The organism is Anoxybacillus flavithermus (assembly GCF_002742685.1).
In the GTDB taxonomy this organism is placed as follows: Bacteria; Bacillota; Bacilli; order Bacillales; family Anoxybacillaceae; genus Anoxybacillus; species Anoxybacillus flavithermus_E.
In genome coordinates this window covers 1-47,101 of sequence record NZ_PEDM01000021.1, presented here as the reverse complement: position 1 = coordinate 47,101, position 47,101 = coordinate 1, and the positions used below count along the sequence as shown (strand labels likewise).

Genomic DNA, 47,101 nt, shown 5'->3' with positions numbered 1-47,101 from the left:
CTACGACCGCTCGGTTAACAGCCGAGTGCTCTACCACTGAGCTACTGCGGAATAATTCAACCATTAGGACTGTTTATATTATATTTACTCTTTTTCAATCTGTCAACTGTCTTTTTTATTTTATTTCTTCGTCGAATAACGACGGCTTTTATAATTTAGCACAGAAAGATTTAGATTGTCAACACTCTCTTTTTATTTTTTTTAATTTTCCTCGGCAAAAGCCACATACGTATCGAGTTGTATCTACTACTTTTCTTCGCACATACATATAGCCGCATGATGTGCATTTGTAATAATGTTCATGTCTTGTCTTCGATAATAAAACAGGCTTGCAAAAACGTGGAGCTTGTACTTTTTGTAATAATTCACGAAAATCACGATCACGATGACGATAGCCTTTTCCTTCAAGGTGCAGATGATAATGGCATAATTCGTGTTTAATGATCTGAATGAGTTCTTCTTCTCCGTACTGCTCGTAATATTTTCTATTTAGTTCGATATGATGTGTAGAAAGCACATATCGCCCACCAGTCGTTCGTAACCGATCATTAAATACCGCTCGATGACGAAATGGCTTCTGAAATACACATAACGATACCCGCTCAACAAGCGCCTGTAATTCACGCTCATCCATTTTACTTCCGTCCTTTCACCATTGGGCTCTTTTACTCATAACATAATAAAAAACAATTTGAAGGTGATCATTATGCCGATGTGGTTAAAAAATCAAATGCGGCGTGCATATTATGAAAAAAATCGCGCACAAATTAAACTTCTCAATCAATGCTGGTTTTTTTATCGGAAAACACACTGCTCATGACAGTGTGTTTTCCGATGTTGGTGGAACCATTGTTAAAGCAATGCGCTCTTTTTGCAAATCGACCGAATCAACCCATACTTTCACAATATCTCCGACCGACACAACATCAAGTGGATGCTTCACATATCGATTGCTTAGCTTCGAAATATGAACAAGTCCATCTTGTTTCACACCGATATCTACGAATACACCGAAATCGACAACGTTTCGTACTGTCCCCTCTAATTCCATCCCTTTTTTCAAATCCTCCATCTTCAACACATGTTGCTTGAGGATTGGCTTCGGCAAATCATCGCGCGGATCGCGCTCTGGGCGCTTAAGTGCATCGATAATATCTTGGAGCGTCAATACCCCTATGTTCAGTTCTTGTGCTGCTTCTTCTATATTTATCCCTTCAAGTGCAACTCGCAATTGCTCACTTCCGATCGCTTCTGTCGAAAAACCGAGGCGTCGTAACAATTGATACACTTCTTCATATCGCTCAGGGTGGATTGGTGTGCGGTCTAACGGCTCATCTCCATCTATGATGCGCAAAAACCCGATGCATTGCTCGTACGTTTTCGCTCCAAGGCGCGGAATATGCTTTAATTGCATACGATTAGTAAACTTCCCATGCTCCTCCCGATATTTCACAATGTTTTCAGCTACCGTCTTTGTTAGACCAGATACATATTGCAATAACGTTGGAGAAGCGGTATTGACGTTTACACCAACTTGGTTGACGACTGTTTCAACAACAAACTGCAACGACTGTTCTAGCTTTTTTTGCGACACGTCATGTTGATATTGGCCGACCCCAACAGATTTTGGATCAATTTTTACTAATTCGGCAAGTGGATCTTGAACGCGTCGAGCAATCGATACAGCGCTTCGTTCCTCCACTTGCAGATGTGGAAACTCTTTACGAGCTAAATCTGATGCAGAATATACACTTGCCCCTGCTTCATTGACAATTAAATAAAACACGTTTCCTTCCCACTCAGAAATTGTATCAGCTACAAATTGCTCTGTCTCTCGCGATGCCGTTCCGTTTCCAATGGCAATTAACTCCACTTGATACGTATGAAGCAATTGCTTTAATTTTTCTTTCGCTTTCTCCACCTCATTTTTCGGTGGATGTGGATAAATGACATCGATATGAAGTACCTTTCCGGTTTCATCAACGACGGCTAACTTACATCCTGTACGATATGCTGGGTCGATCCCTAAAACGACTTTGCCTTTTAACGGTGGTTGCAACAGCAAGTTGCGTAAGTTTTCAGCGAAAATGTGGATCGCTCGTTCTTCCGCTTGTTCTGTCAACTCATTTCGTACATCTCGTTCAATCGACGGAGCAATCAAACGTTTATAGGCATCTCCAATCGCTTCAGCAACAATGTCAGCTGCCGATGAGCGCTCATTTTGTATAACTTGTTTACGAATGTATGTAATGATTCGTTCAGCATCTACATCAATTGCAATGCGTAAAATTCCTTCATTTTCGCCGCGGTTCATCGCTAAAACACGGTGGGCAGGCGCTTTAGCGATCGGTTCACGGTGATCGTAATACATTTCAAATACACGCTTTTCGTCTTTTTCTACTTCTTTTCCAACAGAAACGATCATTCCTGTTTGCCACGTTTGCTGACGAATCCATTGACGAAGCGTGGCGTCATCGGACACTTTTTCAGCGATAATATCTTTTGCACCTTGAATGACTTCGTCGATCGTATGTACTTCTTTTAGTTCATCAATAAACTGTTGCGCTCGTTCTGTAATCGACTCATTCGGAAACGTTAATAACCATTCTGCAAAAGGTTCCAACCCTTTTTCTTTTGCAATTGTCGCTTTTGTTCGTCGTTTTTGTTTATATGGGCGATATAAATCTTCCACTTCTTGCAGTTTCGTTGCTTTTGTAATCGCCTCTCTCAGTTCATCCGTTAACTTTCCTTGTTCATCGATTAAACGAATTACTTCTTCTTTTCGTTTTTCTAAGTTTTCTAAGTAATTCCATTCATCTAAAATGGTGCGAATTTGCACTTCATCGAGCGCACCAGTCATTTCTTTTCGATAACGAGCAATAAACGGAATCGTATTCCCTTCTTCATGAAGTTGAATAACTTGTTGTACATGCACAAGTGGAATATTTAATTTCGTAGCTAGTTGCTTTAGTAGTTCCAAAGAAAATGCCTCCCCTAAACAAAAATAGCTACGCAATGTAGCTATTTTTCCAGCATATTAAAAATCAATAAGACCAAGACTAATTTGCAGCGCTTCATCTACTTTATCCATCATCTCTTCATCTAGATGGGTAATCTTATCTGTCAGACGCTGTTTATCGATCGTCCGAATTTGTTCAAGCAAAATGACAGAGTCCCGTTCAAATCCGTAGCGCTTTGCGTCGATTTCAACATGTGTAGGCAACTTCGCTTTTTGGATTTGCGCAGTAATGGCAGCAACGATGACGGTTGGACTGAAACGGTTCCCGATGTCATTTTGAATAACAAGCACAGGGCGCACGCCCCCTTGCTCTGATCCAACTACTGGAGAAAGATCGGCAAAATACACGTCACCACGTTTGACAATCAAAAGATTACCCCCCGCTAACTAAACGTTCAACGGTGTGGTCAGCTTCATATTCCGCAAGAAAAGCCTCCGATGCAAGCGACAAATTAATTTTCGCCATCTCCATATACCCACGTCGCATCGCTTCTCGAATTTGACGTTTTTTCCGCTCGCGGATGTACAATTTCATCGCTTGATAAATAAGTTCGTTTCGGCTGCCGTTTTCTTGCTTCACAATTCCATCTAATTCGCTCACTAACGCCTGCGGTAACCGAATAACAATTTCTGTTGTTGCGCTGGATTCAGACACAAACACACACCTCCAACTAAACTACAACCACATAGTTGCTCCCAATTTACATCATACCATTTCATCATCGCGATGCAAAGTCATTTCCAGCAGCATTCGCCCAAATTTTGTAGAAATTTTTCGAAAATGATCGTTCTCACTGCACCCATCTACTATAATACCGCATTTCTCACTTCAATTATACTCTTGTTTTTTAAAAAAATACGGGGAACACGATAACTAATTGTACAAGGAATTTCATAATTAATCGTATTTACATGTGCAGCAACATCATCGATGGAAATACGTTCACCTTTTTGTTCACCAATGAGCGTTACTTTTGTACCGACAGGAAGCTCATACGGCAGACGAATCATTATTTGGTCCATACAAACACGTCCAACAATAGGAGCGCGCTTTCCATCAACAAGAACAGAAAAATGTTGCATACGGCGCAACCAACCGTCTGCATAGCCAATTGGAACCGTACCAATCCATTCATCTGCTTCCGCAGCATATGTCGCCCCATAACTGATTTTTTCCCCTGCCTTCACCTTTTTTACATGGGTTAAACGACTATGGAGCGAGAATGCTTCTTTTAATGGATACGGCAAAAACGGCTTCATTTCTTGTGACGGTGTCAATCCATACATAGAGATACCGAAACGAACTGCATTGAATACGCGATCAGGATAGCGTAGTGCCGCTGCGCTATTGGCGCAATGAATGAGTGGTGGCTTAATCGGTAACCATTCTAGCATGTGTAGAAACGTATCATATTGAAACGAAAAATAATCTATATTTTGCTCATCGGCTGTCGCAAAATGCGTATATACTCCTTCAAGTACAAAACATGTATGTTGTTCAATCATGTGTACAATGCGCTTCACTTCTTCTTCTGTTTTCGCTCCCAAACGTCCCATCCCTGTATCTAACTTCATATGAACGTTTAATGGTTGTTCATATGGGGCATACATCACCGCTTGCTCCAACCAATCCGCACGAAAAATGGTTAACGTAACATTTTGACTAGCAGCTAACGGCGCATGTAAAGGGTTTGTCGCCCCAAGTACGATAATCGGGACGTCTAAAGGGATCCCTTTTTTTCTTAGTGCGAGCGCTTCGTCCAAAAAGGCAACGGCTAAACGCGTGGCACCTGCTTCAAGCGCTGTTTTCGCTACTTGAATATCTCCATGTCCATAAGCATTCGCTTTCACGACGGCAATGACATCAACATGAGTGCCGACGTGTTGTTTCATTGATTGCACATTATAAAAAATTGCATCTAAATCAATTTCTGCCCATGTATCGCGATAAAATGCTCGATCCATCCTTCCAAACCCCTTCAAAAATATGTTCACGTTTGATTATTTCTTTTCTCCTTGCATCATGTCAACAAAAAAATAAAGACCCGCCACGCGAGTCTTACTTCATCACCTTACCTTGCACCGAACGGGCAATCGCAACCATCTCGTCTTTCGTTAAATCTTGTGAAGCAAGAATAAAATCGACACCTTTATACGTCCACGTCAATGTGCCGTTTGCCAGCGCTCCAACAGCAAATCCTAAATCAACAGGCTCACCCTTAACCGTTGTCGATACGTTTGCTGTCGGCACAGCATGAGCTTTTTCTTGTACAAGAGTAAACGATTTTTCCCCAGCAAATGTCATGACAATTCGTTTCCCGTTTGCCGTTGTAAATTCTTTTTCTTCCACAAGTTTCACACCATCGAGCTCATATGTCGGATACATAACTGGCGCTGCTTGCTGATTCGCTTCTTTTGTCACTTCTTGTTCATTTTCCAACTTCGCTCTCGTCATGTTTTTACTTACATCAAAAGCATTATCATCAAACGCAGCATTCCATTCTACTTTTGAAAATTCAACAGTCAACATCGGTTGCGAGTCAATGTCCATGACGGTCACTTTCACTGGCGTTAAATCTTTTTTATTTAATGTGATCTCTTGTTTTGGCAACATTTTTTTGTTTTCATAATTTGTTTTCGTTTGGAACACGTAATGATTTTTTGTTGCTTTAAAATCTGCTTTCGAGTCGGCTAAAATGTCTTTTACGAGCGATTCATACAAATACACTTGGCTTGCGTTTTGCGGCCAGTCGCTTTGAAAACGAAAACTTTTATTTAATGCAGGCGTTAATACAAATACTCCTTCATCGTTACGCAAAATCATTTGATGTTGATCACGCTGAGCATTTTTTAAGTTCACGCGGTAGTAATTTGGAGACTTATGCCAAATTTCAATTTCATACACTTGTGGCTCCGTCCCTGTCTGAAGCGTCATTTTTGCTTCGGCTTTGTACCCAGACATCGTTTGCACTTTCTCATCAAGCGCTTTTAATACATCTTGTTGCGACTTGTCTCCGCAAGCGGCCAAACTGCCTACAACAAAAAGAAGCAGGCACCAAAAAAGCCATGTTCGTCTCATTTTTCCAACCCCTTTACCTCATTTGGACTTCCTTCATAAGCCATCATATGAGGTCAAACGGGAGAATATGCAGACTAGCTTGACAAGCGTTCAATAATTACTTGGGCAACCGCATAATGTTCGCTATGTGAAATGGAAACGTGCACACGTTCATTTGGAGAAGAAGAAACAATATACGGTTTGCCATTTTCGTCATTTTTTATTTCAATATCACGAAAGGAAACATGGGCACCAATCCCCGTACCTAACGCTTTCGCATACGCTTCTTTTGCCGCAAATCGCCCTGCCACAAATTCAATTTTTCGTTTTGACGATAATTGTTGAAAACGAATGCGCTCATTATGTGTTAAAATGCGGTCAATAAATTTTGGTTGTTGTTCGATCAATTGAGCAATACGACTTAACTCCACAATGTCAATCCCAATCCCGACAATCATCCATATCCCTCCAATAAAGAAAAAGAAGCTATCTATGAAGACAGCTCCTATCGTTTCGCACGCGTTTTTGCTCCACGCCCACGCGTTTCATTGCGGCGTTGACGCGTTTGTACTTGCCGCTTTTTCTCTTTTTTCATAATCGGTGGTTCTTCTGTCAACTGCACAGGCGTCATATCCGGCTCTTTCGTTAACATTTTAATACACGCGGCAACAAGCGAAACGGAGTCATGTTCTTCTAACAATTCTTCTGCAGCACGTTTATAAAACGATAAATTGTTATGCTCAATCGTCTCAAGCAATTTTTCAATCGCTGCCCGTTGTTGACCTTCAAGCGCCTCATCTAACGTTGGCGGTTTCATCCGTTCCATTTTCCGCTTCGTCGTTTTTTCAATGTGGTGCAACTGTCCGATTTCACGTGGAGTCACAAATGTGATCGCCATGCCTGTTTTCCCCGCACGCCCTGTTCGACCGATGCGATGAACATAGCTTTCCGGGTCTTGTGGAATATCGAAATTGTACACATGTGTCACACCAGAAATATCTAAACCACGTGCAGCTACGTCTGTCGCCACTAAAATATCAATAGAACCTTCCTTAAACTTACGCAGCACAGATAAACGCTTTGCTTGGCTTAAATCACCATGAATCCCCTCTGCCGTATAGCCACGCAAATTGAGCGCTTCTGCTAGCTCATCGACACGGCGTTTCGTTCTTCCAAAAACAATCGCTAATTCAGGAGATTGAATATCTAATAAGCGCGTTAACGTATCAAACTTTTTCTTTTCTTGAATTTCAATGTAATATTGTTCAATGTTCGGAACAGTCATTTCTTTCGCTTTCACGCGAACGAGTTCTGGATTGTTCATAAATCGTTCAGCGATGCGGCGAATCGGTTCAGGCATCGTCGCTGAGAAAAGGAGTGTCTGACGCTCTGTTGGCACATGGCTTAAAATTGCCTCAATGTCTTCAACAAAGCCCATGTTCAACATTTCATCTGCCTCGTCTAACACGACCGTATGCACATTTTGTAGACGGAGTGTACGACGTTGAATGTGATCAAGCACCCGTCCCGGTGTACCGACAATAATGTGTGGATGTTTTTTTAATGCACGAATTTGACGTTCAATATCTTGCCCACCATAAATCGGCAAAACGCGCACACGCTTCGTTGAACCAATTTTATATAGTTCTTCGGATACTTGAATCGCTAATTCTCGCGTCGGCGCAACAACAATTGCTTGCACCGCATCGTTGTTCATATCAATTTTTTCAATAAGCGGGATCCCAAACGCTGCCGTTTTCCCTGTTCCTGTTTGCGCCTGACCAATGACATCACGATTTTGCAAACTAAGTGGGATCGTCGCCGCTTGAATTGGCGTTGCTTCTTCGAATCCCATTTTACTAACTGCTTTCATCAACTCTGGACTTAACCCAAATTCTTTAAATGTAACCAATTTTTTCATACTCCTTCTTCAAATAACTTACGAAAAAAGGCATTCCCGTATAGACGGAAGTGCCTTGTTGAAATTCATTCCGTAAACAGCTCTCGTTCATCATACCATTTTATGCATATGTTTTCAACAAATTGAACGCTTCTTTTTATTTATTTAACAAAGAAATGATTTCCTCTAACTTCATCCCTCGAGACGCCTTAAGTAAAATGACGTCCCCCGCCTCCATCATCGTTTGCACATCTGCCGCTAGCTTCGTCTTATCGTCATAAGAACGAACATGTCCTTTGCTAAATCGCTTGCTCGCTCGTTCAGCAATCGCCTTTGCACGCTCACCGTATGTCAACACATAATCTATTTTTTGCGGATCGATCATCGCGCCAATTTGTTCATGAAAAGCAATTTCTTGTTCACCTAATTCAAGCATATCGCCAACAATCGCTATTTTTTTACGATATCCTGTCAATTGTCCAAGCAACTCAAGCGCAGCACGCATCGATGTCGGGCTTGCATTATATGCATCGTTAATGATCGTCACTCCGTCGTGACGTTTGATGACTTCTGTACGCATTTTTGTTACAGATAAACGTAAAAAACCTTCTTTCATATGAGCCACATCAACAGAAGCGAAGCGTGCAACCGCAATCGCCGCTAGTGCGTTCATCACATGGTGGCGACCGAGAAGCGGCATATGAAACGTTTCGTCTGGCCAACGATTTACCTTAAACGTCGTTCCGTCCGCTTGAACACGAATGTCTAGCGGATAATGATCGTTTGTCAGTTCCATCCCAAACGTTTGAACATGCGGAAGATTAGCGTTTTCCACACGTGTTTGCAACAACGGCTCATCCCCGTGATAAATAAACAACCCTTCACGTTGTAGCCCTTTCACGATCTCAAACTTTGCTGTTGCAATGCCCTCGCGCGAACCGAGCTCCTGTAAATGCGATTCACCAATGTTTGTAATCACTGCAATGTCAGGCTCTGCGAGAGTAGAAAGCAACTCAATTTCACCAAACCCACTCATTCCCATTTCGACAACGGCATACTCTGTTTCTTCTTTTAAACGAAGCAGTGTGAGCGGCACACCGATATGATTGTTTAAATTACCTTCTGTCTTTTGCACACGATATACTGTCCCAAGCAGTGATGCAATCATATCTTTTGTTGTCGTTTTTCCGTTGCTTCCAGTCACCCCGATGACGCGCGCACGAAGTTGTTTTCGATACGCATGGGCTAGCTGTTGCAATGCAACGAGTGAATCTTCAACAAAAATGAGCGGCACATCTGTTGGGGGATTTGGCTCATGTTTGCTCCATAGTGTAGCGGCTGCTCCTTTTTCAAACGCCTCCTTAACAAACTGATGACCATTAAACGTGGCTCCTTTTAACGGAACATATAAACTTTCCCGCTCAATGGTGCGCGTATCTGTTGACACACCATGAATCATAACAGAAGCATATCGCTCATCAATCATACTTCCCGGAATCATCGTTTGAATGTCTGCTAATGAACGTATAATCATATGATCACCTTAAAATACATACGTAATATTTTGTTTTTCTTCATATCGCTCGATGGCAAGTTGAATGAGACGTTCAATTAACTCCTCATACGATACACCTGTATGCTTCCATAAGAGCGGAAACATACTAAACGGTGTAAAGCCCGGCATCGTATTGACTTCGTTAATATACGCCTCTCCATTTGCCGTCAAGAAAAAGTCAGCACGGACTAATCCAGCTAAATCGAGCACTTTAAAAGCTGTAAGTGCCATTTGTTTTATCGTTTCGTATTCTTTATCTGTAATGTTCGCTGGAATAACTAACTCTGTATTTCCATCAACATATTTTGCTTCGTAATCGTAAAATTCCTTTTTCGGCACAATTTCCCCCACAACCGAACAAATCGGCTCGTCGTTTCCGATCACGCCAATTTCCACTTCACGACCGATAATCGCTTCTTCGACGATGATTTTTCGATCGTAGCGAAACGCTTGTTGGAATGCCACTTGTAGCTGCTCACGGTTTTTACATTTGCTTATGCCCACGCTTGAACCGGCGTTGGCTGGTTTGACAAAACACGGATAGCCAAGCTCACGTTCTACCGTTTCATATACGGTTTCTTTATGTTTTTCCCATTCTTTTTTCAAGAAAAAGACGTAACGTGCTTGTTTTAATCCCGCTTGCGCAAACAATTGTTTCATAACAACTTTATCCATACCGACAGCTGATGCTAACACACCGTTCCCAACGTACGGTACGTTTAATAATTCTAACATCCCTTGCACCGTTCCATCTTCTCCGTTCGGCCCGTGTAAAAGAGGAAAAATAACATCAACGCGCTCTTCTTTTTTTTCCGAACCATTTGCAATAGACGTGAGCGCTGGTAAACCATGTTGAAATGCTAGTTGTTTCACATCTTGCACTTCTCCTTCAATCGCTTCCCCGCGCAACCATTCTCCCTCTGTCGTAATGTAAATCGGAACAACCGTAAATTTTTCTTTATTTACCGCATTAATGACAGAGCGTGCAGTTTGCAACGATACTTTATGCTCAGGCGATTTTCCGCCGTATAGTATACCTAACGTCATTTTCATGTTTTTTCCTCCTCGACTGTTCATTCACTTCATTTATTGTAGCATAACTACTTTTTTATTTATATGGCAAAGCGAGCCTAGATGGTGACGATGCATATGATTTCCGTGTTTGGAAACGATAAAAAATACAAAGGGATAAAAGGTGTGTGCTTATGAATACAGTACAAATGCTATTCGTGTTAATGTTATCGATTGGACTGATGAATCACGTCATCATTATTCCAGTGTTGCTTGAAATTGCTGGGCGAGATGCATGGATTTCGACTGTCATCGGACTTATATTGCTAGTCATATTTCTCCCTGTTATTTATTTTCCTATAAAACAATCGCAACAAACACATATCTTCCAGTGGCTAAAAGAAAATATAGGAGCGCCGATTGCCTATTTTATTGCTTCTGTCACATGTTTATATTTACTCATCATTAGCGTTGTCACATTAAAAGATACGACAACGTTTACAACGACATCGTATTTAACAGGAACACCGAACTGGGCGATTATCGTTACACTTTGTATCATTTGCTTTTATAACGCTTCAATTGGGTTGCCATCGATCGCTAAAACATCAGGCATTCTTTTACCTTTCGTCGTATTGTTCGGCATTTTTGTTGCTTTAGCGACGACCCCACACAAAAATTATGAGCTGTTAAAGCCAATGCTCGAAGACGGATGGATGCCCGTTTGGAAAGGAGTCATGTATGTCGCTGCTGGCTATGGAGAGATTGTTCTTTTACTATTTATGCAACAACAAATGAAGACGAACATTTCTTTTATAAAACTCGTTTTGTTTGGAGTTGTAGCTGCCAGTTTATCACTCGGACCGACAATCGGAGCTATCACAGAATTTGGACCGACAGAAGCGAGCCATTTACGTTATCCAGCCTTTGAACAATGGCGAATGGTGAACTTAGGAACATATTTAGAACATTTTGATTTTTTATCAGTTTATCAATGGCTAGCAGGGGCGTTTATTCGCATTTCACTTGCGACAGCGCTTATTCCGGATCTATTTGACATTACAAACAAGGCATCACGACGATGGATTTTGCTATTTGTATATACCGTTATTTTCTTTGCAGCGATGGCGCCGATGAGCGATTATACGTTTTTCCATATGTTAAAAAAATGGATGTTACCGATTTCGTTTTTCTTCATTTGCTTTCTTTCTACTTTATTGTTCGTCTTAGCGTTAGCCGTACGTATAAAAGAAAGGAGAGCGTCCGCATGACCGCTGAATTGATTGTCGATGAGCGAACGTTAAAAGAACATTTTGCCCAATGTAAAGATGTTGTACTAATGCCAGCTACCATTTATTCAGACGAACGAAAGCCACTCTCGCTTATTTTCATTTATTGTGAAGAATTGTGTGACACCATGCTGCTAAAACAATTTATTTTTCCGACGATTACACGCATGGGGCAACGTTATCCGCTGTATTCAGTGACAGATATTGAAAAATATAAGGAAATGCCACTTCATTTAATCGGAAAATCCGTCTCTGCCCAGCAGCTTGATTTTATCGTTTTTAACGGGGATTTAGTCATTTACTTTGTAGAAGCGGAAGCGATGTATTCCATTTCCCTTGCCAATCCACCGAACCGAAACCCAGAAGAACCGAACACAGAAGTGTCGATTCGCGGACCGAAAGACGGTTTTATTGAAGAAGTAGCAAAAAACGTAGCACTCATACGTAAACGGTTGAAAACGAGCAGTTTGCATGTCGAACAAGTATTAATCGGCAAACGAAGCCGAACGAAAGTCGATATTTTATATATTAAAGACATTATTAATCAAGAAACGATTGCTGAATTGAAGCGAAGATTAAGCACAATCAACATTGACGCCTTAACTGGAACAAACCAATTAGAAGAATTGTTAAGCGAAAAATATGTTTCGTTATTTCCTGTTTTCGCCTACTCCGGTCGTCCTGATTTTGTCGTCAACGCGCTATTGAGCGGACGATTCGCCGTCTTTATCGACGGCTCGCCAACCGCATTAATCGGACCGACAAATTTAACGTTTTTATTAAATACATCAGAAGATAACAGCACGTCGTTTGTGTTTGTGATATTTCAACGTCTTATTCGCCTAATCGGAGTGAGCGTCGCTGTCTTTTTACCGGGTCTTTGGGTAGCGATTACAACGTATCATCAAGATCAGTTGCCGTTTACATTATTGGCAACAATCGTTCTCGCAAGGCAAGGGGTCCCGCTCCCCGCGCCGCTTGAAGCGTTTATTATGGTTAGTTTATTTGAAATTTTTAAAGAAGCAGGGATGCGGCTTCCGATCGCCATTGGACAAACGTTATCGGTCGTTGGGGGGTTAATTATCGGGCAAGCAGCGATAAACGCAGGGCTTGCAGCGCCTGGTACACTCGTCGTTATCGCAACATCTGTTATCGCAACATTTACACTTGTGAATCAATCGCTTGCTGGAACAGTGTCCATTTTACGTTTTATCGTCCTTGCCGCTTCATCGATGCTCGGACTTTTCGGTTTTATTGCATCCATGTTTTTTCTTCTCGTTTATACAGCAAATTTAACATCGTTTGGCGTCCCGTATTTAGCACCGATTTCCCCGGCTACAGGAGATATATGGAAAGTCGTTATTACGAGCGGATGGAAAAAATTTAGACGCCGTCCAAAAGTGTTAAAAACGAACGATAATACACCAGGTGACGAAGCATGACAAGACTAATTATTTGTTTTTTTTGTTTATTTTTAACAGGATGTTGGGGGATGAAAGAAATTGATCATCTTGCTTATATTCATGCGATTGGGGTGGATTACGAAGACGGACAAGTGATTGCCTACGCTCAACTTATTAGTTTTACAGGGCTTGCAAAAGTGGAAGCGGGAGGTGGGAGACAAAAATCAACCGTTACGATTGGAAAAGCAAAAGGGGAGACGTTTAACGTGGCCACCGATCGGTTGTATCAAGCGATTCAACAAGGTGTATCATGGGGGCATGTGAAGGGGATCGTTTTTACAGAACGAGCGCTCAAAAAAGGGCTCGTTCGTGACGTCATCGATGTGCTCGACCGCTACAATGAGATTCGTCATACGATTTGGGTATTCGCTACAAAACAACCAATTGAACGTATTTTTGAAGCGACGCCGTTTTTAGACTATTCACCATATTTTTCGTTGCTTGCTAATCCGACCGATATTTATGAGCAAAGTTCTTTTATTCAACCGAAACGGCTCAATCAACTTGTTGCCGCTTCAAACGAGAAAGCGGTCATTTTCCCTCTTCCTTCTCTTACAGTAGAGGAGAAAAGTTGGACGGAAAATAAAAAAAAGAAGCCGATGTTAAAGGAAGATGGGGTTTGTTTTTTACATCGTTACAATAAGAAAGCATGCTTGCCGCGTCATAAACTTGACGGCTTACGCTGGATCACGAAAGGTACAGGAAGAACGCCGATTTACATTCAGCCAAATGGCAAAATGATTGGAACGCTCGTTGTACGCGGACCGAAATCAAGCATATCGTACAAAATAAAAGATGGTCGTCCTTTATTTACCGTTCATGTGCAAGCTACGGGAAGCATTATTGAACTGCGCGAGCACATGTCTGAAAAACAAATTATTGAATATGCGTCAAAAACGGTCGAAAAAGAGATAAAAAACTTATTCGAGCTCGGTGTAAAAAAACAGATTGATACTTTACAACTATCAGACAGCTTGTATCGTCAAAATGTGAAGGATTGGAAGAAATATACGACGAACGGATTAGTTCCGCTTACAAAGGATACACTAGAGAAAATCAACGTCAAATTAAGCATTGACACATACGGAAAGTCGAAAAAATAAAAGCGATGATCGGCTCATCGCTTTTTTATTGCATATACATTCGCTTCAACCCATTCGCTAAGCGCATCTTGTGCTGTTTTTTCATGCCCGAACCAATAGTGTTCGATTCGTTTTTCTAGCTCATTCATTTCCTTATCATTCATTAATACGTTCATCAATTGTCGGTCATACGGTTCATTGTCATGAAGAAGATAAATAAGTCCTTTTTTCTTTAAATAGTGCAAATTCATTTGTTCTTGCCCTGGCAAATACGAAAGTGTAAAAGCAGGTAACTTTTTCGCAAGCACTTCGCTCATCGTGACACCACCCGGTTTCGTAACAATCGCATCGACTTCATCGTACAATTCATTCATTTTTGCTCGATCGGAGATATATCGAAACGGACGAATACGCGGGTCGTTCCAACTTTTTAATTCTTCATATAAATGTTCATTTTTACCGCATAAAACAGAATACGTTAACTGTGAATGGTTAGCGTTTTTTAAAAATTGTTTCATCTTCCCTAATCCTTGATTGCCGCCAGCCACTAAAATATGTTTATTTATCCGTCGCTTTATTTTTTGCACAGGTACGATATGCTCATGAATCGGAATGCCTGTCACAATAACGCGATGACGCTCTATACGAAACCTCGCACATAGCGATCGCTTCGCTTCCTCATGCGGAACGAAGTGATAATCAATCGCTGTTTTTCCCCAAATGCCGTTTAAAAAAAAGTCAGTATATACGTTAACGACAGGAACGGTTACAGCACCTTTTTGTTTTAACCGCTGCAAGACGTGGGAAGGAAATGAGTGTGTACATATCACAAGATCTGGCTTTTTTTCTTGAAGGAGACGCTTCATCTTTTTTTCAAAATAAAGCAGCCACGGTTCCATCGCTGGTTGTTCAAATTTTTTCATCCACCGTTGGTACATCCATTCATATGAGTGCGGTGATAGCGAAATCCAGCGAAGATAAAAGTCCGCTACTCGCCTTTCCATTTGTTCGTTACAATAACTTAAGAAATCAAGTTTCTCGCAAGAAACGTTAGGAAACCGATGTTGCAATGAATATATGAGCGCATCTGCTACTTGGTGATGACCAGATGGCATTTGAAACAAAGGTAGTACGAGAATGTTCATCATTATGCGAACTCCCTTTTATTTTTGTTTTCTACTTTTTACGTACAAAGCAGCGAAAAATAAACTGAAAAATAACAACGTGAGCCATGGCAATACATGAAGCGGAATATGAATACGCTCCCCAAGAAACTTGCCTACAAATATAAATAAACAAATCCAAAACGACGCCCCAAGAAACGATAAAAAGAGAAACAGAAGAAACGGAAAGCGAACAACTCCAGCCATATATGGAGACAATTGACGAATACCGGGAACAAAATAGCCAAAAGGAATGACTAAAAAAGCACGTTTTCGGAAGTGACGATACACATAACGATAACGGCGACGGTGAAACCCAATATAATGTCCATATTTAAACAATAGTGGGGATCCAAATGTATAGCCGGCAATATAGGCGACAACCATGCCAACAGTTGCCCCCGAAATCGCGAAAAATAAACTTTTTAATAAATGTAATTGGTCGTGTGAAATGAAAATGCCAATGAAGAAAAGAAGCGACTCTTCCGGAGCCGGAATGCCAACAATGCCGAAAAATAAAGAGAGAAATAACACAATATAACCGTGAGATTGAATATATGTTAACACGCTGTTCGCTTCCATTTCTCCATTCCCCTTTACTCCTCACTCAACTTTACCCATTTAACATCCGTATATTGTAACAATCGATCCAACGCTTGTAGCATATTTGCGGGCGCATGTTCATCAGCCCCAAATGTTGAACCGCTATCATGCAACACGATGATCGCCCCATCTTCTATACTGCTCATTAATCGTTTATAAAGGCGATCTACACCTAATGTAGCTTTCCAATCACCAAGAATATATGTCCACATCACGATTTTATACTTTTTTTGCGTGAACAACGTCCATATGCTTATATGTCCCCATGGTGGACGATAGTATACAGGAGAGACACCTGTGATTTGCTCGATGATACGAGTAGATCGTTCAAGCTCCCATTGTGTAAAAAACGGAGGAAGAAACCAATTGCTCGTATGATAATAATGGTGTAAACCGATCGTATGCCCTTCCTCATACATTCTTTTAATAAGATGTGGGTATTTTTTTGCTTTCCAACCGACAACGAAAAACGTTGCTTTTACATTGTATTTTTTCAATAAATCAAGCAACTGGGGCGTGTACACCGGATCCGGACCATCATCAAACGTTAATGCTACACCGTTCTTTACTTTTTTTTGTACACGAAACGAAAAAATACGGATGAGCGATGTTGGCAATATACTATAAATGAAAAATGCTACAATCAACCATATGTACGCCAAATGTCAAACTCCTTTCTTGATTATACAAAAAGAAGCAACACGAGTTTTCTCGTTCCCACCGGCAAAATTCACCCTATTTTTCCATATTCGACACAAATGTTGTCGATTTCCGGGGAAATTCCTCGAAAAGAAGGCGATGTGAGAACACATCGCCTCCATTGTACCATATGTCTTGATAACTACACAGGGTAAACTCCATGTTTTCGTTCAGAAAATACCACATATTTCGACATATATGCATCTAACCGCCTAATGAGTTCAGAACGTAACTCATTTGGCACAATAATGCCATCGACAACCATTTCGGAAGCGAGTCGATAAATGTCAATGTCTTTTCGGTATTCTTCACGTTTTTGTTCAATAAAAGCGGCGCGCTCTTCTTCTGGTAATTCTGCAATTTTATTCGCATACACCGCGTTCACCGCTGCTTCCGGTCCCATAACGGCAATTTGCGCATGTGGGAAAGCGAGACAACAATCTGGTTCAAATGCTGGACCTGCCATCGCATACAATCCTGCCCCGTAGGCTTTCCTTACAATAATTGATATTTTCGGAACGGTTGCTTCTGACATCGCTGAAATCATTTTCGCACCGTGGCGAATAATGCCCGCACGCTCGACTTTCGTCCCGATCATAAAGCCGGGGATGTCCGCTAAAAAGATGAGCGGAATATGAAACGCATCGCAAAGTGTAATAAATTTCGCCGCTTTATCTGCGGAATCGTGGAATAACACGCCGCCTTTCATGCGCGGTTGATTGGCAATAATTCCAACTGGTTGTCCGTTAATGCGAGCAAGACCTGTAATTAACTCAGGCGCAAATAATTTTTTTATTTCACAAAATGACCCTTCATCAATAACACGATCGATTAAATCATACATATTAAACGGTGCATTTTGATTTTGAGGAACAATTTCTTCTATTGTCTTATTAAATGGTTTTGGCTCTTTCGGCTCTGCCACCGGGGGCTTTTCACTAAAATTCGGTGGAAAGTACGACAAATATTTACGCGCAAATGCGATCGCTTCTTCTTCCGTTTTCACAAGCACGTCCCCACAACCTGAAACAGAACAATGCATGCGCGCGCCACCCATTTCTTCTAGCGTCACTTTCTCACCGATAACCATTTCAGCCATGCGTGGAGAACCAAGATACATGGAAGCATTTCCTTCGACCATAATGACGATATCACAAAAAGCTGGGATATATGCCCCACCCGCTGCCGATGGTCCGAACAATAAACAAATTTGCGGCACTTTGCCAGACAGTTTCACTTGGTTATAAAAAATACGTCCCGCTCCACGGCGTCCCGGAAACATTTCAATTTGATCTGTAATGCGAGCACCTGCCGAGTCCACTAAGTATAAAATGGGGCAACGTAATTTATCTGCCATTTCTTGAATGCGAATAATTTTTTCTACCGTACGCGCCCCCCACGACCCTGCTTTCACCGTCGAGTCATTGGCCATAACGCATACCGTTTGTCCGTTAATTTTACCGACCCCTGTCACGACGCCATCTGCCGGCAATCCGTCCGCTAAACAGTTCGCGAAAAAGGCATCTTCAAACTGCAACCCATTATCAAATAAAAGTTTTAAACGATCGCGTACAAACAATTTCCCTTGCTCGGCGTTTTTTTCATGATATTTGCGCGCGCCTCCTTGTTCAATTTGTTTTCGTTTTTGTTGTAGTTGTTCAACGAGTGACAATTGTTCGTTTGAAATCATGTTCCTTACTCCCCTTTGTACACAGGTTTTCGTTTTTCTTTGAACGCTTGTAATCCTTCTCGTCGGTCGCTCGTATGGATCGTTCGCTCATATGCCATTTGTTCAATGACAAGCCCTGTTTGCATATCAACTTGCACACCGTAGTTTATCGCTGCTTTTGCTTGAGCAACAGCAATCGGGGCATTATTAGCGATCGTTGTCGCTATCGCAAACGCTTCATCTAACAATTGTTCAGCAGAAACGACGCGCTCAACTAAACCAATTCGCTCCGCTTCTTGAGCAGAAATACGTTTTGCGGTATAAATCATCTCCTTAGCCCGCCCTATGCCAATGAGACGTGGAAGACGTTGCGTTCCACCCGCACCAGGGATGATCCCAAGCGATGTTTCAGTCAACCCCATCATCGCGTGTTCAGCAGCAATACGAATGTCACATGCGAGCGCCAACTCGAGCCCACCACCAAACGCTCCTCCATTTAATGCACAAATGACAGGCTGAGGCAGTTGCTCAAACCCGTTAATCGTCTCCCGAATAAGCGCAACTGTCTGACGCACTTGAGTTTCGCTCATTTTTGCCCGCTCTTTTAAATCTGCTCCGGCGCAAAATGTTTTTTGTCCCGCACCTGTGACAATGACTGCCCGTACGTTCCGATTTAACTTCAGTTCCGTTTGAATGCGCTGCAGTTCGTTTAACATTTTTAATGACAGAGCGTTCGCAGCATCTGGCCGATTTAAGGTCACAACTGCCACTCCCGCATCAATTGTGGAATAAAGAACAGCCTCCATCATCGTGCATTCCCCCTTACAACGTGTAAATGGTGGCTCGTGAGCGGACGACCAATTTTTTCTTCAATCCATCGCGCTGCTTCCGTTAACTGCTCAAGTTGAACACCACAATCGATACCCATTTGAGTAAGCATATACACTAAGTCGTCTGTCGCTACATTCCCAGATGCACCAGGTGCATATGGGCAACCCCCTAGTCCGCCGAGCGAGCTATCAAAAGTAGTCACCCCCATTTGCAGCGATGCAAACACGTTTGCAAGCGCCATGCCGCGCGTATTATGAAAATGAAGCGCCATCTTTTCAGCTGAAAACCGCTTTAATAGTTGTTCTAACGTCCGTTGAACTTGCACAGGGTTTGCAACACCGATCGTATCGCCAAGCGATAGCTCATCAATGCCAAGCTCAAACAATCGCTCAGAAACAGAGATGACGCGTTCAATGCTGACTGTTCCTTCATATGGACAACCAAATACGGTCGATACGTAACCACGAACTGTTTTATTTGCTCGCTTCGCCTCGTCAATGACTTCTTTTAGCACCGGATATGTTTCTTCAATCGACTTATTAATATTTTTTCGATTGTGCGTTTCACTTGCCGACATAAATACAGCCACTTCATCCATATTGGCTGCTAAAGCACCTTCTAATCCTTTTTTGTTTGGGACAAGCGCAGCATATGTCACTCCTTCTACTCGCTCAATACGAGAAGCGACTTCGTACGCATCCGCAAGTTGAGGAATCCATTTTGGATGGACAAACGACGTCACTTCAATATATGACAATCCTGTTTTTGATAACCGATTAATCCATGCAATTTTATCCTCCGTTTGAATAAATACCGATTCGTTTTGCAATCCATCACGCGGGCCAACTTCTTTCACCGTTACGCGCATACGCGTCCCCCTATTCGATTTCAAGTAATACGTCCCCTTCATTCACAAAATCTCCTTCTTGCACGCGGATCGCTTTGACGACTCCTGCCACTTCGGCAGCAATCGGAATTTCCATTTTCATCGACTCTAAAATGACAACATCTTGTCCTTCTTCGACAACATCACCTACTTGAACAACGATTTTCCATACGTTTCCCGCCATCAATGCGACCACTTCATGCATGTGTTTTTCCCCCTTTTTTGTTCATATACATATTCACAAAGTTTGTTGTCGTATGCCCTTGTTGAAATGCTTCATGCGTTAATACAGCCGTTAGCATCGGAATGTTCGTTTTAATTCCTTCGATTTTATATTCATGTAATGCCGCAATCATAGTGGCGATGGCTGCTTGTCGATCGCTTCCTTTAGCAATACATTTGGCAATCATCGGATCGTAAAAAGGAGTAACGACCGAACCGCTTTGCACGGCAATTTCATGGCGTACATGTTCCCCGCTCGGCAGTTGTAAAGATGTAATCGTCCCGGGAGATGGGAAAAATGTGTTTGGATCTTCAGCGTAAATACGCACTTCAATCGCATGTCCTTCTCGTCTTACTTCATCTTGTGTAAAAGGCAACTGTTCTCCTGCTGCAATGCGCAGTTGTTGTTCGACAATGTCAATCCCTGTAATTTCTTCTGTGACAGGATGCTCTACTTGTAGACGTGTATTCATCTCAAGGAAATAAAAGTTTTTTTGCTCATCTACGAGAAATTCAATCGTTCCAGCATTTGTATATCCGATATGTTTTGCCGCTCGCACAGCCGCTTCGCCCATTTTTTTGCGCGTTTCTTCGTCTAAAAACGGAGAAGGCGCTTCTTCGACAACTTTTTGATGGCGACGTTGGATAGAACATTCTCTTTCCCATAAATACACGCAGTTTCCGTGTTTATCAGCTAACAGTTGAATTTCAATATGGCGCGGATTGTCGATATATTTTTCAACATACATCGCTCCATCTCCAAAAAAGGAAGTTGCTCGACTTTTATTTCCTTCAAATGCTTTTCGTAGCTGCTCTTCGTCATAAACAAGTTGCATGCCAATTCCTCCGCCTCCTGCCGATGCTTTCAACATGATCGGATAGCCGATGTTTTTTGCTACATGTGCTGCTTCCTCGGCATCAGCAAGTGGAAAGGAGATGCCGGGCACAATCGGCACCCCTGCTTCCGCCATCGTTTGTCGTGCTTCAATTTTGCTTCCCATTTTCGCAATAACGTCCGGGTTTGGACCGATAAACACGATCCCTTCCTCTTTGCATCGCTGAGCGAATGTTGCATTTTCTGAAAGCAAACCGTAACCTGGATGAATGGCTTCCGCTTTCGTTTCTTTTGCAATCGAAATAATTTTTTCGATATTTAAATAGCTCTCATTCACGCGTGCTTTTCCAACAACATACGCTTCATCCGCTTGCTTTACATGAAGCGAATCGGCATCCGCTTCCGAATAAATGGCAACTGTTTGAATGCCGAGTTTTTGGCACGTGCGAATGATGCGCAATGCAATTTCTCCTCGATTAGCGATAAGTACTTTTGAAAACATTTTCTTCCCCCTTACACGTTCTTTTTCTGCTTTACTCGTTCGCGCGCCCATTCGCGCAATTTAAATTTTTGAATTTTCCCTGATGCAGTCATCGGATACAATGTTGTAAATTCGATATATCGCGGAATTTTATGGCGCGATATGCGACCTTCACAAAACGAACGAATATCTTCAGCGGTCGCATGTTCCCCCTCTTTTAAAATGATCCACGCCATCACTTCTTCTCCGTACGTTTCGTCTGGAACACCGACAACTTGCACATCAAGCACTTTCGGATGTTTATATAAAAACTCTTCAATTTCGCGCGGATAAATATTTTCTCCTCCGCGAATGATCATATCTTTTAACCTTCCTGTAATACGGCAGTAACCGTTTTCATCCATTACCGCTAAGTCGCCTGTATGCAACCATCCCTCTTCGTCAATGGCCTCGCGTGTTGCTGAACGATTGTTGTAATATCCTTTCATGACATGATATCCGCGCGTGCATAACTCCCCTTGCACACCAGGTGGCACTTCTTGATTTGTAACGGGATCGACAATTTTCACTTCCACATGCGGAAGAGCGCGCCCGACTGTTTCCACCCGCAATTCAATTGGATCATCCGTACGTGTTTGTGTAATGACAGGGGAGGACTCTGTCTGTCCGTATGCAATAGTAATTTCTTTTGCCCCCATTTTTTCGATGACTGCTTTCATCACTTCAATTGGGCAATTCGATCCAGCCATAATGCCTGTACGCAAAGAAGATAAATGATATGATGCAAAATCCGGATCGTTTAATTCAGCAATAAACATCGTTGGTACCCCGTGAAGAGCTGTACATTTCTCATCTTGCACCGTTTGTAGCACTTGTTTCGGATGGAATTGCTCAAGCGGTACCATCGTTGCCCCAACTGTTACGCAAGCAAGCGTACCGAGAACGCAACCAAAGCAATGAAAAAAAGGTACGGGAATACATAAGCGATCTTCTTTTGTTAGCTTCATACATTCGGCAATGTAATACGCGTTATTGACAATGTTGTAATGTGTAAGCATGGCTCCTTTTGGGAATCCTGTCGTTCCTGAGGTATATTGCATGTTGATGATATCGTGTGGATCGAGGGAATTCATTCGTGCATCGAGTGCTGCGTCTTCGACATCTTCCGCCATGGCTAAGAGGTCATTCCATGAAAATGTTCCTGGGTAACGTTGTTCACTTAATACGATGACGTTTCGTAGTTGTGGAAGTCGTTTCGCTTGCAGCTTTCCAGGTTCACAATATGCAAGTTCAGGTGCAAGGTCGTACATCATATTAATGTAGGAAGCATCACGATACTTTTCCATTAAAACAATTGTTGTTGCATCAGATTGTTTTAACAAATATTCTAATTCGGCTGTACGATAATTTGTATTTACTGTAACAAGCACAGCTCCCATTTTTCCTGTTGCAAACTGGCATGCCAGCCACTCTGGTTTATTTGTTGCCCAAATAGCAATGTGTTCTCCCGCTTCAATGCCAAGTTTCATCAATCCTTTCGCAACGAGGCGACAATAATCGTTAAATTGTCGATATGACCAGCGCAACTGACGGTCTGCATACACAACTGCCTCATGATCGGGATGTGCCAAAGCCTTTTGCTCAAGCAATTGTCCAACTGTGATATGAAGCATACACTCACTCCTTTTTAGCATCCTAATTGACGGGCAATGACGAGCCGTTGAATTTCCGATGTCCCTTCGCCAATTTCCATCAACTTCATATCGCGAAGATGACGTTCAACGCCGTATTCTTTCATATATCCGTATCCACCGTGAATTTGAATCGCTTGATTACAAATGTGAAATCCTGTTTCGGAAGCAAATAATTTCGCATACGCCGCTTCTTTTGTAAACGGCTTGCCTTGATCTTTTAACCATGCCGCCTTGTACACCATATTGCGCGCAAGTTCCAATTGCATGGCCATGTCAGCAAGTTTAAACTGGATGGCTTGAAATTTCGCGATCGGTTGCCCGAACTGTTTTCGCTCCTTTGCATACTGAAGCGCTTTCTCGAATGCGGCTTGCGCGATACCGACAGCTAACGCTGCAATGGAAATACGTCCCCCATCTAGCGTATATAAAAACTGCTTAAATCCTTTTTTCGGATCGCCTAATATATTTTCTTTTGGCACGCGCACATCTTGCAAAACAAGTTCACACGTATTGGATGCCCGAACGCCCATCTTGTCATAATGACAATTAATCGAAAACCCTGGCGTATCCGTCGGAACGATGAGCGCAGAAATAATATTTTTTCCTCGTTCATCCTTTCCTGTGACAGCGGTTACAATCACTTGACGGGCATAACCTGCATTTGTAATCCAACATTTTTCTCCGTTAATGACGTATTCACCCCCATCTAAAACGGCGCGCGTTTGCGTTCCCCCTGCGTCAGATCCTGCATTCGGTTCTGTCAATCCGAACGAACCGAACGTTTCACCTTTTGCCATCGGTACGAGCCATTTCTCTTTTTGTTCTTCTGTCCCGAAATAATAAATTGGGCTAGCACCAAGCGATACAGCCGCCGCATAACTTAACCCTGTTCCGCCGCACGCTCGACCAATTTCTTCAACTGCAATCGCATACGAAATCGTATCTCCTCCCGAACCACCATATTGTTCAGGGAACGGAATACCGAACAGTCCAAGCTCGCCCATTTTTTTGAATGTGTCAATTGGAAAAATGGCTTCCTCATCCCATTTCGACGCATATGGGGCAATTTCCTTTTCCGCAAAATCGCGAACCATCTCTTTAATCATTTGTTGTTCTTTCGTTAACTCAAAATGCATCGCTTTTTCCCCCTTTGAAAAAATAAAATATGTGAAACCAACAAGCCTGTTTTGATAGCAAACCGACTAGTTGGTCTGTGCGCTATGCAACATTCTTCATTCGTCGCCCACATGCGACAAAAGAAATGACGAAATATCTTCATCTCGCTTCGCCTCTTCTGTCAAAAGCGAATGTAAAATTAAATCATTAAAGGCTGTGGCGATTTGTTCAATCGACATCGGTCCATCAGGCTTATACCATTTATACATCCAGTTCACCATGCCGATGATCGACAATCCCGCAATTTCAACAGGCACTTCTGCACGAAATTGTTTTGCTTCAATACCTTCACGAAGCACTTGAAAAATAATTTGCTTATACTGCTCACGTTTTGCGTTAATTTTTTCAGCGTATTCCGGCTTTAAATATGCTGCCTCTTGATTGAACACTGTAATGTGCGGTTTATATATATGGAAAACTCTTACAAACGACTGGATGATTGCACATAGCCGTTTAGTTGGTGTCTTATATTTTACATATGCTTCTTGCGCTTTATTTAGCACATACGTAATAAACACATCGTGAATGTGGTAAAGCAGTTCATCTTTCGACTTAAAATTATGATAGAATCCGCCTTTTGATGCTCCACATTCCGCAACAATTCGATCTACCGTCACCCCGTGATATCCGTACTTTTCAAATAGCGTAAGCGCCGTTTCAATAATGCGATCTTTTAATTGCTTTTCAACCATGCATACAAACTCCTTTTTGTTGTATTTTAACACAATTTTCAGAAAAGTTAAATGATTTTCGTATAGAAAAAACTAGCACGGTTTATCGCGCTAGCTTTATTTTCATATTCATATATGGTCGCAAAGTTGAAAATGGAATAAGAAACTCGCGAATGCCGGCAGCGTACGGGGCAATTTCGTATAAACCATAATAAACGACAATACCATCTTTCGTCATATAATAAGGTTGATCATTTGGCATCTTTTGCACGACGGCAACAGCGTTGTCAAAATACAAATCGTTTTCTTTCTTGATTTGAGCCATCACTTCGTCTATAATCACTTGTTTGTATTTCGTTCCTTTTTTAAATAAGTCGCTTAGTTGCAACGATTTCCCTGTATGGAAATCAAAATTGTTTGGCACTTTCACTGTCATTCCGTGTGCCCCACCTGTATAGCTATATAACGTAACAGGAATGCTTAAAATGCCATGTTGATTGTACGTCACCTCATAATTACTGACTGCCGCATGCAATCGATATGGAAATCCTTCCTTTTTGCTTATTGCCATATTTTCTCGCGCTTGCTTTTCTACTTCACGCTTTAAATCAAGCGACTCCTTTCGCAATAAACGATTGACTTGGCGCTGGAAAGATTGGTTGATCGAGCCGGATACAATCGGAATGTTTAAATCGACTTCCATCAGTTCATTTGTATATTTCATTTGCTTCGTTGTCACAGTAAGTGGCTGGCTGTACGCTGTTAACATAAATAGTGCCAACACGATGATCCATATGTTCCGTTGTCTGAACACGTTGTTCACCTCGTTTGTTTTACCAAAAGTTTGCGTTCAAACAAACGAATTTATGCATTACTATCATTTCAACATTTGTTTCACTAACTCTCGATTTCGCTCCTTAAACGCTTCGTGGTGAGATGAAACCATCGCATACGGATCGGCAGTGGGCTCAATGAAACGTTTCGCATTATTTACCGCATTCGCTGCGTCTTGGAAGGCACCTGTAAGTAAATATAACTTTCCATCATATTTTGAAATATCGCCAGCTGCATATAACCCCGGAACAGAACATTCTCCTTTTGCATTTGTCGCAATATAATATTCATCAACCATTTGAATGGGTAGTTCACTATTGGCAAGCAATGAGGCATCTCGTTCATATCCATGGCTAATAATGACATCATCTACATCGAGTTCAAACACATCGCCCGTTTCATGATTTGTCAATACCACTCGCTCAATCGTTTCATGATTGGAGCTGGCAACTAATTTTGTAATGGATGTATGGAAAAAGCAAGTGGCTGAACTATTTAATAATTGCGTCACTGGCGCCTCATGTCCTTTTAACGATTCATTGCGATAAGTCACATATACTTTTTTCGCAATTGATACGAGCTCATTTGCCCAATCAATCGCTGTATTTCCCCCGCCTGAAATGATCACCGTTTTCCCTTTAAACTGTTTTAACGATTTCACCGTATAATGTAAATTTGTAATCTCAAACTTTTCGGCTCCTTCAATTTGAAGCTTTTGCGGTTTTAATATACCGCTTCCTACTGCAATAATGACCGTTTTCGACACATGTTGTTGTCCGGATGATGTTTGTAAAACAAATATCCCGTCTTCTCTTCGCTGAATCGTTTCAACTTTTTCATTTAATACAACGGTTGGATGAAAGGTCATCGCTTGTTTAACAAGTTGCTCACGTAATTTCTCTCCCGTAATCGGAGCATGCCCCCCAACATCCCAAATCATTTTTTCTGGATACACATGCAATTTCCCACCTAATTGCGGCTGATATTCAATCAGTTTTGTTTTCATTTCTCGAAGTCCACTATAAAACGTCGCATACAGCCCCGCCGGACCGCCTCCAATAATCGTCACATCGTATAGTTGTTCCATCGGTATCACCTTTTAAATTTGATTATCATTCTCATTTAAATATACATCTTTTTTCAAACTTTTACAATGTAAAAAGACAGGCCAATGCCTGCCTACTTTTTGCCTGTATAAATGAAAATCGCATCACGAAGGAATTCCGCCATTCCTGATTGTTTTTGGTCGTAGTACGCTTTAAACCGCTCGTCATCGACATACATTTGCGCCAATCCCGCATGCGCTTCTCTTGAGTAATGATCCCAAAAATAGCCTAACCATTGACGATGCAAGTCCGCTGCTTTTTGCGCAAGCTCTCCTGCTGGATCGCCCGTCAAAAACGCTTCATGCAATACGCGCAACACTTCTTCGCCGAGCTTTGTCGCTTCTTCATATTGTGCTTGCGTCATATTTTTTACTTTTTCGTTTGATTTGTTCACTTGCTCATCGCCGTATTTTTCCCGAATTTCTTTGCCATATTTTCGTTCGTTCTCGTCAATGAGCTGCTGCTTAAACGCCTCAAATTTTTCTTTGTCGCTCATCATGATTCTCCCTTCTTTCGCTAATAGCGTTTTTTCGACATTGGCGATTAGCGCCTCTAACCGCCTCCGTTCTGCCAAGAGTTTTTCGCGATGCTGCTTCAACGCCTGTACGTCGTCAAATGACGGGGACGTGAGGATTTGCTTAATCGTTTCTAAATCAACCCCAAGTTCGCGATAAAACAAAATTTGCTGGAGTTGGTCTACCTCTTTCGGGCCGTATATGCGATAGCCTGAGGTGTTTACTCTCGCTGGCTTCAAAAGACCGATTTCATCATAATATCGTAGCGTTCGGCTCGTAACCCCCGCCAATTTCGCTAGTTGCTGCACCGTATATTCCATTCGCTCACCTCCTGACAATTTCATGATAAACGTTTACGTAACGTCAATGTAAAGAAAAAAAATAAAAAATCTCGCCATAAAAGCGAGCATTATTTAACCAACCCGTGTTTAAATGCATAAATGACCGCTTGCGTCCGGTCTTGCACGTCTAGTTTCGCTAAAATATTGCTGACGTGGACTTTGACCGTTTTTAATGAAATAAACAACTCCTCGGCAATTTCTTGGTTCGTTTTTCCTTGCGCAATTAATAACAACACTTCCATCTCGCGGCTCGTTAGTTGTTCGTGTGGAAGCGATTGTTTCCGCACGTTATTTATCATTTTTCCCGTTACTTCTGGTTCGAATACCGATTGTCCATGAAACGTGGCACGAATCGCATTTGCAATTTCGCTTGCTTTCGACGTTTTTAACATATAGCTGACTGCCCCTGCTTCAATCGCTGGATATACTTTATCATCGTCTAAAAAACTTGTGACAATCATAATTTTTGCGTCTGGCCAAGCGCTGATAATTTGTTTCGTTGCTTCGATGCCGTCCATCGTCTCCATCACTAAATCCATTAAAATAATATCCGGGCGAATCTGAAGAGCAAGTTCAACCCCTTTTTCTCCGCTTTCTGCTTCCCCGACAACTTCCATATCCGGCTGGGCAGATAAATACGCAGAAACACCAAGCCGCACCATTTCATGGTCATCGACAAGCAATACTTTAATCACCCTGCTCCCTCCCTTATAAGCGGTACTTTCACTTCTAACCGAGTGCCTTTATTTTTTACACTAACAATTTTCAACGTCCCACCAATTTCAGCCGCTCGTTCGTACATATGCTGTAAACCGTAAGAGCCGCTTTTTGTCCGTTCGACATCAAAGCCAACTCCATCATCCGACAGGCGCAAAAGGACAAACCCATCTCGCTCAAGCAACAACACTTCTAACATGTTCGCTTTCGCATGACGGAGCGTATTGGACACCGATTCTTGCAAAATGCGGAATAAATGATCTTCTACTCCACGATCGAGTGTCACCTCTTCTATTTTCCACTTGATCTCCATCGGTACTTTTTGGGCAAGTTCCATTAACAGCTCCTTCATCCCATCTTGAAGCGATTTTCCTTTCAGCTGTATAGGCCGTAAATGCAGCAACAATGCTCGCATTTCCAGTTGGGATTGGTGAATCATTTGTTCGACGAGCTTCAATTGCTTTTTCGCTTGTTCACTTCCTGTATACGTTTCCATCAGTGCAGACATCATCATCGATGCAGCAAATAGCTGTTGGCTTACCGAGTCATGTAGCTCGCGCGCTAGACGGTTTCGTTCTTCTGAAATAATTCGCTCGATGAGTTCTTCTTCGTTTTCTACCTTTTCTGTCGCTAGTTTTTGGGTACGCTTCGTTTGTTCGAGCCAATGCTTTTGCAGCTTTTCTATTCTCTCCCACACATCATTCAGTTCTTTTGCTGTTTGTTTGCGTGATAGCTCTATATTCCCTTGTTCCATTTGAAGCAACGCATGTTCAACCGCTCGCCATTGTTTTCGCCAAAACCAATCGAATGAAATGCCAAAAAGCACGCCAATACCGCCACTTGCCATAAACAAAAAGAGGACAAACGGCACTCCAAGCACTGTTTCGTTCCATAGTGCCGACCATTCCGTAGGCGGAAACGTGAGAACGTATGAAAGAAATGATACAACCGAAACGGTAAAAGCGAGTAGAAGGGCCCCAACAATATGCCGGTTCATATTCGTTTCACCTCAACGTTTCCGATCGCCATTGAGGTGATGATTTTTAGCCTCTGTTCGGCAGTTTCATACGCTGGCGTTTGATAAATAAACGTTTGGTTCCATAGCCGTTCCGTTTCTCTCGAAAAAATAGACGCTGCCCCAAATAACACCGAATGGACAACGCTCACTTCCATCTCGTACGGAACGAAAATGTGCACATTGCCAATCCATCCACGAACAACGATCACCGCTTCCCCTTTCGGAACAACCGCATAGCTTAAATCAATAACTGTATCGCCAATGCCTGTTTGAATATTCACGTCGCTCCATTCATAAGCATACTCCGGTGTTTTTTGCCGACCGAACAACATGTTTTGAAAAAGCGGCCGACGAAAAACGAGTTCTGTTTCTGCATGGCTTGTTTCCATCTCTGGACGAATAACGGCAGGGCGTCGCTTCGATTGAGCAAATTGGATAATCGCATACAACAATAGTGCGACAAGCAAAAACCTAACCGTGATCATCGTGAACACATGCACAACAAGACCGACGCACCCAAGCCAGAAGGCGATTTTGCCAAGTTTCCGATGCCATTTTTTCCTCCCTATATAAATCAATCCTGCCGAAAAAAGAACAGAAAAAACAATGCCTGGATGAAAAAACGAAATTTCCATCGCAAAAATAACGAGTGCAAGCAGTACCACCCAACTGACATAGTCGGTCGTTTTTTGTTGATCCATGGGGCTTCCCCCTTTCAGATGTAAGTTCCTCCATAAAACGAAAAAGGCGCAACAACGTACGCCTTTAGCATATATGTTTATTGCTCTTGCTGCAACCGCTTTTCTAATTCGGCAATGCGAGCATCAATCGTATGGCGATAATAGTCTGACTGTACTTGTTGCTCGAGGCGTTCTAAATATGACTCTGTATCCACAAACGCAGAAAGCGTCGGGCTTGTATATCCGTCTAGCACTCGATTCATGCGGTAATGCGCCCGTGCGATATTTTCTCGCCCCATCAGCTCCATGCGCCGCATCTGCATATCTTTTAGTTGATGTTTCATTTGTTCGTATTTCTTTTCTAGTTCCAATAGCTGTTCGTTTGTTTGCTCAAGCAATTGCTTTAATCTCGTCGCTCGCTCTTCGTACTGCATTTGCTCATGAGACGCAAACGTAAACAACTCTGACTCACCAGCTTTTGAGGCAATATCCGCCTGTTTCTTCCGCTTTTCCGCAAGCTGTATAGCTTCGCGATATTCGCGTGTAAACTGCTCTTTCAGCAAGTATTGCCGTTCCAGCAGCTTCCGTACTTTTTCTACTTCTTGTTCGCATTGGCGTAAGTATTCATTTAGCACCGCAATCGGATTTTTCTTTTCTTTTTCGTCCAGCCATTCATGAATATCTGCCGAAATCATCGTTTTCATGCGAGAAAGTAACCCCATTGTTCTTCGCTCCTTTAATAATGTTTTTGTAATTCTGCCCATTGCTTTTCAAAGTGAACAAACGGATCGTCAACGACTTGCATCACTTCTTTCGGTTCGTTCCATTTTTTATACACGACATAAAGCACATACCCTGCTACAATGGCAATAAGCGCTGGTACATTCGAGACGCTCACCATCAGCGCAGCCAAGCCAATCAGCGCCCAAACGATTTTGCCGAACGTCGAATCGGCTTTGAAAAACTTTTTGACCGCATAGTACAAAATCGCCAAGCTGATCGCTAATCCAACGAGCGGACCGAGGTGAAACATAAGCACGAGCACCGCAATTCCACCTGCAAGCAATAACCCGATTTTTTTTAACATCCCTTTCGCCCCCTTCCTTGCTTTCATCTTACCGATTCTCACCTTTGTTCATCATGTCCTATAGCTATATTTTCAACTACGACTCAAGGCGTATTTTTATAATGATGAAAGTCGTTTCAATTCTTATGCGGAGGGGGTATAATAGTAATAAAACAGGGGTGTGTATAAGCATGGCACGAGGCATATCGTATCAAGCGAAAGACATTTTGTTCAAATCATTAAGTGAGTTGTACAAAAATCAAGCACTCGATGTATACGGACTCCACGGACTCCCTAAAATTAAAGCATTGTTACCAAATGAGTTTCCAGCTGTCCAAGCGAGCACGAAGCGATCGGATACGCTATTTCTTCTTGAGGACGACTCCATTCTTCTACTCGAATATGAAAGCAACAATCGATTTATCGCTAACCATCTAAAGTACCTCGATTATGCTTACCGACTATTAGACACATATTATAAAACAGAGAAGCAAATTCGACCGATTCGTATTGTTGTTATTTACACGAGTGATGTCACACGTGTGGAGGAGCAACTACATGCAGGCGATGTATTCACTTCCTCAAAGGCAGTATTACTTTGTGAATTCAACGGCGATGCGATTTTTCATGCAATTGAAGAAAAAATTCACAACAATGAACCGTTAACTACCGAAGAAACGATGAAGCTCATTCTCGTCCCTCTCATGCATAGCCGCTACGATCGACAAACGATGATTGAAAAAACGATTGGACTCGCAAAAGAAGTCACAGATGAGCCGACACAACTGCACATCATCGCTGGCGTTTTAACAGCTACCGACAAATTTATTGACGAACACTATGCAAAAAAAGTAAAGGAGTGGATAAAAATGAACAAAGTCCTACGCTTGCTTGTCGAAGAATTAGAACAAGAAAAAGAATTAGCCGTGAAGGCTGCAATGGAAGAAACAGAAAAGAAAAAGGCCATCGACATCGCTAAAAATCTTTTAGATGTTTTACCTATTCACGAAATAGCCAAACGGACAGGTCTGTCGATTGCGGAAGTTGCTGACTTAGCAAAAGAAATGGAAGCATCCCTTCATAACAAAGAGCCGCAATAAAACAAAGCGGCTCTTGTTGTGGGTCATTTCAAACTCGAGATTTGTGCAATGGAACACCAATATTGTAGCTAAACACACTTGTTCTAAGTCAGATATGTTTCTATTTTCGCTAGACATTCATCAATAATTTTATCTATTTCTTCCATTTGTGCATCTTCCGAATTATACTTCTTTAAAATTTTTACATGTCGTGCTTTCCAATCCAATGATTTAATTTGGTCGGTTAAAATTGCCCCTGTTATTGGATAACCATCTCCATCAAGAAATATTCCTTCTTTTGGTAAATTCACTTCGAAAGGATAACCTTTCTTTTGATTGGTAATTGGGCAAACAGCTATAAATCCTGTTGCTTGATTGAATTCTTTAGGCGACAAAACAATAGCTTTCCTTCTCTCGGCCTGTTCATGCCCAGCTTGTGGATTGAAGTTTATGACGATAAAATCGCCTCTCTCTGGCACATCTACCGACATTACATTAATTCACGCCCTTCTATCCCAAAATCCATTTCCTCGTGTCGATTTTCAGGTGTAATCTGTGAGATGAGTTCTTCCAACGTGTATTTTTTCCGTGTTCTTTTTGGTTTTAATGTAATAATACCTTCATTTCCAATCACATTTAATTCCATTTCTGAACCTTGTTTGATCCCTATTTTATCAGCAACATCCTTTGGGATACGAATCCCTAAACTGTTTCCCCATTTTTGCGCAACAACTGTAGCCATATAATCTCCCCCTTTATTTCGGTTTATTTTGCTTTCTAAATGTTTTGAGTCCATTATATCACCCTTAACTTAAGATGTATATACATAGTATATACATCTTAAAAAAATGATACCTCTAATTTTTCGACAAACCCTGGTTCGTCACCAAACATGTACTTGCATCTTCCAAGTATAAAAAACGTCAAATAGCCCCCTCCTTTTTAACTAGGTGGGGGAATTTGACGCCTTACATTTGAACCGTATGTCTTGCAGCCTCCTTACACCACATCGGGTGTGCTGCGTAAACCAGAGGTTAAAATTTTAATTTGGATGTATATAGAACATTTAATGCTAGTATAAAAGAGTTCTAATGACTGTTGTAAATCACTTATCCTCCTTATCTTGCAGCTCCAGTGTCAGAAATAGACTTATTTTTGTCCAGCTGTAACTGACGAATACTCGGGATAATTAGTGGCCAAGTCACTGCAAGAAGTGTGACAATAGCAGCAATTACAAGAGTCATACTTACTCCAACGACCGATGAAACAGGACCAACAACAGCCATACCAAGTGGTCTCAATGCCATAGAACCGAATCGGTTAATTGAATCGACACGTGATAGTAGCTGATTAGGAACGAGTCGTGCAATTGTTGTATATTCAAGAGTACTAAAAAATGAAATGACCGTACCCGAGACAAATTCAGAGATGACGATAAATGGGGTGGGAGCAGGAATTGCTAAAAGAAACAAAGTGGGTCCTGCTCCTAGCAACAGTAATGCATAACCTACAAAAAGTGGACGCTTTGGTTTAAAGAACATAGCTAAAAGACTACCGACTATGCTTCCAGTTCCTAATGCAGTAACGATGAGCGCCCAATCTGGTGCACCACCAAGGTGCCTATCTGCTACTAGTGGCCCAAGCACGTTGAGGCTAGGTAACAAGAAGAACTGGAATATACTAGAACTTAATATAATTACTGTCAACCATTTTTGTCGTCGTACGTAATGCAACCCTTCTCGAATTTCAGTAGCTACTGGACGTTTCCCTACGTTTTTAGGATGTCCGAGGGGACCACTAGTTGCGATAATAACTGCACTTGCAAGGAAAGTAAATGCATCTATAATAAGTAGCCAACCTGGATTTATAAATATTAATAATATTCCTGCTAAAGCAGGTCCGGCAACTTCAGCCGCGTTACCCGCAATTGCGAATAAGGCAAATGCTTCTTGTTGCTTACCCTTCGGTGCTACCTGCGCAATCGCTCCCGTGGAAGCAGGATTAAAAAAGCTACTTGTTGCACCCCGTATAGCAGTTAAAAGTGCGACACTCCATAAACTGGCTTCACCGATAATTAGGAGTAGCCCAATAATCCCTTGGGAGCAGAATCCCACGATATTGGACAAGATCATGACTGTTCGACGTGGGTAGCGATCGCCGACCACTCCACCGATAAGCATTAGAACCAAACTCGGCAATGAACGTGCAGCAAGGACCACCCCAAGTGCCGATGCGGAACCGAACAAGCTCAGCACAGCAAAGGCAAGTGCTACTGGTGTAAGCATATCACCAAGGATTGAGATACTACGGGCAAAAAATAAGAAGCAAAGCTGACGCGAATGCAACAATGTTAATTTTGACTGGATACTCATAATGCTCACGATTTTACCTCAGCAAGATGGACATATGGCTTTAGATTTGTCACCGATAGTTTCGGTCGTGATATAAACTTCATTTTCGTTTCGCCCTTCAATTTCGCCTCGCGCCCTTTGAGAGATGAAATCGTTGGAGTACCATCTAATCCTAGCTGTGCCCATATTTGCTGCGCCAATTCTGGGAAAATAGGTGCACCCAGCAATGTAAGTCCAAGTAACCACTCGCCCTGCTCAATCGTGTTGTCATACATCCAATTTTTAAGAATGGTAACAGCTGATGGGAGATCTAGCTGTCTCGGGTTCAACGACTTTGCCTGTTCATCCAATACGCGTGCCATACGGTCATTATAATAAATAATCGAGTTAGATGCTTGCTCAATAGTCGGTATCAGTCTCTGCACATACCACTCTCGGAACGAAGTTATGGTATTGACAAGTGCCTCTAAAGTAATGTCAGCATGTCCTATATCAAGTTGAGCGTGTGCAAGGAAAAATCGAAGTTCATCTGAAGTAATCCCAGTGTTATCATCAAGTATCTCGACTAGCCAAATGCCATGGCGTTTACTAGTTGAGCACTTTTGACCCTCTAAAAAGAGCATACCGTTTACCACCGTTATATCGAACGGCTTGAGAAGTCCATCTGAACCGTGAGCAATGACATGTGGTGCAATAAGTCCTGGAGTGGAGTTGTCATTTCCAAAAACACCTATTGTTGTGACTTTACTATGTGGGTTAAAAGGATTCATCGTAGTATTCTTAAGTTTCTTGTATACCTCACCACAGTAGACACTGTAAAGATAATATGGGTTTGATAGAACAAAACCAGGTGGTACTAAATTACTTTCGATGCCCCAGTTACCTGGTCCAGTAAGACGAATACGCCCTCCACGATGTTCAATGTACTCTTTAACCGCCTTCATCCAAACCGGTCTAATACCAGAATCCTCGAGACATTCAAGTATCTTTGTTGATTCCTTAGGTCGGGCAAACCAACTTTGTATAGAACGCCATTCTAGGGTACTGTTGTCTAACCGTGACTTAGGTTCAATGAGTTCCTCAGGTTGAAAATGTGCTCCGCAATAAACACAAGAGCTTCCTTGACAAGACTGTCCACATTGGGGACATCGACCTGAAATCCAAGTTCCAATCATTGGCTCTCCCGATTTAGTTGAGTATGGAACGCGTTCATTCTCGAGTTTCGCACTTCCAGTTTCCTTCAAACGAAGAAGCGTTTTCTCATGTATCTCTAAGTAACCCGAATAGTGCTCTGAAGAACGCGGATCTATCCAAGCATCCAATTGGATATCTAGACTACTTAGGTCTCGAAAGATAGCACTATGATAGTGGTCACAGGTATCCTCAGGCGTCTTTCCGCTACGCATAGCCTCCGCAATAACCCAGTTTTCAAATGCATCACTACCGGTAATGATACTTACATCATATCCTCGAACACGCAATGCACGTCCCATTACATCGGAACGCAAATATGTTCCAGCTCCATGACCGATATGCATGCGTCCATTCGGGGTTGGCTGCATTGGGACAATTAAAACTTTTTCATTCATTTTTATCTCTCCTCGTATAGTATGTTTAGAAAGATTTTTAAATCGAATTTCCAATTGGATATGCTCCTTGACAATCGTATATGTTTGAGTGATTTGCTCACGTGGGGAGGGGCGCGCCCCCCACGTGGATCGTACCACATCGGGGTTGGACTTTTCGCGATGTTCTTGGATAATGATCTTGAGGATCATCGGGGCTTAAAAGTGACGGCTGTCATGCAGGAACAGTTTATCGCCCTTCAACGGCTCACGCGCATGCGCTATCATCTCGTCCATCAGCTCACTCGAAAAAAGCAGTACTTCCTCCAACACTTGTTTTACAAGTGCAGTTCCTTTACCCAAGAGGTGGACAGCTCCGTTTTCGGACATGCCATCTTAGAGCTTCTTCTCGAGTCGTTTAGCGTAGACGAAATCTCTCAGATGGATGTGCAACAGCTCGCTGACTTCTTGCACCAGAAAGGACGCAATCGCTTTGCCGATCCGGAATGCATCGCCAAGTCCATTCAAAAGGCGGCTCGTTCGTCCTATCGGCTTTCGAAGTGTGTCGAGGATTCCATCGACTTGCTCTTAGGCCTATCGATTCAATCCATTCGCAGCCTTCAAGCGCAAATCAAAGAGCTAGACAAAGCGATTACTCGCCATTTGGAAGGCATTCCAAATACGCTACAAACGATTCCTAGCATCGGACTTGTTTACGCTGCCGGTATCTTAGCCGAAATTGGACAAATCGATCGCTTTGACAACCAAGCCGCCTTAGCAAAGTATGCAGGTTTGACTTGATCCAAGCACCAGTCCGGTCGGTTCCAAGCCGAGGAGACGTCCCTCATTCGTTTCGGCAATCGCTATCTCCGTTACTACCTAGTGGAGGCTGCCAACTCGGTACAACGGCATGATGCGTCGTTTCGCACCTATTATCGGAAGAAGTATGAGGAAGTACCAAAGCACCAACACAAACGAGCCCTCGTCCTCACCGCTCGAAAACTCGTGCGTGTGATCGATGCGCTGCTACGCAACGGTCAAATCTACACGCCAAGAAAGGGGGAAGATCGATAGGGGTATCGATCTAACTGTTTTTGTATCAAAACCTAGTTAATGACATCAGGCAAGACTGGGCTTCTTAAGTATTGCCTTTTTTCGGATCATCGGACAATCGAATTTCCAATTTCGATGATTTTTCACCTTGACATGTTACCGTAGGACTTTCTCTATTAGTTTAAACTTGGACTTTTGGTGTTAGGATTATCAACCTCTAGAATGAATGCCTCTCTAACAGCTGCGATGACATTTTCTATTTTCTCATAATTGTCGATCCGAACGAAGACGAGTCCACTTATCGCTGAGGAGTCAAGCAGACCATCTACAACATCACCTGGTTTGAGTTTAATATCGGCTTCAATAAATCCAGGAACATGTGCAAAGTCTTCGGCTGTGCTTATGTTACTTACTTTACCTCTTCGTGTCGGTAACATAAGTTGAGCTATCTGATTACCTTCCAATACACTTTCTGGACTTTCCCATGAATACTTCTCGCCTAGAGATGCAGCGATGTGAGCTTTCCATGAGTCGAAGCCATTTTGGAGTTGGAGCATCCTTCTTATTCCTCCACCTCCTGGACGGCAAGCTATTTCACCTGCTAATAGTCCTTTCGGTGTTAGAAACACTTCAAAGTGAGTAACTCCGTTAGTAATACCTACCGCTTGTACTGCACGATTATGCATATCAAGAACTTCAGCAGCTAAAGGATTGTCGGATTCCAACATAACAGATCCAAAAATATCAGACGCGTAGTCAAGTACTGGTCTTAGATAGCGTGAAACGCGTGCAAACACGATTTGTCCATTTTCTACGTAACCGTCACAGTGTAGCTCCATGTCTACATTGAGAAAATGCTCAACTATTACTGGAAACTGTTTCTCAGATGTTGTCTTTGGATTAGATAATCGATGAAAATACTCTTGACCAGTTTTTAAATAGAGTTCATCCTTATTGTGAAAGACCATAGTTGCGTCTGTACCAGCTCCTATGACCGGCTTAACGATTATCGGCCATCCTACTTTTTCCGCAGCTACAGCAACTTCCTCTAATGAGTTTGCAAGTGAATACGCAGCTGTAGGCAAACCATCAGAGGTAAACTTACGTTTCATAGCATATTTGTTTGTACAGTTCATAATAACATCGAAAGTAGGACCTTCTAGACCGAGGAAGTCCCGTAAATAAGCAGCTGTAGGAGCAGCACGTTCAGAAAGGGAAACAACTGCCTCATAATTATTACAATCTCGTTGCATCACTACAGATTTGGTAGCACCTGAAGGGTCGTTAAGATTCTCGACCATCACAATGTCAGTATTAGGAGGATACATATTGACAAAACGTTCTTCAGTTACAAACGTCACTTTTAAGTCCGACCGAGCTGCAAGTGCCGCAGCATGTACCCTATCACCAGTGTTTACTACTAGAATTTGTTTCATGGAATTTGTCTCCTTTCTAATAATGTTGCATCACTAAGATTAATAGCTTCTTGTCGAAGACGATTCCAAGCAACGAATTTTGAATCAAGGAATGGGGATGATGCTGATTTAGAATGAATTAATCCCCAGAGGGGTTCCAGACGTGCTCCCCTTGAGAGCTTTGCCCGATAGGTTGCCATCCCATAGTCAATATGATTATAACCGTTTTCAATAGCAAAACGGATTATTTCGTAGTATGTCAAGTTAAAGTACTCGAATGCGTTCCCTTTTACCCCAACTCCAACACTTCGTGCGTAAACTGTGTCTTCCCATAAGAAGAGTAGGATACCGCCAATAGCGCGACCTGCATGTTCAAGAATAAGAACATGACTGTAGTCATTCGCAGTGTCAGCTAGTGTTCTGAGCTCTTTTGCTTCGCTTTGAGGCGAAGTATTATGACCATATTTTCGTTCGTGATGTGCGAATAGTTCCGCTAAGGTATCAATTGAGTCAGCAAGCTTGCTTGATAAGATGCGGTACCCTTGAGAGGAGAAAACACGTATCTCACGACGTATCTCGCGACGATTGCCCCCCTTCATACTCGCTAAGTAATCCTCAAAATTATTCCATCGTATATCTAGAATAGCGTTCGCGCCAGCAACGACAAAATTGGTATCCTCGGTGATAACCTCCTCTAGTTGCTTACGACCACGCTCATTAATGTAAAGAGCAGATATTGAAGCAGCACCATATTCTTTGGCGTAATCTTTAGCAACCTCAATCATGCTTGTCAGTACATAAGCTTTCTCCTTAGCATCAAGGAAATTTGCTACGAGAAACTCGCAAGAGTAAGCAGCACGGGAGCCAATAATAAGAGTTGGTGACCAATCATTTCTATTAAATATTCCTCCAGAACGAACTAAGAAGCGGTTGTATGGTTCATAGAAACCACGTGCACTAGGTTCCCCTCCATAAATCGGTAAAACCCCCAGTAGTCTCCCTTCCTTGTCTCGAGAGACGACGTATGTAGTGCCACCTCCACGCAGCCGTTCAATCGCAAGGAGCCACGGTCGACTTACATAAAAAGTGCGCCCTTCAGTAAGAGGCATGAGTTCTGTTTCTGAAATACTTTCAAGTGAAGATACTAATCTAACATTATGCTGGTAGTGACATTCATTAAACCTATTTTTTGAGAGAACAAAATCAAAACTCAATTTACCCCAACCTCCTTTAACACAGCCGATAGGGTTTTAACGTGAGTTCCGTTCCATCGTCGTCCATCACCTCTATCAATCAATATAGGATGCATTCCAGCTTTTGCTGCACCTTCAAGTTCGTTGTCGTTTCCATCTCCAACATAGACACATTGGGAACACGGTATTCCAAGCTCCGAAGCAGCATGTATATAAATCCGTACATCTGGCTTCATGATGCCGATATCTGAAGAAAGTACTACTACATCGATTAGTGGCTCGAGCATAGAGGATGATATCATCTCGCGCACATCACTACTACAGTTTGACACTATAGCAGTTCGAAAACCATGTACTTTCAACGTCTTTAATACATTGCCAGCGTCTATATATGGTGTTTGAAAGGCTGATCCATGAATACGTTTACGGACTCGCATAGCCTTTAAGATATTCTCATCAGACCAATTTGAATTAAGTTCTCGTCGAAGCCAGTAAAAGTATTCCGATAAATTGCTGGTTTCTCTCCGAGAGCGTGTTTCTTTCCAGGGTTCCTCAAGTACTTCTGGATCAAAACCTAGTGCTCGTGATATCTCCTTAAATGCTTGTTGCTTAACTTGATTGCTCATAGGGACAAGCGTGTTCCAAAGATCGAAAATAACTGCAGATATCTTACTAGTTTGCATCGTGGACCTCCGATGGAAAGTTCTTTGGCCAAACAAGGATTTTAGGATTTACCCAGTCAGTGTTGTCAATAACGACGTCAGCAAACAAGTCGGGACGAAATTTTTTTAAGTATTTGCGTTGGGCAGGTAAGTACTTTGTATAGTACTTACGTATTACTTCATCACCTTGTGTCGGTACATCACGTAACCGAGCACGTTGGATTATAACCTCCTCGCTAACATGAAGATATACAAAGAAATCAATTAAAGGACGGGTCTCTTGTCGAAAGAGAAATACACCCTCAAGTAAAACAATAGTGTTCGGGGTCACGTTGTAACGCCTTTGCAGTGACCATGTGTCCGATAGAAGTTCAAGATGGGTCAGTGTGATATCGATTTGTCCCCGCCTCCTTATTGGTAGCAACACTTCATGGACAAGTCGATTGAAGTCGATACTTCGTTCGTAGTATTGCTCAGGCTCAGGGAGATCGGATGCATAACGTATGGATTTTGGATTATGGAAATCATCAACGTGAATCGTTTGTACTGGTATGTTCTTGTTTTTCAAAAAATTGTCTAGTTCAGCCGTTAACTGTGTTTTCCCCGAGGTATCCATTCCAGTAATACCCACAATAAGAGGTTTGTCACCTAATCGCTTTAGAGTAATAAGAGAGCAGAGATTTTTGATTAGATTTTGACGTGTTTCACTGCTCATAGGTTTGCCTCACTTTCTATAGACTCCGAAAGCAGGTGCTCTAATCTGGAGGATAAAAGTCGGTAAAGATTTTTTCCGTAAGCTGAATTGTCTTTACGATGAGGCGGCGTAGGTTCTATTCTCAATATTGAAAGGTTTTCGTACCTGTGCCCCCCAATCAACGCAGCACCGTCTTCATCAGCCCATAGTCGTTCATTTGACGATGACGGTCGAACTAGCTTACCAGACACTAAAATGTCGGGTGCTTCTCCTTTGTATCCGAGTGCCTGTACTACAAGCCCTGAACTGTCCAGAAGGTCCGATGCTTCGCGAATAACTTTAACCCTAACAATATGTGCATTTGGTATTTTACCAGACCACAAATTACAATAGAGCTCCTTTGACTTATGTCTAAGTCCTGAATCACGAAAAACAATACCGGTGTCTGGACAAATATCTTGATTAGGATCAAACAATTGTTCACGGCCTAGCACCTGTTCTTTCCGTGCTTGTTCTTGGTTTTCGTACATCAGTCGAGCCAAACTACGCTGTATGACGAAAATCGGAGGGCGACGGTATTCAGAGTGATAGCGCTCTAGTTGATTTGTCACCTCTAAAAGAATCTGTAATGCTGACATTGCGCTGTGTGAGCATCCTACAATTACAATAGGACGTCCTCCTAAGGACAGAATCTTATTCTCTAGAAGTTTTCGTTTACTTAAGCTTATTACTGAGCTCGATAACATTACCTTATCCCGCCATGCTTCAAGTTCAACGTGCGGTCGTTCACGTCTGCCAGTGGCAAGAATAACGTGTCTCGCATGTATGATATCCCCCCCATTTATATGAAGAGTCACAGGTCCTTTATCAGAGTCTAATTCTATCTTGTTGACATTTGAGTTCAATCGAATTGCTGTATCTCCCAACTTATCTGAGATTACTGATCCAACTTCAAGAAGTGCAGTAGAAAGATCTTCTGTTCGGATCGGATTTTGGCACTTAGCTACAGAGGTTACCTTTGAATTATTCCGGAGCACTGCAAAAGAACCATGGTAGCTTAATGCTTTGAAGAGACTCGAACCTGTAGAGGAGGTTGTAATTGTATAATCGCTAAATGCTCCGGGACCTATAACATTACCACGCTCAACAATTGTGATACGGTATTTTAGGAGCTCTGGAGCAGAGGCAAGGAACGTTGTTGTTCGAAACCCACCCCCAATGATAGCAAGGTCCCAATTTATTCTTTTCGGAGTGAGATTGTTATCAGATAAATAATTAAATTTTACAGTCGTCATATAGGCATCACTTCCCTTAATAGAGTCTCAAATCGGGTACAAATAAGCTCCGCCTCTTCTAAGGTAAGAATAAGAGGAGGACGAATCTTAAGAACGTTTCCGTAACCATATCTTGAGGTTCGAAGAATGAGACCAAACTCCATTGCCTTATTAGCTAGCCAATTGGTCAGTTTTGTGTTCGGTTTACCATCTGCATCGATAATCTCTACACCAATCATTAAGCCCACTCCACGAACATCTCCAACAAACAGATATTTGCTTTTTATGTCTTCCAACCTTGACAAGATATATGCTCCTGTTACTCGTACGTTTTCCAGAAATGCAGGTTCGGAAATCACTTCAAGGGTCGCCAAAGCTGCAGCAGCCGCAAGTACGTTCCCCCCATAGGTGAATGAATGTTCATGAGGAGCTAATCCGCCCAGTTCGTCGCTAGCCAAGATTGCAGCAACCTGAGCACCTGATCCACCTAATCCCTTAGCAACTGTAATTGCATCTGGCTCAACACCGAAGTGTTCAGCTGCGAACATCCGCCCAGTTCGTCCTATTCCTGTCTGAATTTCATCGAAAATCAGTTTAATGTCATGTTTATCACAAAACTCACGAAGCCTTTGGAAGTATCCATCAGGTGGAACAATATTCCCACCATTTCCTGATATTGGTTCAACAAGGATTGCAGCTACGCTTCCGCTGCTTGCAAATTCAAGAAAATCTTCTAACCTACGGACACACATAAAATTACATGAGGAAGGGTGCTGTCCATAGAAGCATCGATAACAGTATGGATCAGGAACATGGAGTCCGCCTGGAAGAGCTAGCGCGAAATTTTCTTTACGGAAGGCATTTCCCGAGAGATACGCCGTCATCATTGTTTGCCCTACATGGCTACGAAAAAGTGTGATAATATCTCTGCGACCAGTAGCACGCTGGGCCATCTTTATGGCGCCTTCATTGGCGACGGATCCACCAGAAACTTTTAGATGAACTTTGGTCAAACGCTTCGGAGAAAGTTCTACAAGTCTATGAGCGAGTTGATTGATTGGTTCGGTTTGGAACGATGATGTTACGTGAACAAGTTGTTCAGCTTGTTCCTTGATTGCCCGAATAACTGCCGGGTGCCCGTATCCGAGGCTAAGATTAAATGTTGCAGATGCACAGTCTATATACTGTCTTCCTTCTTTGTCATATAGGTATATACCCTCCCCCTTGATCATTTTAATATTGGAAACTGGGTAATAGAGAGCCTCTGCGTCGGCTGTTTCTAACGAAGTAAAACTCTTAACATCAATGTTCCCCATATTTTATCACCTCATTGTCACTTACTTGATAGTTGACAAAGATTATAAATGATTTGAATGTCAACCAATAAGAAACTATCAATTAAATCAATAATTCTATTACACTCTTGTTATCCCTCATCCCTTCTTGAAAAAGGAAATTTTGTTACATCGTTTGTTTTTCGTATAGCTCAGATACTCTAAACGATATACAAACACACAATTTTCTTAAACCCCTTAAAAAGGAAATTGATGTTATAATATGGTTCTTCACCAAAAATTGTATTTGATTTTTTATAACACTCTCCACTGACACATGTTTTTACAACAAATAAAAACCACCCCTTTTTTTGAATTTGTTTGAAATAATTTAATTTTCATACATGTAAAACTATAACAAAAAAAAAAAAAAAATCAATACTTTTTTGACATAAAATTATCAATAAAATATCAATATTAACTTAAAAGAAAAATATACCCATTTAACACGACATCACATTCTCTAAAAACCTCTCACAAAAAATATTTCAGTTAAAAAAACGATTGGACTCGCAAAAGAAATCACAGATGAGCCGACACAACTGCACATTGTAAATTAGCACGCTATTTCAGAACTACTTTTTCAAATTATTTTGGATGAAAATCGGAAATACCGCGCAAAATGTTTGCGAATTCTCTCCGATTTTGCACGCTTTTTCCGATCCTTTGCACATTATCTCAGACGAAAATCAGAAAAAGAAGAGGAGCCGTTCGGCCCCTTTCCTTATGCTCCTGTTTCCTCCACCGCCATTCGAACAATTTCTTCGTCAATCACGTCCTTTTTTAGCTGGTAGCCGTATAAAAGGCACGTCGTCGTTAACGTATTGATGACTCGTGGCCATCCTTGCGACTGTAGGGCGATCGCCTCTAAAGCCGCAGGGGTAAAAATCGAGTGTTTCGCTCCTGCTTGCTTCATTCGCTGCTCAATGTACGCGGCCACTTCTTCTTTCGGGAGCGCTCCCATCCGATATCGCATGATGATGCGTTGTTGAAGCGGACGATGGTGATTCAAGCGCAACCGTATCTGTAAGTGTGGCAGTCCTGCCAAAATCAACACGAACGGATTCGTGGAGTCCATGTGAAAATGAAACAGAATGGCGATATCTTGCAAAAACGCATCTTTCGCAAGATGCATTTCATCTAGCAGAATCACTGGAGTGATTCGACGTTCCTGATACATTCGTTCGATTCCTTGTTGAATTTGGTAAAACAAGTCCACTTTGCGGTATTTCGGTTCCTCGCCTAACCCTAAGGCTAATCCTCGATAAAAATCCATCACCCCGCCCGTGGATAACGGGAAATACACGACGTGATACAACGAAGGATTCAACGATTCTTTGAACGTCCGAAGGGCGAACGTTTTCCCCGCCCCCGGCTCTCCTGTCAGTAGACCGATTCCTTTCGTTCGTTTCACGTAATCCAACGCGTGTAAGGCCTCTTCGTAAGAAGTCCCTCGATACGCTTCCGACGGGTTGGTGTCTTTCGAAAACGGCTCTCGAGAAAGCGAGTAGAACGTTTTATACATCCGTTCCTGCCCCCTTTCCTAGCCCCGCAAACGGCGATCGATGTCGTTTCACGTGGGCATTATCGTGCATGCGCACCAGTGTCGCTTTCGCTGCTTCTTTGCCGTCTTCGTATACATACACCCCTTGCTCATCATACCGAATTTCCACGGATTGTCCGATAAACCGAGGCGGAACCTCATACAGCTGTTTGTTTAGCGTAATCGTCCCATCCGCCTTCACTTTGCGAAACTCCCGTTTCAAAAAAATCGTGTCCAGCCAAGTCGCATCCTCCACGAACGATACCATGTGCACTTGCGATTGAAACACTTCATGTGGCGTTTTTCCTTCTAGTGACGCATGGGGCTTCCGGTGGTAGTCTTCTTCGAGCCACTTCCAGAAGCGTTCGTTCAGCTCTTGAAGCGACGTCGCTCGCTCCATCTCCAACAACGGGTAAAACCGAGTTTGCACCGTCCGGAAAAATCGCTCGATTTTCCCTTTGCTTTGTGGATCATATGGCTGCGTATGAATGAGCGTGATTCCTAATTCTGCGCAAGCATATTGTAGGGTCTCCGATCGATAAATTTTGCCGTTATCCGAGTAGATGCGCTTCGGTGTCCCGTACCGCAGGAACGCTTCTTTTGTCACGATGCGCAACCCGTCAAATTTCTCGGGAGAGAAAAACTGGGCATACGGCACGACCCGTGAACAATCATCGATGTAGGCGATCAGAAACGTTTTTTGCGCCTTTCCATTCTCTCGAATCACCGGGTCATGGGACAAATCCCCTTGCCATAACTCGTTAACTCGATCGTACGCAAACCGTTTTCGTTCAGGCATCGGGGAAATTTCTTTCCCCACTAGGTTGTATTTTTTTAATAAACGATATATATATATATAAGTTGAATTAAAGATTTACAACTGAACACACAAACGATCGATCGTTTGTTCTGGTTTCTGGTTGATTCGCTGAATAAAGGCTTGGACATTCTTTCTAATTTCTTGCACACTCGAATAGAACACGTTGTAAATCACGTCTGATTTCAGCCATTTCCATAGCCCTTCAATCAAGTTCAATTGCGGACTGTATGGTGGCAAAAAGACGAGCTCTAACCGATCTTCGTGTTCTTTTAAAAATGGCTGAATGAGTTTGGCATGGTGAATTCGAGCGTTATCTAAAATGATCACCATTTTGCCTGTCGGATAGCGTTCTAACACAAGTTGAAGAAACCGAAGAAATGTTTCTGCGTCATAGCGTTCTTCTTCGATGCAAAACACTTCCCCTGTTTCGTAGTTCAACGTGCCAATCAGCTTCAGCCCTTGATGTTTTCCAAATGTCGGAATGATTCGTTGTTTTCCTTTGACAAACCATGTTTTTTGAATCGCTTGGTAATC

Annotated in this window: 45 protein-coding genes and 3 pseudogenes; 6 read left to right on the top strand and 42 right to left on the bottom strand. The window is 42.3% G+C overall.

Features of this window, described 5'->3' with window-relative positions:
* Positions 1-178: 178 nt before the first annotated feature.
* Positions 179-634 (bottom strand): SprT family protein, encoded by a 456-nt coding sequence (locus CS060_RS09930; RefSeq protein WP_035047949.1) that lies wholly within the window; start codon positions 632-634, stop codon positions 179-181.
* A gap of 72 nt (positions 635-706) precedes the next feature.
* On the opposite strand from CS060_RS09930, the gene cmpA reads away from it, so the two are divergent.
* Positions 707-820 (top strand): cortex morphogenetic protein CmpA, encoded by a 114-nt coding sequence (gene cmpA / locus CS060_RS09925; RefSeq protein WP_012573928.1) that lies wholly within the window; start codon positions 707-709, stop codon positions 818-820.
* Here the strand turns inward: cmpA and CS060_RS09920 are convergent.
* From CS060_RS09920 to CS060_RS09880, 9 genes are all read right to left on the bottom strand, one after another.
* Entirely contained in the window at positions 815-2,980 is a 2,166-nt protein-coding gene (locus CS060_RS09920; protein WP_035047951.1) for a Tex family protein, read from the bottom strand. The genes cmpA and CS060_RS09920 overlap by 6 nt on opposite strands.
* 57 nt (positions 2,981-3,037) lie before the next feature.
* Positions 3,038-3,388, bottom strand: coding sequence for a type II toxin-antitoxin system endoribonuclease NdoA (ndoA, locus tag CS060_RS09915; RefSeq protein ID WP_010195163.1), 351 nt, complete (start codon positions 3,386-3,388; stop codon positions 3,038-3,040).
* Between the two features lie 4 nt (positions 3,389-3,392).
* Complete coding sequence (locus CS060_RS09910) at positions 3,393-3,674, bottom strand: CopG family ribbon-helix-helix protein (RefSeq protein WP_099668916.1); 282 nt, start codon at positions 3,672-3,674, stop codon at positions 3,393-3,395.
* 152 nt (positions 3,675-3,826) lie between these two features.
* Positions 3,827-4,984 (bottom strand): alanine racemase, encoded by a 1,158-nt coding sequence (gene alr, locus CS060_RS09905; RefSeq protein WP_035047953.1) that lies wholly within the window; start codon positions 4,982-4,984, stop codon positions 3,827-3,829.
* A gap of 94 nt (positions 4,985-5,078) precedes the next feature.
* Positions 5,079-6,098 carry a LolA family protein gene (locus CS060_RS09900; protein WP_035047954.1) on the bottom strand — a complete coding sequence of 340 codons (1,020 nt, stop codon included), beginning with the start codon at positions 6,096-6,098 and terminating at the stop codon, positions 5,079-5,081.
* Positions 6,099-6,172: 74 nt separating this feature from the next.
* Positions 6,173-6,535, bottom strand: a complete 363-nt coding sequence (acpS, locus tag CS060_RS09895; RefSeq protein WP_035047957.1) for a holo-ACP synthase — start codon at positions 6,533-6,535, stop codon at positions 6,173-6,175.
* Between the two features lie 47 nt (positions 6,536-6,582).
* On the bottom strand, positions 6,583-7,989 hold the full coding sequence (gene cshA / locus CS060_RS09890; RefSeq protein WP_035048019.1) for a degradosome RNA helicase CshA: 1,407 nt from the start codon (positions 7,987-7,989) through the stop codon (positions 6,583-6,585).
* A 145-nt stretch (positions 7,990-8,134) separates the two neighbouring features.
* Positions 8,135-9,511 carry a UDP-N-acetylmuramoyl-tripeptide--D-alanyl-D-alanine ligase gene (locus tag CS060_RS09885; RefSeq protein ID WP_035047958.1) on the bottom strand — a complete coding sequence of 459 codons (1,377 nt, stop codon included), beginning with the start codon at positions 9,509-9,511 and terminating at the stop codon, positions 8,135-8,137.
* 9 nt (positions 9,512-9,520) lie between these two features.
* A complete protein-coding gene (locus CS060_RS09880; protein ID WP_035047960.1) occupies positions 9,521-10,585 on the bottom strand; it encodes a D-alanine--D-alanine ligase in 1,065 nt (354 codons plus the stop codon).
* Positions 10,586-10,737: 152 nt separating this feature from the next.
* Here CS060_RS09880 and CS060_RS09875 point away from each other — a divergent pair, with 152 nt between their 5' ends.
* From CS060_RS09875 to CS060_RS09865, 3 genes are read left to right on the top strand one after another with little or no spacing between them, the layout of a single operon-like run.
* Positions 10,738-11,814, top strand: coding sequence for a GerAB/ArcD/ProY family transporter (locus CS060_RS09875; protein WP_035047962.1), 1,077 nt, complete (start codon positions 10,738-10,740; stop codon positions 11,812-11,814).
* Entirely contained in the window at positions 11,811-13,274 is a 1,464-nt protein-coding gene (locus CS060_RS09870) for a spore germination protein (protein WP_035047964.1), read from the top strand. The genes CS060_RS09875 and CS060_RS09870 overlap by 4 nt, the downstream gene beginning before the upstream one ends.
* On the top strand, positions 13,271-14,398 hold the full coding sequence (locus CS060_RS09865; protein ID WP_035047966.1) for a Ger(x)C family spore germination protein: 1,128 nt from the start codon (positions 13,271-13,273) through the stop codon (positions 14,396-14,398). The genes CS060_RS09870 and CS060_RS09865 overlap by 4 nt, the downstream gene beginning before the upstream one ends.
* A 14-nt stretch (positions 14,399-14,412) precedes the next feature.
* On the opposite strand, the gene CS060_RS09860 is transcribed toward CS060_RS09865, so the two are convergent.
* The 19 genes from CS060_RS09860 to CS060_RS09770 form a co-directional block, all read right to left on the bottom strand.
* Positions 14,413-15,525 (bottom strand): MGDG synthase family glycosyltransferase, encoded by a 1,113-nt coding sequence (locus CS060_RS09860; protein ID WP_099668915.1) that lies wholly within the window; start codon positions 15,523-15,525, stop codon positions 14,413-14,415.
* A gap of 15 nt (positions 15,526-15,540) precedes the next feature.
* Complete coding sequence (locus CS060_RS09855) at positions 15,541-16,122, bottom strand: DedA family protein (RefSeq protein WP_035047968.1); 582 nt, start codon at positions 16,120-16,122, stop codon at positions 15,541-15,543.
* A 14-nt stretch (positions 16,123-16,136) separates the two neighbouring features.
* Positions 16,137-16,805, bottom strand: a complete 669-nt coding sequence (locus CS060_RS09850) for a polysaccharide deacetylase family protein (RefSeq protein WP_035047969.1) — start codon at positions 16,803-16,805, stop codon at positions 16,137-16,139.
* 179 nt (positions 16,806-16,984) lie between these two features.
* A complete protein-coding gene (locus CS060_RS09845) occupies positions 16,985-18,532 on the bottom strand; it encodes an acyl-CoA carboxylase subunit beta (RefSeq protein WP_035047971.1) in 1,548 nt (515 codons plus the stop codon).
* A gap of 5 nt (positions 18,533-18,537) precedes the next feature.
* On the bottom strand, positions 18,538-19,320 hold the full coding sequence (locus CS060_RS09840; RefSeq protein ID WP_035047973.1) for an enoyl-CoA hydratase: 783 nt from the start codon (positions 19,318-19,320) through the stop codon (positions 18,538-18,540).
* Positions 19,317-20,210: a hydroxymethylglutaryl-CoA lyase gene (locus tag CS060_RS09835; RefSeq protein ID WP_099668914.1), complete on the bottom strand. Its 894-nt coding sequence runs from the start codon at positions 20,208-20,210 to the stop codon at positions 19,317-19,319. The genes CS060_RS09840 and CS060_RS09835 overlap by 4 nt, the downstream gene beginning before the upstream one ends.
* A 10-nt stretch (positions 20,211-20,220) precedes the next feature.
* Positions 20,221-20,433, bottom strand: coding sequence for an acetyl-CoA carboxylase biotin carboxyl carrier protein subunit (locus CS060_RS09830; RefSeq protein WP_006322526.1), 213 nt, complete (start codon positions 20,431-20,433; stop codon positions 20,221-20,223).
* A complete protein-coding gene (accC, locus tag CS060_RS09825) occupies positions 20,426-21,787 on the bottom strand; it encodes an acetyl-CoA carboxylase biotin carboxylase subunit (RefSeq protein ID WP_099668913.1) in 1,362 nt (453 codons plus the stop codon). The genes CS060_RS09830 and accC overlap by 8 nt, the downstream gene beginning before the upstream one ends.
* 11 nt (positions 21,788-21,798) lie before the next feature.
* Positions 21,799-23,439, bottom strand: a complete 1,641-nt coding sequence (locus CS060_RS09820; protein WP_035047975.1) for an AMP-binding protein — start codon at positions 23,437-23,439, stop codon at positions 21,799-21,801.
* Positions 23,440-23,453: 14 nt separating this feature from the next.
* Positions 23,454-24,596, bottom strand: a complete 1,143-nt coding sequence (locus CS060_RS09815; protein WP_035047977.1) for an acyl-CoA dehydrogenase — start codon at positions 24,594-24,596, stop codon at positions 23,454-23,456.
* Positions 24,597-24,692: 96 nt separating this feature from the next.
* Positions 24,693-25,328 carry a TetR/AcrR family transcriptional regulator gene (locus CS060_RS09810; RefSeq protein ID WP_019416563.1) on the bottom strand — a complete coding sequence of 212 codons (636 nt, stop codon included), beginning with the start codon at positions 25,326-25,328 and terminating at the stop codon, positions 24,693-24,695.
* 82 nt (positions 25,329-25,410) lie between these two features.
* Positions 25,411-26,121 carry a DUF3298 and DUF4163 domain-containing protein gene (locus CS060_RS09805; RefSeq protein WP_035047980.1) on the bottom strand — a complete coding sequence of 237 codons (711 nt, stop codon included), beginning with the start codon at positions 26,119-26,121 and terminating at the stop codon, positions 25,411-25,413.
* A 63-nt stretch (positions 26,122-26,184) separates the two neighbouring features.
* A complete protein-coding gene (locus CS060_RS09800) occupies positions 26,185-27,228 on the bottom strand; it encodes an NAD(P)/FAD-dependent oxidoreductase (protein ID WP_035047982.1) in 1,044 nt (347 codons plus the stop codon).
* Positions 27,229-27,320: 92 nt separating this feature from the next.
* The gene (locus CS060_RS09795) at positions 27,321-28,082 is read right to left on the bottom strand and encodes a MerR family transcriptional regulator (protein ID WP_035047984.1); all 762 of its coding nucleotides are present in this window, start codon (positions 28,080-28,082) and stop codon (positions 27,321-27,323) included.
* A gap of 89 nt (positions 28,083-28,171) precedes the next feature.
* The gene (locus CS060_RS09790; RefSeq protein ID WP_035047986.1) at positions 28,172-28,798 is read right to left on the bottom strand and encodes a response regulator transcription factor; all 627 of its coding nucleotides are present in this window, start codon (positions 28,796-28,798) and stop codon (positions 28,172-28,174) included.
* On the bottom strand, positions 28,795-29,817 hold the full coding sequence (locus CS060_RS09785; RefSeq protein WP_035047988.1) for a sensor histidine kinase: 1,023 nt from the start codon (positions 29,815-29,817) through the stop codon (positions 28,795-28,797). The genes CS060_RS09790 and CS060_RS09785 overlap by 4 nt, the downstream gene beginning before the upstream one ends.
* Entirely contained in the window at positions 29,814-30,539 is a 726-nt protein-coding gene (gene liaF / locus CS060_RS09780; protein ID WP_035047990.1) for a cell wall-active antibiotics response protein LiaF, read from the bottom strand. The genes CS060_RS09785 and liaF overlap by 4 nt, the downstream gene beginning before the upstream one ends.
* A gap of 77 nt (positions 30,540-30,616) precedes the next feature.
* Positions 30,617-31,240 carry a PspA/IM30 family protein gene (locus CS060_RS09775; RefSeq protein WP_035047992.1) on the bottom strand — a complete coding sequence of 208 codons (624 nt, stop codon included), beginning with the start codon at positions 31,238-31,240 and terminating at the stop codon, positions 30,617-30,619.
* Positions 31,241-31,254: 14 nt separating this feature from the next.
* Complete coding sequence (locus CS060_RS09770; protein ID WP_035047993.1) at positions 31,255-31,605, bottom strand: lmo0954 family membrane protein; 351 nt, start codon at positions 31,603-31,605, stop codon at positions 31,255-31,257.
* Positions 31,606-31,775: 170 nt separating this feature from the next.
* Between CS060_RS09770 and CS060_RS09765 the strand changes: the two genes are divergently transcribed.
* On the top strand, positions 31,776-32,684 hold the full coding sequence (locus tag CS060_RS09765) for an RpnC/YadD family protein (RefSeq protein WP_035047995.1): 909 nt from the start codon (positions 31,776-31,778) through the stop codon (positions 32,682-32,684).
* A gap of 83 nt (positions 32,685-32,767) precedes the next feature.
* On the opposite strand, the gene CS060_RS09760 is transcribed toward CS060_RS09765, so the two are convergent.
* The 4 genes from CS060_RS09760 to CS060_RS09745 all read right to left on the bottom strand — a co-directional run bounded on the left by CS060_RS09760 (position 32,768) and on the right by CS060_RS09745 (position 36,603).
* Entirely contained in the window at positions 32,768-33,154 is a 387-nt protein-coding gene (locus CS060_RS09760) for a type II toxin-antitoxin system PemK/MazF family toxin (protein WP_035047997.1), read from the bottom strand.
* Complete coding sequence (locus CS060_RS09755) at positions 33,154-33,459, bottom strand: AbrB/MazE/SpoVT family DNA-binding domain-containing protein (RefSeq protein WP_035047999.1); 306 nt, start codon at positions 33,457-33,459, stop codon at positions 33,154-33,156. Before CS060_RS09755 ends, CS060_RS09760 begins: the two co-directional genes overlap by 1 nt.
* Positions 33,460-33,781: 322 nt before the next feature.
* Positions 33,782-35,035 carry an MFS transporter gene (locus tag CS060_RS09750; protein ID WP_231563595.1) on the bottom strand — a complete coding sequence of 418 codons (1,254 nt, stop codon included), beginning with the start codon at positions 35,033-35,035 and terminating at the stop codon, positions 33,782-33,784.
* Positions 35,036-35,040: 5 nt separating this feature from the next.
* On the bottom strand, positions 35,041-36,603 hold the full coding sequence (locus tag CS060_RS09745; protein WP_035048001.1) for a class I tRNA ligase family protein: 1,563 nt from the start codon (positions 36,601-36,603) through the stop codon (positions 35,041-35,043).
* A gap of 198 nt (positions 36,604-36,801) precedes the next feature.
* Here CS060_RS09745 and CS060_RS09740 point away from each other — a divergent pair.
* Positions 36,802-37,653 (top strand): annotated as a pseudogene (locus tag CS060_RS09740) (IS110 family RNA-guided transposase); the annotation flags it as partial.
* A gap of 155 nt (positions 37,654-37,808) precedes the next feature.
* Here CS060_RS09740 and CS060_RS09735 read toward each other — a convergent pair.
* From CS060_RS09735 to CS060_RS09695, 9 genes and pseudogenes are all read right to left on the bottom strand, one after another.
* On the bottom strand, positions 37,809-39,068 hold the full coding sequence (locus CS060_RS09735; RefSeq protein ID WP_035048002.1) for an ATP-grasp domain-containing protein: 1,260 nt from the start codon (positions 39,066-39,068) through the stop codon (positions 37,809-37,811).
* Positions 39,065-40,261: a GNAT family N-acetyltransferase gene (locus CS060_RS09730; protein WP_035048004.1), complete on the bottom strand. Its 1,197-nt coding sequence runs from the start codon at positions 40,259-40,261 to the stop codon at positions 39,065-39,067. The genes CS060_RS09735 and CS060_RS09730 overlap by 4 nt, the downstream gene beginning before the upstream one ends.
* Positions 40,258-40,923, bottom strand: a complete 666-nt coding sequence (locus CS060_RS09725; protein WP_052025562.1) for an HAD family hydrolase — start codon at positions 40,921-40,923, stop codon at positions 40,258-40,260. Before CS060_RS09725 ends, CS060_RS09730 begins: the two co-directional genes overlap by 4 nt.
* Positions 40,913-41,617, bottom strand: a complete 705-nt coding sequence (locus CS060_RS09720) for a nucleoside/nucleotide kinase family protein (protein ID WP_052025564.1) — start codon at positions 41,615-41,617, stop codon at positions 40,913-40,915. Before CS060_RS09720 ends, CS060_RS09725 begins: the two co-directional genes overlap by 11 nt.
* Positions 41,614-42,891 carry an FAD-dependent oxidoreductase gene (locus CS060_RS09715; RefSeq protein ID WP_035048006.1) on the bottom strand — a complete coding sequence of 426 codons (1,278 nt, stop codon included), beginning with the start codon at positions 42,889-42,891 and terminating at the stop codon, positions 41,614-41,616. The genes CS060_RS09720 and CS060_RS09715 overlap by 4 nt, the downstream gene beginning before the upstream one ends.
* Positions 42,888-44,186: an aspartate aminotransferase family protein gene (locus CS060_RS09710; protein ID WP_035048011.1), complete on the bottom strand. Its 1,299-nt coding sequence runs from the start codon at positions 44,184-44,186 to the stop codon at positions 42,888-42,890. Before CS060_RS09710 ends, CS060_RS09715 begins: the two co-directional genes overlap by 4 nt.
* A gap of 742 nt (positions 44,187-44,928) precedes the next feature.
* A complete protein-coding gene (locus CS060_RS09705) occupies positions 44,929-45,729 on the bottom strand; it encodes an ExeA family protein (protein WP_035048014.1) in 801 nt (266 codons plus the stop codon).
* Positions 45,722-46,609 (bottom strand): annotated as a pseudogene (locus CS060_RS09700) (transposase); the annotation flags it as partial. The gene CS060_RS09705 and the pseudogene CS060_RS09700, both read right to left, overlap by 8 nt.
* Before the next feature lie 12 nt (positions 46,610-46,621).
* Positions 46,622-47,101, bottom strand: a pseudogene (locus CS060_RS09695) (IS630-like element ISBs2 family transposase); the annotation flags it as partial.

What these genes read in the sequence shown, in the direction of transcription:
- CS060_RS09930 (WP_035047949.1), bottom strand. Translation starts at nt 634, where the DNA reads ATGGATGAGCGTGAATTACAGGCGCTTGTTGAGCGGGTATCGTTATGT.
- cmpA (WP_012573928.1), top strand. Translation starts at nt 707, where the DNA reads ATGCCGATGTGGTTAAAAAATCAAATGCGGCGTGCATATTATGAAAAA.
- alr (WP_035047953.1), bottom strand. Translation starts at nt 4,984, where the DNA reads ATGGATCGAGCATTTTATCGCGATACATGGGCAGAAATTGATTTAGAT.
- CS060_RS09900 (WP_035047954.1), bottom strand. Translation starts at nt 6,098, where the DNA reads ATGAGACGAACATGGCTTTTTTGGTGCCTGCTTCTTTTTGTTGTAGGC.
- acpS (WP_035047957.1), bottom strand. Translation starts at nt 6,535, where the DNA reads ATGATTGTCGGGATTGGGATTGACATTGTGGAGTTAAGTCGTATTGCT.
- CS060_RS09885 (WP_035047958.1), bottom strand. Translation starts at nt 9,511, where the DNA reads ATGATTATACGTTCATTAGCAGACATTCAAACGATGATTCCGGGAAGT.
- CS060_RS09880 (WP_035047960.1), bottom strand. Translation starts at nt 10,585, where the DNA reads ATGAAAATGACGTTAGGTATACTATACGGCGGAAAATCGCCTGAGCAT.
- CS060_RS09875 (WP_035047962.1), top strand. Translation starts at nt 10,738, where the DNA reads ATGAATACAGTACAAATGCTATTCGTGTTAATGTTATCGATTGGACTG.
- CS060_RS09870 (WP_035047964.1), top strand. Translation starts at nt 11,811, where the DNA reads ATGACCGCTGAATTGATTGTCGATGAGCGAACGTTAAAAGAACATTTT.
- CS060_RS09865 (WP_035047966.1), top strand. Translation starts at nt 13,271, where the DNA reads ATGACAAGACTAATTATTTGTTTTTTTTGTTTATTTTTAACAGGATGT.
- CS060_RS09860 (WP_099668915.1), bottom strand. Translation starts at nt 15,525, where the DNA reads ATGATGAACATTCTCGTACTACCTTTGTTTCAAATGCCATCTGGTCAT.
- CS060_RS09855 (WP_035047968.1), bottom strand. Translation starts at nt 16,122, where the DNA reads ATGGAAGCGAACAGCGTGTTAACATATATTCAATCTCACGGTTATATT.
- CS060_RS09845 (WP_035047971.1), bottom strand. Translation starts at nt 18,532, where the DNA reads ATGATTTCAAACGAACAATTGTCACTCGTTGAACAACTACAACAAAAA.
- CS060_RS09840 (WP_035047973.1), bottom strand. Translation starts at nt 19,320, where the DNA reads ATGATGGAGGCTGTTCTTTATTCCACAATTGATGCGGGAGTGGCAGTT.
- CS060_RS09835 (WP_099668914.1), bottom strand. Translation starts at nt 20,210, where the DNA reads ATGCGCGTAACGGTGAAAGAAGTTGGCCCGCGTGATGGATTGCAAAAC.
- CS060_RS09830 (WP_006322526.1), bottom strand. Translation starts at nt 20,433, where the DNA reads ATGCATGAAGTGGTCGCATTGATGGCGGGAAACGTATGGAAAATCGTT.
- accC (WP_099668913.1), bottom strand. Translation starts at nt 21,787, where the DNA reads ATGTTTTCAAAAGTACTTATCGCTAATCGAGGAGAAATTGCATTGCGC.
- CS060_RS09820 (WP_035047975.1), bottom strand. Translation starts at nt 23,439, where the DNA reads ATGCTTCATATCACAGTTGGACAATTGCTTGAGCAAAAGGCTTTGGCA.
- CS060_RS09815 (WP_035047977.1), bottom strand. Translation starts at nt 24,596, where the DNA reads ATGCATTTTGAGTTAACGAAAGAACAACAAATGATTAAAGAGATGGTT.
- CS060_RS09810 (WP_019416563.1), bottom strand. Translation starts at nt 25,328, where the DNA reads ATGGTTGAAAAGCAATTAAAAGATCGCATTATTGAAACGGCGCTTACG.
- CS060_RS09800 (WP_035047982.1), bottom strand. Translation starts at nt 27,228, where the DNA reads ATGGAACAACTATACGATGTGACGATTATTGGAGGCGGTCCGGCGGGG.
- CS060_RS09795 (WP_035047984.1), bottom strand. Translation starts at nt 28,082, where the DNA reads ATGGAATATACGGTGCAGCAACTAGCGAAATTGGCGGGGGTTACGAGC.
- CS060_RS09785 (WP_035047988.1), bottom strand. Translation starts at nt 29,817, where the DNA reads ATGAACCGGCATATTGTTGGGGCCCTTCTACTCGCTTTTACCGTTTCG.
- liaF (WP_035047990.1), bottom strand. Translation starts at nt 30,539, where the DNA reads ATGGATCAACAAAAAACGACCGACTATGTCAGTTGGGTGGTACTGCTT.
- CS060_RS09775 (WP_035047992.1), bottom strand. Translation starts at nt 31,240, where the DNA reads ATGGGGTTACTTTCTCGCATGAAAACGATGATTTCGGCAGATATTCAT.
- CS060_RS09770 (WP_035047993.1), bottom strand. Translation starts at nt 31,605, where the DNA reads ATGTTAAAAAAAATCGGGTTATTGCTTGCAGGTGGAATTGCGGTGCTC.
- CS060_RS09765 (WP_035047995.1), top strand. Translation starts at nt 31,776, where the DNA reads ATGGCACGAGGCATATCGTATCAAGCGAAAGACATTTTGTTCAAATCA.
- CS060_RS09760 (WP_035047997.1), bottom strand. Translation starts at nt 33,154, where the DNA reads ATGTCGGTAGATGTGCCAGAGAGAGGCGATTTTATCGTCATAAACTTC.
- CS060_RS09755 (WP_035047999.1), bottom strand. Translation starts at nt 33,459, where the DNA reads ATGGACTCAAAACATTTAGAAAGCAAAATAAACCGAAATAAAGGGGGA.
- CS060_RS09750 (WP_231563595.1), bottom strand. Translation starts at nt 35,035, where the DNA reads ATGAGTATCCAGTCAAAATTAACATTGTTGCATTCGCGTCAGCTTTGC.
- CS060_RS09745 (WP_035048001.1), bottom strand. Translation starts at nt 36,603, where the DNA reads ATGAATGAAAAAGTTTTAATTGTCCCAATGCAGCCAACCCCGAATGGA.
- CS060_RS09735 (WP_035048002.1), bottom strand. Translation starts at nt 39,068, where the DNA reads ATGAAACAAATTCTAGTAGTAAACACTGGTGATAGGGTACATGCTGCG.
- CS060_RS09725 (WP_052025562.1), bottom strand. Translation starts at nt 40,923, where the DNA reads ATGCAAACTAGTAAGATATCTGCAGTTATTTTCGATCTTTGGAACACG.
- CS060_RS09720 (WP_052025564.1), bottom strand. Translation starts at nt 41,617, where the DNA reads ATGAGCAGTGAAACACGTCAAAATCTAATCAAAAATCTCTGCTCTCTT.
- CS060_RS09715 (WP_035048006.1), bottom strand. Translation starts at nt 42,891, where the DNA reads ATGACGACTGTAAAATTTAATTATTTATCTGATAACAATCTCACTCCG.
- CS060_RS09710 (WP_035048011.1), bottom strand. Translation starts at nt 44,186, where the DNA reads ATGGGGAACATTGATGTTAAGAGTTTTACTTCGTTAGAAACAGCCGAC.
- CS060_RS09705 (WP_035048014.1), bottom strand. Translation starts at nt 45,729, where the DNA reads ATGTATAAAACGTTCTACTCGCTTTCTCGAGAGCCGTTTTCGAAAGAC.